The sequence below is a fragment of the Enterobacter sp. 22466 genome, assembly GCF_052044775.1.
Lineage (GTDB): Bacteria > Pseudomonadota > Gammaproteobacteria > Enterobacterales > Enterobacteriaceae > Enterobacter > Enterobacter dissolvens.
This window is the reverse complement of record NZ_JBQENX010000001.1, coordinates 1-57,671: the sequence shown is the minus strand read 5'-3', so window position 1 is coordinate 57,671 and position 57,671 is coordinate 1. Positions and strand designations below refer to the sequence as shown.

Here is a 57,671-nt window from a genome sequence, read left to right as displayed (position 1 = left end):
AAAATGAAGATCAGCCAGTCTTTTATGGGTAAAATAATACGGCCTTCAGAAAAAAGAGCCAAACTTAGCGCAAATGAATATGCACTGTTTTCTGAATTGTATAAAGGTCAACTGCCTAAAAAGATTGCCATGAAAAATGCCACGAATGTCAAAAACATTTACGCCATGAAAATAAGAATTGAAACAAAGCTGGGCGTTCCTATTTCAAGGCTGGCGAGCTAACACGTCCATGTTAAAAAGAGACGTTAAAACATCAGCATAGCAAATATGACGTAGAATATTCTTAAAGGAACAGTTACTTTTCCTTATTGTGTGTAAGAGGGATAAAACCCTACACTACGATATTACCAGTGCTTGTATTTTTACATAATCCACCCGCGTCACCCGTTGTATTTACGGATGCCCCCGGTCGTTTTTAAATAACATATTCTTTACTTTTTAATTCTAAGTGAGGAACGCAACTACAGGTCTGAATTCGAAAATGAACACGCATCTCTCCACGGTAAAAATTAATTCAGAGCATACTCTTGATGATATTGAAGCCCCTGAAAAAGATTCTCTTCTGTGGGGCGTTGAATGGCTTTGTGGGCATCATTCTAAGTATGCCAGCAAAGAGGTGCTGTATGCAGGCCTGCCAAAAAGCGACAAGCTGGAGCCTGAAATGGCATTACGTATGCTTGAGCAGATGGGCATATCCGCCGGTTGGGTTAAGCGCGATTTGAATTCGCTTTCCTCCTGGCTGTTCCCTTTGCTTATTGCACGCAAAGACGGGACATACTGCATTCTTACCGCGCGCAATGGAAAGCGCGGGCAACATACATATCAGATTGTGGTACCTGAAAACGACGGAACACTTCTCGTTGCAGAGGCGGATTTACACGAGGTTTATGGCGGTTATGCCCTTGTGACGACGCCAAAACCCACGCTGGACGCGCGTGCTGAAGACCAGCTGTTACCGAAAGCCCAGGATGAAGGCCACTGGCTCTATTCGACGCTGTGGCGCTACCGACATTACTTCTACAGCGCGGCACTGGCGGCGCTGCTGGCGAACATTCTTACGCTGGCCGGTACCTTCTTCACCATGAACGTCTATGATCGCGTGATCCCCACCCAGGCATACGTCACCCTGTGGTCGCTGGCGATTGGCGTGGTGATTGCCATTATTTTTGAATTTGCCAGCCGACAAATCCGCGCCTATTTGATCGACATCGCCGGTAAAAAAGCAGATCTGATCCTCGGGGCGAAGCTGTTTCGCCAGGTGATGTCGATGCGCATGGAATACAAGCCGCAATCCTCCGGAACCTTTGCGAACCAGTTACGCGATTTTGAGGCCGTCCGCGACTTTATCACCTCTGCGACCCTCGCCACGCTGTCCGATTTGCCGTTCTGTCTGCTGTTCATGTTCATCATTTACATGATTGGCGGCCCACTGGCCGTTGTACCGCTGGTCGCCATGCCACTGATTTTGATTGTTAGCGTCATTATCCAGTGGCCGCTGGGCCGCTACATGGAAGAAAACGTCCGGGAAATTTCGCTTAAGCAGGGTCTGCTGATCGAGAGCATCGAAGGGCTTGAGGCCTTAAAAGCCGCTCAGGGCGAAGGGGTGATGCAAAAGCGCTGGAATGATTTCAGCGCACTGGCTGCGGCGTCCTCGATGAAAACCCGCTATCTCTCCATGCTGACCACCAACTTTGTCTCTTTTGTGCAGCAAATCACCACCGTCTGCATCGTGGTGCTCGGCGTCTATTTAATCCACGCCGGAGAGCTGACCATGGGGGCCATGATTGGGGTGGTGATCCTCTCCAGCCGTTCGCTCGCGCCTCTGGCCTCCGTGGTCGGTCTGGCGCTGCGTTATCAGCACGCCAAAACCGCGCTGAAATCCCTTAACCAGCTGATGGAAACGCCGACCGAGCGTGATGCGCTCATCAATTATCTGCCGACGCCCAATTTCACCGGCAGCCTGCGTCTGAAAAAGGTGGGGTTTACCTATCCGGTACCGGGAATGATGGTCGCGCCACGCATTCTGGACAACATCAATATCAACATCGAGGCCGGGGAACAGGTGGCCGTGCTGGGCAAAATTGGCAGCGGTAAGTCGACCCTGCTGCGCGTGATGGCGCGCCTGTACCAGCAGAGCAGCGGACAGCTTTTTATTGATGGTGTGGATGCGACACAGGTGGATCCCGCCGACTGGCGCGCCGCGGTGGGCTACGTCGGGCAGGACTGCCGCCTGTTTTACGGCACCCTGCGCCATAACATCGTCATTGGCAATCCGGGCGTGAGCACGGAAGAGTTTCTGCGAGTCGTTCGCCTGACCGGGCTTGATCACGTAGCGGCCAGACATCCACTGGGTTTTGACATGCCTATCGGCGAAATGGGCAATTGCCTTTCCGGTGGACAAAAACAGCTCGTCGCCCTCGCCCGCTGCCTGTTGCTGCGACCAAAGATTTTGCTGATGGATGAACCCACCAGCTCAATGGACGCGATGACGGAAACCCTGTTCCTTCGTCGGCTCAAAGAAGCGACGCAAGGACAAACGCTGGTCATTGTGACCCACCGCATGTCCGTACTGAGCCTGGTAGAGCGTCTGATCGTCATGGAAGACGGACATGTAGTGAAAGACGGACCCAAAGATCAGGTGATGGCCAGCCTGAATGAGAATGTCATGAAGAAAAAACAAGCAATGCATTCAGTCGAAGAGAAGCAACAGAAACAAGGTGTGAATGAATGATGAACGAGGACGAAGTGAATCATAACGCCTCAAAGGGAGAGGCCGAAACGGATGCAGGCGTACCCTCAACGGCACTGGAAAACGTGAACGCTACGCAGAGAGCGGGCACCGGGCTGGCATTACACCCCACACAGCCAACGGGGAAAGTGAAAGCCGACGATCTGAAATTCATGCACGACCTGCAGGGCGCGCTGATCGCGCAGAAGACCCCTTTCAGCATGATCATGCTCTACACCATCGCCCTGGTTGTGGTGGTGGCGCTGGTCTGGGCGCATTTCGCCCGGGTTGAGGAGATTACCCGTGGCGACGGGAAAGTGATCCCCGCCAGCCGCGAGCAGCTCATTCAGAGCCTGGAAGGCGGCATTCTCGAAGAGCTGAACGTGCAGGAAGGCGACATCGTCGAGAAAGGCCAGATTCTGCTGAAGATTGACCCAACTCGCGCCGGGGCCAGCTATGGCGAATCGTTGTCCAAAGTGCAGGGGCTGAAAGGCAGCATTGCCCGTCTCAGGGCGGAAGCCTACGACACGCCCCTGACCTTTCCGCCGGATATCGCCGGGATTGAGTCAATCGTGCGTGATGAGACCCAGGCCTATAACGCCCGCCTGAAAACTCTGAATGAAAGCGTAGAGGCCTTAAAACGGAGCCTGACGCTGGCGCAAAACGAGGTCAGTCTGTCGGAGCCGCTGGCGCGCAGAGGGTTAATGTCGGATGTCGAAATCCTGCGCCTCAAGCGCCAGGCGAACGAATTCAGCCTGCAGATCACCGAGCGTACCAACCGCTTCCGCTCTGATGCCAACAGCGAACTGAACCGTCTGGAATCTGAGCTGGCGCAGGCGGAAGAAATTCTGCGCGGACGCCAGGACGTGATGAACCGTACCACGGTGGTGGCGCCCGTGCGCGGCACCGTCAACAACATCCGGGTGACAACCCGTGGCGGCGTCATTCAGCAGGGGGCGGAGATCATGACCCTCATTCCGCTTGAAGATAACCTGCTGGTTGAAGCCAAAATCAAACCCTCTGATGTTGCCTTTATCCATCCGGGCCTGCCCGCCACGGTAAAAATTACCGCCTACGACTATGCCATTTATGGCGGATTAAACGGTGTCGTTGAACACCTCAGTTCAGACACGCTGATCGATGAAGAGAAAGCCCGTCAGGGGCGTGGAGATTCTACCTATTACCGGGTGTTCGTCCGCACCGACCGTGCCGCGTTACAGGTAAAAGACAAGTCATTCCCGATCATGCCGGGAATGGTGGCAAACGTAGAAATCAGAACGGGGGAGAAGACCATTTTGTCTTACATCCTCAAACCGATACTGAAAGCGCGCGAAGCCTTCAGGGAGAGATAATTATATGGTTAAGGCACGTAAAGAGCGTCGTTGGGCAAGGGTAGCAACCGCAGTTGCACTCTGCTTGCCCTGCTCTTCTTTTGTCATTCCGCTGCACGCGGCTGACATTGCTCAGGCTAAAAGCAGCCTGGCGTCATTGCCGCCGATGCGCACACAGTCACAGCTCAACCGCGACGTGCAGCCTGTGCAGCGGACGGTGTCGCACAGTGCGGCATCGCCGCGTTCGCTGCCCGCCATGCGTACCCAGTCGCAATACGTCAGTACGCAAAAGGCGATGCCAACGCAATCCACTGCGCGCCCTGAACGCTACGCCTCTGCACCGACAGCCAGGGAGTTTGCCCCCGCCCCGTCAAAACCGGCGGAAAGCCGGGCTGCGCTGAAGAAAAACGCAGACTTCTTCCCGCCCGTCACCGAGTATTACAAACCGGATCCGGCGTACGCCGGGGTGCGTCGTGAGGGCGGTGCGCGTCAAGCCATTAGCGGCATGTCGCAGGGCTACCGTGCCGGCAGTCAGGATTCGCTAGTCTTCCTGCGAAGCATGGTGGCCAGAGCGCTGGCGTATAGCCCGGAACTGCGGGCCGCCTCAGCAGAGGTGATGGCGTCTGACTACATGGTCGATCAGGTAAAAGGCCAGCGCATGCCCCAGGTACGTCTGGGCGTAACCTCGCCGCTGTCGACCGTGGGTGGCGATCGCCAGTCGTCATCCAACAATAGCCATATCAGCGACTCAAGCGGTACGGTCTCCGTTAATACGCCGATTATTGACTGGGGAAGGATCAGTAATCAGGTGGACAACTCTCTGGAAACGGCAAAAGCAGCCCGTTATTCAAAAGAGTATTCCCGCGAACAGCTGGCCTACAACACCGTGTCCGAACTGATGAACATGGGGCGCTACCAGCACAGTAAGGTTGTGGCGAAACAGTACGTTGGCCGCATGAAAGAGCTGGTCAGCATGCTGTCGCAAATTACCCAGGCGGACCGCGGCAGAGAGAGTGAACTGGTGCAGGCCAAAGCAAAACTGATGTCGGCCCAGGCAAGTCTGGACAATATTGAGCATCAGCTGAGCGCCAGCAAAATCAAACTGGTGCGTCTGCTGGGGACCGAGCCTGAATTACCGGAAGGCATAAGTTGGCACGACACGGTCATCCCGGCGTCGGTGGCCCTTTCTGGGCTGGATAAGAACCCGATGATGCTGAACCTGCAGTCCAAAGTCCGGGCGGCAGAGTATGAGGCAGAAAGCATTAAATCGTCGGCCCTGCCGCAGGTGAACTGGGTCATCTCCAAAAGCACCGCCAAAGACAGCAACGGCAACGAAGCGGGTTGGTATACGGGCTTAAACGTCGAGTGGGAGGCGTTTAGCGGCGGCTCTCAGCGTGCCGCTGAGATGTCGGCACGGGCGAAAGCCAATATGGCGCAGCAGCAATATGAAGTGAGTTACAAAGATCTGGAGTATCAGATTAACTATCAGATTCAGGTACGTGACTCCTCTTTCCTGCGCGCCGATGATTACGATCGCCTGACAAGTGAAACGGATCGGGTGCGTCGTATGTTCTACGAACAGTGGTATCACCTTGGCAAACGCACCTTGCTCGACGTGCTGACGGCAGAAAACGATCATTTTAATAATCAGCTTTCTGCCATTAACAACCGCTACGACGGCTATATTTCCAACATTAACGTCATTGCCAGCGCCTCCATGCTGCTGTCATGGATGAAAATGAGCTAAGCGAAACAGACGTCATAAAAAGCCAGACCGTCAGTGATGAGGGTCTGGCTTTTTTATGTCTTTCAGAAGGCGACTACCAGGGGGTGTCCTCTCTGCTGATCTCCGCCCAGCGCAGATACATATCGCTCGACATCATAAAATCGGTATGCCATTTCCACCAGGTGTGCAGCGTGTAGTACACCAGGCACGGCAGATAGCAAAGCAGGAAATAGACCTCAAACCAGACCTGCCATCCCGAAAGCGTAAGCAGCACGCCGATAACAGCCGACCAGACACATTCCACACCCACCAGCATCACCAGCCGCAGCCATAAGGGTTTCTCAGACAGCGTCCTCCACGGGATTGACGGGGAGAAATAGAGGTCAATCTCGTTAAGGAACAGATGGCCCAGAAACACATAGCGTCGGGTAAAGCGCAAGAACAGCAGATTGATTGCCAGCACCACCACGCAGAGCACTACCATGGTAATAATGGCGGTTAAGGTGAAGTAGCGCCCATAGAGATCAAACTGCGCACTGTTGCGTAAGGGGCTGATGGTCAGGAGATTCATCACCACACTCATCACGACAGCAACGGCCACATACTGTGAAAGCTGCGTGTATTTTGCCTTGTCTCTGGCTGAGGCAACGACCTGCTGAATATAGACATGGCGCAGTGCGGCAAAGATCCCCCAGATAATCAGCGGCGCCACGAAAACCATGAACAGCAGCGTGATGCCTGGTGTGGTCAGCGCAAGGAAGAACCCCGTGATGCCCGCGAAAATCAGGATCGAGACGGCCAGCACGATAAACGGTTCGAAGATGATCGAATTCATTTTCGGGCTCTCTTTGCCGACAAATACCGACAAATCAACATTCTTGACGACGCATTTATAGGCCCAGAAGGCCTTAAGGTCGGCAATGAAGCTATACCCGATCAGCGCGAAAATACCGCTCGCGACCCAGGCATCCTGCCGGGAAAAAGAGAAACCGGCATTTTTCCAGTAAAAGCCCAGCAGGATAAACGTCACGATATAGATAAAAAGCACGTTCCTTTTATCCTGATAACGGATGAAGGTTAAATAATCTGGAATCATAGCTCGGCCATTACATCCCTAACACTTTTCTGCAGTGCAGGACACGCCCGGCAGAAAAACCGGAAAAATCGTTCAGCATCTGTCCCAGATAGGGTTTGTTGCTCATCTCCAGGAACAGCGGCTGGTCTGGATGATGGATGAATCTGGCCATGGAATCGGCCCATTTCACCGTCTGCGTAAGATGCAAAGAGAGGTTCTCTTTGATATTGTCCGGCACCGTTTCGACTCTGGCGGTCACATTCATCAGCACGTCATAGGCTGGCGAGGTGAAAGGCTGCCCCGCCAGGAAGTCACGCATCAGCTGCACGCCCTCAGCCATTAAACGGGTATGCCAGGCCCCGCTGACGCCGAGCTTGATCGGCTCATAGCCTTCATCGGCCAGAACTTTGGTAAAATCACTCAGCGCAGACGGGGTCCCGCCAATCACCTGCTGACGCGGGGTGTTGTCGCAGCTGATATCCAGCGCGATCCCGCTGCGGGTGATGATGTCACTCAGCGTGGCAAAATCGGCCCCCTTCAGCGCCAGCATCGCGCCTTTCTGCTTTTTACTCACCGCATCCATGGTGCTGGCGCGAAAATGCAGCGTACGGAACAGGGTCTCCAGCGAGATCGCGCCTGCCGCGTACAGGGCACTGTATTCGCCAACGCTATGGCCACAGGCACCCACGACGCGCAGCGCGGGGAAGCGCTCGCGGCAGAGGCTATAAAGCGATACGTTGATTGCCGTAACGGCCAGCTGTTGTACCGTGGTCTGGATCAGCCTGTTCATCGGCCCCTTAAGGCAGAGTCGGCGCAGATCGAGGCCCGACACATCGCTGGCACAATCCCAGATCTGTTTCGTCGTTGCATTGAGATCCCACAGATCGCTGCCCATACCAATCACCGGGTTTCCCTGGCCGGAAAACAGCAGCACCACAGGCTGCGATGGATTATCAAGCGTCATAGTCATTTCCTTATAAGTAATACTTAAAGCCAACATAGCCACCGGCAACATCGCCGAAGAAAGCAAACTCAGAATTTGCGCTACCCAGTGCTGAATAGACGCCGGTATACGCTTCCAGCTGGTCATCAATAAAGGTCAGCGGTGCGCTGATGTGGAGCCCTGACAGGGTGCTTTTATCCATCAGATTGACGACGAAATAAGGCTGCACGGCGATCTGATGCGTGAGCTGCACGCTGGACCAGGCGTTGAGATAGTGTTTCCCCTGCAACATGCCTTTGTTGCCCGTATTGCTGATTTCAGACGCCATCAGGTACTTATAGGAATCAAACGCCCTGTCGAGCGGCGCATAGCCTGTCGGCGTATTCAAAAAGGTCATCAGCTCGCGCTGTTTGCGCCATTCCGTGCGGGAGTAGCCTTCGCTCTGGTAATAATATTCCAGGCCGAAAACGTTAAATTCATCAGAGGTATATTGCCCGCCTACAGCCAGCTCAACGCCATTTTTGTCCTCGGTGTCATACAGCGACGAAGGAAATGCATAGTTCTGGACTTCTGCACTTTTCTCCTCAGAGAGATGACGCCAGCGCTGCTCCCGGTGCCAGGCCATCCCGGCATTCAGGGTCAACTGTGGGGTGTAGTGATAGCTGTCAGAGACGGCAACCGACTGCGAGTCTCCCAGCAGAATGCGCATCCCCGGCGTATGTTGACGGAAGGCATGTGAGGTATAGCTCAGAAGCCAGGTCTCGCTGCTGTTGCCACGCTGGTTTGCGGACCAGTTGCTGGAGGTCAGATAGTATTTATCGATCGTCGCCAGCTTCGGGATCATGGTCAGCGAGAGCGACTCATCCCGGTTGTCCATTGACAGCGTCGCGGCCCAGGACGAGGACTGATACGCAGTGCGAAGCGCGGGATCGTAAAGCCGCGTCGGTTTGAACCCGGCGTAGTAATGCGGAGTCAGATCGGAAGGTGAGCGCAGGAAAAAGAGACCCTGCTTCGCCTGAAGTTTTCCTACTTCAAGCTGCACGCTGTCTGAAACGGCGTAAACCAGTCTCAGACGCTCAATCAACAGCTGAGAGCGGCTGTCGTCCTCTTCAAATGCCCCCACCTTACGCGGTGAGTACCAGGTGAGCCCGTAGAGAGACAAATCCAGATCCAGCGCATTATCAACGATCGCGCACTTGCTGGTGAGATTCACGCCCGCGTCATTGTAGATATTGTGTCTGGTATACGGATTTCGGCCGTTAATTCGCCAGTCTGAAATTTGTTTTTTGACCAGCGACACCTGCTCATACAGCGTGACAGTGCTGTTTTTTGCAAAGTCGGAACCGGACAGGCAGTCCGCCAGTGCGCTTACCGGCAGAGCGGAGAGTGCCAGGGTTAACCCCAGTAATGTGCGTTTCAATTGGCACCTCGCTGAATAGACTCGCGAGTAAAGTGGGATTCCGGCAAGGATTCCAGGCGAACATCGCTGTACTCCATCACGGAGTAGCTGTTACCGTGACGGGCCTCCTTCACAATAATTTTCATCGGACGCATCTTCCCTAATACCATCTGAAAATCCTGGTACAGCACTTCTTTCATCAATTTATTATCCAGAGAGTAATACGACGCTTTAAAAGGACGGTTGTCCCCCTCTTTTTCGACGTAATAGATGACTTTTGGCCACGTGACGTCATCCGTTTTGCGCACCAACTCCAGCTTATAGCACTGCGTATCGCCGCATGGTTCCTCACCCAGCAGCGTAGCGTGGTAGGCGTACTCAAAATTGGTGACAATGACGTCGCCATTGGAAATTTGTCCAATCAGGCGCTGCTGGCGCGAAACGGGAACCGGTCGACGCAGTTCTGGCGTGTAGAACCAAAGATCGTACCAGTCAGAGAGCAGCACTTTGCCTTTGTCCCGCGGGGGATAAATAAAACGCGCCAGCGAGCGGGCATCGGCTTTCATTCCCCCTTCGGGTTTCATAAAGCGCATGGAAATATCCAGCACCTGCTTATTGTCAGGCTGAGATGCGCCCGACTTATATTCATGAATGGTCAGGGTGTAGCGAAAAGGTTTATTCGGGGAACGAACCTCATCGGCACGACGAATAATCTCTGATGCTTTGTTATCCACCGGCGCTGATAATACCGCCGAGGAAAACAGGCACAGACAAAAGAGCAGTTTTGTGATGACAACGCGTTTCATATCGCTTCCTTACGAAAATTTAAAAGCATCTGAAATATTCAGCCGTGAAGCACGTAATGCAGGCAGCACAGAGGCGCCGGTTGCGGCCAGGATCGGTAATACCAGGGTTATCCAGGTCAGTGCTACGCTGTCGGTTTTAATAAAGGCCGTATAGCCCAGCGATTGCCCCGGTGACGGCGGCATCGCAATACCGTAAAGATTGATGGCAGAGGCAATGGCATAACCTGTCGCCAGACTGCCAATGGCGCCGATAAGACCAATGAAAATCCCTTCCAGTAAAAACAGCCTGGTGACATGCAGGGGTTTCAGGCCAATCGCCCTGAGGGTGGTTATTTCCCGGGTACGTTCGATAATATTCATGGTCATCGAATTGCCGATCATAAAGATCACGATCAATCCGACGATGAGCTTAATGAAGAAATAGATCCCGGATAATAAGCCTTCTACTTGCTGATAAAAGATCGAGGTCTCTTTCCAGTCTTTGACCAGCAGCGGTAAATGATGCTTCGCAATAAACTGACGCAGTTTGGCGCTAAAGACGGCGGTATCGTCGTCCTTCAGCAGGATTAATACCTTACTGACGCTGTGGGTTCCCATGATGCGCTGTGCGGTATCAAGCGGGATTTTCATCGCCACATCATCGTAATCCTTAATACCGGACTCAAAGATGCCGCGAAGCTTCATCGATAACGCGCCCTGCCCGCCCTCGGTATTCACCACCAGCACATCCAGCCAGTCGTCATAGTGGGCATTGAGCGTTTTCGCCAGCCCACTGCCCAGCGTGATTTCGTCGGTACGCACCCGGGAGAGATCGCTGCCGGAAATTAATTTATCAAACGATCCCAGCTTTAACGCAGGCAGCGGCTCCACACCCAGGGCGGAAAAATAGCTGGAGGTTTCGCTTTCATATTGCGAAATCACCCCGGTAAATTCCAGCTGACCGGACAGCGTCGAAATATGCGGTGCGAGATCCGGATCGTTGAGAATCGCCTTTTTCAGGGATGCATAATCTGCAATCAGGCTTTTATTTTTATTCGACGTCTGGAAATAATTTTCATTATAAATTTGCACGTGACCAATATTGGTTCGAATCGTTTGCTCTTTCAAAATCCAGAAAGAGTAATCGATAAACCCGCCATACAGAAATATCGACACGCCACCGAGCATAATGGCGGCCATGGTTGAATAAGATCGTCTCTTGTGGCGAAAGAGGTTTAAAAAAGCAAACTTCACATCCCGCGAGCGGAATAATACGCACCAGAGGACAAAAATCAGAATCAGTACAACAACACTATTCGCTAACACCATAACCCCGGACATTTAGTTCCCTTTCACCAGCGGTAACAAGACCTCTGTCACTTCGTTGATATCCCACTCTGGCGCATCGCCAGAAGCCAGTGGTAATGCAGAGTTGGCGTGACGCAGTTCTGTTTGCGCCAGCAGCGCGTCTGCCTCGGCGGTACGGTTACAGCTCAACAGCGCGCGATAACGCATTTCGTCAATGTGCTTCATCAACCCGGCATTGAATACGTCAGGGCTTTTCGCCATCTGTTCCGTATCTTTTAACGTCACCACACAACGGCCAATATCGGCTGGCAGGTACGCGTCCACACGGGCACGCATGTAGCGCACCCGTTGATTGCCCTCGTAGAGGTCCACCGCTTCATCGAGATAGAAAAAGCCCGTTTTGCCATACTCAGACGCCCGAATGACGTCATTGGTATTGAGGGCATGCTCCGCCTGGCGCAGCATGCCGTAGGCATAAAAAACCAGCGACAGCGCGTTATCATTGGCCTTGTATTCGGTAAACAACGCACGGGTGATATCGGCTAGCTTATCGGCCTGCGTCGGGAAGCCATTTTTTATCACCTGCTCAGCCATGGGGGCCGCGGCGGCTTTAACGCTCCCGGCATAGGCCATGCAGATCAGCAGCCAGCAGAGAATGAAGAAATTACGATTGTGAATCATGAACTAATACTCCGTCCTTAATTTCAACCACACGCCGCGCGCGCTCTTTCAGCTGGCTTGAGTGCGTCGAAATAATGAAAGTGGTGCGTGTCTCCCGGTTGATTTTCAGCAGCAGATCGAGAATGGCCTCACCGGTGACCAGGTCGAGGTTTCCGGTTGGCTCATCGGCAATCACGACCTGAGGGTCATGCGCCAGTGCACGGGCAATAGCCACGCGCTGCTGTTGTCCACCCGAAAGCTGGCCCGGCTTACGTTCGGTATATCCCGCCAGTCCTACGCTCTCGATAAAATGCAGCGCCCGCTCTTTCGCCTCTTTTTTGCCAATGTGTCCATTCAGCACCAGCGGGTAAAAAACGTTATCAAATACGCTCAGCACGGGGATGAGGTTAAAAAACTGAAATATGAACCCCAGATGCTTGCCACGAATTTCAGATAATTGTTCTTCCGGTAAATTATTGAGTAATTTTCGCAAAAACATCACCGAACCAAATCCCGGCTTATCAATACCCGACAGGATATTTAACAGCGTACTTTTACCGCTGCCGGAGGGGCCGCACAGTGCCAGAAATTCGCCTTTCTCTATTTCAAGATTGATATTTTTCAGGGCATCGACTTTGCCTTCGCCCGAGCCATAACTCTTATAGATATTGTTCAGCGATATCATTGGGAGTTCTTTAATCATTCCGCTCATGGGGGTGTCGTTATTCCTTGCAATAGTCAATGTCGAAATAGCTGTAACCGAACTGTTTATCGGGAACGACAGTTCTTAATTTTCCCGCAAAATGAGGAGCCTGCTGGAGATACGCAAAGCTTAATGCCGGCGTCAGACAGCCACTGGCACCAAAGGTATCGACCAGATCTAACGTCTTTTGCGGCGCAACGGTTGAGCGAGACAGCATCTCTTTACGCAGACCGGCAAACGCCACGCGATCCGCTGCCTGCGTGTCCTCAAGGGTATCGGCCATCACGTATTGACCGCCGTTCACCCGGATTGCGCTTTCATGCTGACTAAAGATGAAACAGCCCGCACGCTCAACGGTTAAATTGACATCCTGGGCTTTCCCCCTGTGCTTCTCTCCCCACTTCAGCGCGATATCTTCGTCCGAAAACACCAGCACCGGGATCGCACGGTAGGCGGCGCAGATCACCACGTAATCAAACACATCCCAGCTCAGATAATCCTGTGCCAGACTCAGGGCCTGAATGAAGGATTGCCTTTCACCCCGGATTTTGCACGTCGGTGAATTCACAGAGAATTTCTTCACCAGGTTTTTTGGCAGCGTATCAATCATTGAGATGTGTAATGCGCTGGAGATATTTTCAAACGGCCCGGATTCGCCCCAGGAGTCGACATAAATAAATGCCGTGCGCTGCTTTAGCAGCTTCATTCGCTCTTTCGCCGGCAGCGCCATGAGCGCGTCATCCGCCGCTTGCTCCATCGCATCCAGGTATTTTTGATATTGAGGATTGCGGATCATTTCACCGGCATATAACTCCGGCTGCGTACCAAAACGTTTCAGACCCCAGCCGTTTGCATGGGTTGATTTGAGCGCTTTATTAAATAAATGCGACTCCCACGCGTTTAGCCAGCTGGGCTGATAGAAATAAAATTTATCTTCCGGATCAATGAGCGAAAATGAGGATAAATACATGTAACTCTCCATGATCGTTCAACAGCCTGGATGACCAGTAGACATGACGGCGCCAATAATGGAACCATCCACGCCAACCCCGACTTTAAGCAGGTGGTTTTTGTGATGACCAATAACGCCACGGTCAATCAAAACATGCTGAGCAACGGCATCAATAATGGTGTCATTGCCAACGGGGGAAATAAGCTCCTGCTGGGTTAGCGAATGATGCCCAATAATTAAATCGACGATCCCAGAGCCGGTTGCGGTATAGCCAATCTGGCCTTTATAAGCCAGAACCGGAACCGGATGTCCTTCCGTCAACATCGCTATCGCTTTGGCTTCCGCTTTATCGCTGACGGATGAACCGTTACCGTGAGGGATAATCGCGCACAATGCCTCAACGTCCAGTTCGGCTTTCTTCATTGTGGCCTGCATCACTTTTAAAATATTGGTGCTGAGCCATGAGCTGTCGTTGCTTCTGCCAGCGCTGATTTGGGTATAGGTTGTTTGCAACCGCACGCCGCCCTTCGCCTTTCTGGCGCGACGGTGGCGGGAATTTTCCAGCAGAATGGCGCTATAGCCTTCCGCGAAAAGCACCCCCTGGCTGTTTTCACCAAAGGGCTGAACAAGATGGCTATCCAGCATGGATTGCGTATCCAGAAACCAGATATCCTGCGTTTTAATTTTTGAGCAGTTCACCACGAGGACAATATCTACGCCGCCATGCTCGATGGCCTGGCAACCTAAATGCACGGCTGTCATGGATGAATTACTGGTGCAATTCATATTCGGGGGTAAATACTGCAGGTTGTATTTACGCGCAAGGTGACCGGCAATACGATCCTGCGACATATTATCCACATGCAGTTGCATTAATGATTTTGAAAGATAAATATCCTCCACATCATTTTTGTTATAGAAACTCTTAAAGGCCATGCCATCGACCCGCGGGCCGATACCGGTTAAATAAACCCGGGCATTGCACCCGGCCAGCCATTGAACATCCAGGTCGGCCTGGTCGAGTGCATCGTCAATCAGACGATAAAGCAGATCTAATGCGCTATCATCCGTATGATCCAGCGTGGCAATATGTTTATTGCCATCGAACCCACATTTAATTGCCTCGTCGTCGGATTTAAACCAGGGCTTTCTTTCAACGCGTTTGCCCAGCTTCAGATTTTGAATAAGCTGAAGACTGTCTTCGGCAAACGGCAGACAAGAACTGAACCCCGAAATGATAGCGGCATTATCCACAATATTATCCTTTAATCACAAACGCGTAGTAGTTACCGCCTTCTGTCGCACCCACCAGCAATACGTGCTTCAGGGCAAGTTTTAACGGTTCACGAACGAAGTTAATTCGCTTATCGAAAAACTCGACGGTATGAGGAATAGCGGGAACCGCCTGCGTCTTAAAACAGTCAATGATGACGGCCAGGTTAAGCAGTCCGGCAGCTGACGCGACAAAGCCAAAGCAGGCGTTGTAGTTCACGACCGGTACGTCCGGTTTTGCCCCGGCGAAGGTGTCGTAAATCGCATCAATTTCAATGCGCGAACTGTCATCGCTGCCGTTGCTGGTACCACAGACCAAGTCGATCTCCTGCGCCGTAATACCGGCATCCGCCAGCGCACGGGCGATAGCCAGCGCCATGGAGGAGGATTTCTCGTCCCGCTGAGAGGCATCAAAATAGCTGTTGCTACAGGCTTTACCGTAACCGACCACTTCCGCCAGCACTTCTGCACCACGCGCGGCTGCACGCTGCGGATCTTCCAGCAGCAACATGCAGGCACCTTCGCCAGGAATGTAACCCTTCGGATCGTTACCGTAGATCTGATATTCCCTGGCGTCAGAGGTCATATGCAGCTTGCGGGTAACGGCGTCCATATAGAGTGACATGGACGGGAAATACTCGTCCGCGCCGCCCACCAGCACCTGCGGCTGCAGATCCTGACGCACGATTTCGTAGCCGTAGGTTAATGCGCCTAATGCTGCATTCTCGCCGGTCGCCAGCGTAGTGGTGTAGCCCTTGATCCCTTCCGAAATACCGCAGAACGTCGGGATGGAGTTCATTAACGATCCCGGGAATTCAGAGGTTCTGACTTTACGTGGGTCTGGCTTAAGGCTCTGCAGATATTTGTAGGTCGTCTCCTGCGGGCCACTGGACATTCCCATGACCATGCCAAGCTCATCGCCATCACGCTTGATTTTACGCTTCGCCTGCTCCAGCGCTTCGGACAGGGCAATCAATGCGAACGTACCGCCACGCGTGGCCTTGCGAGGGTCAAAGCGGCGCAGATGTTTACGCGGTTCCAGCCCGGAGACCTGGAAGGTCTTAAAGTGTTCATTCGCTTCCGGCAGCGTTTCGGCCAGCGCGTTGAAATCGTCACCAAACAGCGCTTCGAACTGACGGGTGGTTTCCAGCACATCCAGTAACTCTTTCGCCTCTTCCAGCGTGTCTTCCGGGAAGGTGACGCCGCCCAGCTCAACGGTATGGTTCTGTTGCCATACGTTGTCGAGGATCTCGTGAACGGTGTGACCAATCGCGGAAACGGCACCCAGGCCGGTGATCGCCACGCGCTTTTCGTCGTAGGCACTGACCGGGATCGAACAAGGCTCCATGCTGATAATCATGCTGCAGTTGTTACCGCCGAAGGCATAATTGTTCTTCATGAAGAGGTTGATTTTCTGGTCACGGAAGTCGTTTGGCACGTAATCCAGATCGCAGTTTGGACGCGCGTTAGTAAAGTTCAGCGTCGGCAGCACGCGGTTATCCGGCAGCGTGACCAGGCAGGCGATCAGTTCGACGATCCCCGCCGCGCCAATATTATGACCAAAATAAGACTTGGTAGAGCTCACCAACAGTTTCTCATTGTTGGCAAACACCTTTTTCATCGCCAGCGTTTCGATACGGTCGTTGGCTTCTGTTCCGGTACCGTGGGCGTTGACATATTCGATCTGATCCGGGGTAACGCCGGCATTTTCCATCGCCTTATGCATCACCTGTACCGCGCCGCTGGCGCGTGGATCCGGTCCGGTTTCGTGGAACGCATCGCAGGAGGTGGCATAAGAGAGAATTTCACCGTAAATGGTGGCGCCGCGTGCGACAGCATGTTCGTACTCTTCAAGTACGATCGCCCCGGCCCCTTCACCAATGGACATCCCCGAATTGCCGGAGAACGGCGTGCAGGCATCCGGATGCATCACGTTGAGAGCATAAAAGCCCGCGAAGGTTGGCAGGTAGATAGGTTCTGTCCCGACCGCCAGCATGGTTTTGCTTTTGCCGTTCTGGATGTAGTCAAACGCCATGCCGACCGCGTTAGGGCTGGCCGTACAGGCGGTCGCGACCAGTTCAACCCCACCCTGTAACCCGAGCAGCGTGGAGACGCTGGAACAGCAGGAGGAGAAACCGCCAGAGAACAGCGCCTTACGCAGGGAAAAGTCTTCCATGCGTTGCTCAAACAGCGGCAGAAATGCCTCGGTCCCGGCAGACGACACGCCGACAATCAAACCGGTTTCTTTAAGGTGCGCTTTGTTCTCAGCCAGCCCCGCCTGATTCAACGCATCTTTACCCACTTTGTAGGCCCAGAGTGCGGCATTATCCAGGGAGGCGATAACGTCGTCCGGTAATTCCGAATAGTCAATGTCATGCAAGACTTCAGCGGCTCTGGCGTTTTCAAACCATTTTGAAAAACGCACGCTGTCCGTGACGCCATTTTTTTTATTCAGTAAGGCGTCTCTGAAATCCTGCAGGTTTTCAGCCAGCGAAGAGAGAATACCGATCCCGGTAATGACAACCCGTTTTCTGTTTGTCTTCATAAATATATGTACCGCCATGTACAGGCAATGAGCAGCGAAAAGGATCCGTGGTGTTATTCCCACGGATTCGCTTCTCGCTGTTTCGATTAATAATTACAGTGCGCTTTTCGCTTTAGAGGCATCCACAAAACTGTGTTCAGTTGGATTAACCAGCATGCTCAGGTTATAAATAAATGGCATACCTTTGGTTTTCGCGGCCACCGTCTCAGAACGCGTTTGAATAGCAAAGCCGCTAATATCAGACCATGCATATTCATTGTCGATCAGCGCCAGGGCAATAAAGCACTGCAGGGCTGGAGAATAGATAGCCTTAGCGACTTTCCCTACCACCTGATCCTCAACCAGTACGTTATCGCCGGATTCAATGCCCGAACATTCGCCCTCGACAATCATGCCGATCACCTTGCGTGCGCCTTCGCGGTGAGAGAGCTCTTCGGCCGCGTCTTTACCCACAAAGCCCTCTTTGTCGTACTGCACAGCCCATTGCAGCTGCAGCTCTACCGGATTGAGGTTGTACTCAGCCCACAGCGCCTCATCCCAGCCTGGGTTTTCGATACGCACAATTTTCTGGTAATCCAGCCCGCCGGTCTGCAGCAGGTATTTGCCGCCGTGCTCCAGCAGTTGCTGCCACTGATCCAGCAGCTGTTCCTGCTGGCCAATAACCATATAGGCGAATTCACCGTGTTTACCGCAGCGGAATACCATCAGCTCGTCGTCGGTATTCATGTATTCGTAATAAGGCAGACCAATCACGTCGAAACCGTGGATCTCAGACATCAGCTCCCAGGAGTACGGCCCTTCTACCATGATCGCGCCCCAGTTCTGCTCGCGCATGTCAGCAATTTCAGGGGTTTCCTGGATATCCAGTTCGTCGGCTTTTTCCAGAAGGGCGTTCAGGCCAGCGATAATTTCCGCCGCCGGAATGTTCTCGGACATGATGTAATAGCCGTCGGATGAGCAGAGCACATACACATCACCGCGCACCGTACCGTCTTCATTCAGTACCAGCGAGTAGATCCCTTGCTCGTCACGGATAATTGATACATCGGCAGAGACAAAATAATTCACCAGTGCCCAGGCATCATCACCCATCACGCTGACAATGGACATGTGGGAATAGTCCACCAGCAGGGCATTTTCACGTACGGCTTTATATTCCACCATCGGATCGTGATAGGCAGAAGGAACGTTGGCATTGTTGTAAATGCCCATTTTCGCATTGTTTTTTAAATGAAAATCATAAAGAGACTTCATAACGTGATCCTGTTATTCGCAATGATAAATTAAGCTTTTTTCTTCTGGATGATAAACGTCGCCAGATTGTTGATACTTCTCATATAAGAAGGATCATCGCTTTCGCTCACTTTGATATCGAAAACTTTATCCAGCATGACCACGATTTCCGTTGCATCAACGGAGTCCAGTTTTAAACCATTACCAAACAGGGCGGTATCATCATCAATTTGAGATTCATCACGTTGGATATTTAAACGCTGAATGATCTCAGTTTTAATTGTCATCAGCACGTCCTTGCGCTGGTCAATTTCGTTTTTCATTGTAGACATGGTTTTAACTCTCTCAGGGGTTTACTTTGTTTCGCGGAAATTAATAATGGTGCCATGGCTGATTAACCGCTTGCCGACGTTAGCCGTCACGGAATAATGCTTAAAGCCATGGGCATCAGAAAATGCCAGCTTGCTGGTCACTTCAATCGAATCACCTGGGTAGGCAATATCTTTAAATTTCAAATTCTGGGCCGCCAGAACACCACGAACCTGCGCGCGGCGCGTGCGAATGATCTCCCGCATCTCGTCACGCTGAATGAGCGCATGAATATCGCGTAACGATTTCAGCTCCGTGCCGTATGTCTGGTTGTAGATATCGCAGATATCAGTGAGGAACGAGAGGTACTCGCTGGCCTGACCAAAAATCTCAGAAATAATAACCCCAGGCATGATCGGATCGTCCGGGAAATGCCCGAGCAAATAGGGCTCGTTGTAGGTGATATGCTTCGTCACCTTCACAAAGCCATTTTCGCCATATTTGAAGTCATCAATTCTGTCGACCATCAGCAGCGGCTGACGCCAGCCGCCCATTTCCAGAAAGATCTTCGAGGGGATAACGTATTTAGACATAAATCACCGCATCACCAGGCCGCCATCGATAACGATGGTTTGACCCACAATGTAGCTGGAGGCAGTGGAGCCCAGATAAACGACGGTATTGGCAACCTCGTCGCATTTACCCAGACGACGTAATGGAATAGATGCCGTTACGCCACGCACCACCGTGCGGGATACTTTTTTCACCATTTTGGATTCAATCATCCCCGGCGCGATGGCATTTACGCGCACGCCATACGGCGCCAGTTCAGCCGCCAGCGTGCGGGTGAATCCCAGGATTGCGCCTTTCGACGCGCTGTAGTTCGCCTGCCCGACGCTTGGGATAATGGCCGCAATGGAGGCCACGTTGATGATGGCCGGGTTTTCTGCGGAACGCAGCAGCATTAAGGCTTCTTTCGTCAGACGGAAAATGCTGAACAGGTTGGTGTCTACCACCTGGCTGAAATCATCAAAGCTCATCGAGGCAAACAGGCTGTCTTTTACAATCCCGGCGTTGTTAACCAGCACATCAAGCTTGCCCGCTTCCTCGGTCAGGCGTGAACAGAGTGCAGTGACACTCTGCGCATCGGCGAGATCGCACTGAATTACGGTGAGCTTGCTTCCTGCCGGATGCGTTTCTTTCAGTTCCGTTAATTGCGTGGCATTGGATTTATACAGCGCATAAACATCGCAATTCTGGTCAAGAAATTTAGCGCAGATCGCCAGGCCAATATCACCACTGGCGCCGGTGACCAGAACCGTCTTTTCCTTAAGATCATTATATTGATACATAATATTCACAATTAGTTAGGTTAATAAAGTATGACAACGGCTGTCGCATAGTGCTGACAATGCGAAATACTGAGCGAGGCATTCGCCATCTGCTTTTCAATAAGCAGCTCTTTGACTCGCCCAGAGAAAATAAGATGGGGACAACCCAATTCGTCATGGTTTATTTCAATATCCTTAAAGGTGATGCCGTCGCGATATCCACAGCCAAGCGCCTTAACAACCGCCTCTTTTGCCGCCCAGAAACCTGATGCGCGCTCATAGTTAGGATCTTCCCGGTTAATTTTTATATTTTCCTGCGGGGTAAATACGCGCTGTAAAAAATCGCTTTGCCAGTTTGTTATCGCTCGCTGTATGCGCGAAACTTCCACAATGTCCGTGCCGATACGCATTTATCGTGCTTCCCTTTCAAAGCTGATAAGAAAGATTCAGATTAAAATTAAATTTATTCACGCCCATGCTGCCAGGATATTTAACCGGCATGGAGACTGATGAATCGTACGCCAGGCTTTTCACACTCCCCTGAATACCCAGGGTGCTGCCGACGATAATCTCTTCGCCATAGACACTGTCCCGTCTTATATGACCGGCATCCACGCCAACATAATAATTTGCGTTCATTCCTCGCACCGGGCGATAAAATGTATTTTGCAGGTAGTACCCGCTGTTCCCGGTCAGGCCAACGCTATTTTCAAACCCGCGCACGCTCCAGCGATCGCCCATCGTCATTTGATCCTGCAGCGTCAGCTCACGCGGTGCGTATTGCGCCAAAAAAAAAGCGCTATAGGCGGTTTGAGAAAATTGTCGGGTATAGCGACTTTCCACATTCACCAGCTGACTGACGGGACTGACATTGCCATACACCATATCCGGCGTTTTTTCGGCGCCGAACCAGGTGACAAAACGCTGCCAGGATACCGTTGAATCCCAGTGTGCATTTGCCAGCTGCTGCGTGTAATTCACACCAAACCTGACGTTATCCATGTCACGCTTCTGTAAGACAAGTTCCTCGCCATTAAGGGTATAGCTGGCTTTTCGACGGATCAGCTCGGCATTCCCCGTCACCTTCCGGCTTTTATCCCGGTAGACCGTGCGCGTCGCCTTAATGCTCCCGTAGTCACTCTTACCGGCGTAATCCACCGTGGTGTAATAGAGCGGTATCGCCTGACGCGACTTGCTGCTGCTATAAAACAGCGAATAGTTCCAGTAGCCTACCGGCAAGGCATAGTAACCACTTACACTCTGATACTGACCCGTCGTGCTCTTCGTTCCGGCGAGATAAAACAGATCGCTAAACCGGGCAATGTTATAGAGATAGCCCACCACAGAGGTCAGGTGTTCTCCTGTCGCTTTATCGCCCCAGTTGTTATAGCTCGCCCGCACGCTCCACTGTTTTTCCCGGTTGGTGCTGATGCGAATGGTGCTATACCCGTGCTTTGTACCCGGCTCGATATTGATCTTCACATCCACGCCGGGTTCTTGCTGCAGGTTTTCCAGACCCTGCTCGATATCGCGAATATTAAGGATGTCCTCTTTCGCAAACGGCAGCATCCATGGATTAATATCATTATGCTCGACAATAATTTTTTCTATTTTCCCCGCATTGACATCAAGCTTCAGCGTGCCAGACGAAATATTCTGCGAAGGGATCGTAATGCGGGTCGTGATGTAACCGGCATCGATATAAAAATCCTGTAACGCGGCGGCAATTTTCACCACACCGATGCTGCCCACGCAGCGCCCGACGATCTCTTTTTTTATCGCCTTTTCGGTTTTACGTTTCAAAAAATCATTATCAAGAACAAGTGCTTTAAGGGTAAAACAGTTTTTCTCCTCAGGTAATTTATCCAGTCTAAATACTTTACGTTCGGTGCTGGAGAAAACATCCTGCCGATACACCTTGTGTTCTTTGAAAGTATTTAGATCTGCATTTTGCTGCTGTTTAATCAGGGCATTAATATCGTCAACTGCAAACGCTTGAGACGACATTACCAGCAATGACAGTAAAAATTTAAATCGCAGTTCCATTCACTTTCTCAGAAAAAAAGGCAGCAGGGTCTCGTGCTGACTTTGCGCTATCAGACAATAGCTGCTGCCTTTTGTTACACTTTTAGATTACATACCAACAATCGTGCCGGTATTGGTCACTTTATTGGTAATCAGTTCCATACCGTATAAGCCACCAAATACTGCATCCTGACCGCTGTTTGTCACGTTATTCGCCGTGACACCCGCAACGCCATACGTCAGCATATTGAGGTAGTTATAGATATTCCCAGCTGTTTTCACAGACAGCGTATAATCGCTCACAATATTACCGCGGTTGTTAATGTCGGCACCGGCATTAATCACGATATTCTGTGCAAGGATATTGCCGTTGGCATTATTGGTAACATGACGCTGAGTATCAATTTTCGCGCTGGCCACACCCACGATGTCTTTAAAGTTCTCAACACCGTTCAGGGCATTAATCGCCAGAGCGTTACCTGAAGAGATTGCATTGCGGTTAGTCAGTGCACCTTTCAGGATAGTGAAGTTCAGATCGCCTTTACCGCTGATCCAACCGTAGTTGGTGACGTTGTTATCAACCGTCAGATTGAGATTCTTATCTGACGCGATAACGCCGGTCGCCGTGTTGCTCTCCATGCTGCCATCGCTGTAGTTGTTCAGCGTACCCGCAGTGATATCCAGGTTGCCTGCACTGTAGGTGGTGGCATAGTTGTTATAGAACGTACCGGCCGCTTTGATGATGGCGTCAGCGCCGCTCACCAGCATCGCGCGGGTGTTGTCCAGCGTCCCTTTAGACAGCACGCTCAGCGCACCGTTATCAGCGATGATGCTACTGTTGTTGTTGTAGACGTTTTGACCGGAAACAGCGACACCTTCACGGCCAATCATGCCACCCACATCGCCCGTCACACCGAAGGTTTCGCCATGATTACGTACGAAGTTGTTACCGTCACGGTTTTCAACATTCCCTGCCGCGTTCACGGAGAGCTTTTTGTCCGCCACGATCATGGCAGTGTTGTTGTAAACCGCACCTTTTGACTCGACGGTGACATTCTTACCGGCAATCAGACCGTTGTTGTTATCAACGGTGTTGGCAGCCAGTGTGATATCACCCGTCTGAGAAAGGACGGAACCACGGTTGCTGTCGAAATACCCCGTCAGCGCCAGATCGATATTGCCGTAAGCGGCAACCCGACCGTAGTCGTTGTTCAGACGGTTCGCTTTCAGCGCAATATCGCTACCGGACAGGAGCTGACCATAGTAGTTATCTACGGTGCCACCCGCATTGATAGTGATATCGCCAGTCTCAGAGCTGATTTCGCCGCGGCTGTTGCTCACATTCCCGGCCGCTGTCAGCGTGACATCACCCACCGCTTTGATTTTGCGCGAGCCGTTATCAATGTTATTGGCACTTAAGGCAATGTCACCATAGCTGATCATATTCAGATCGTTATAGATATTGCCTTTAGCGCTCATCGCCAGGCTGCTGTCAGCCACGATATTGCCACGGTTGTTAATATCATAGACCGCAGAGATCGTGACCTTATCACCCACCATATTGCTGTTGGAGTTGTTGGTTACACCACGCTGGCTGTTCACCACCAGATGCTCGCCCGCGGCGATATCTTTCAGGTTTTCAACCCCGGTCTGTGCAGACACGGTCAGAGACTTCTCAGCGGAGAGCGTATTACGGTTAGTTAAAGAACCGTTCAGAATATTGAGAATGGCATCACCGAGGCTGCTGATCCAGCCATAGTTGGTGAAGCTGTTCTTCACATTCATGGTCAGTTTTTTATCTGCCGCGATAACGCCAGTCGCGTTGTTATCTTCCAGCGCACCGTTGCTGTAGTTGCTCACGCTGTTCGCATCAATCAGCAGGTCGCCCACGCTGTAGATGGTTGCGTAGTTGTTCGTCAGGGTGCTTCCCGCTTTGATGGAGGCATCCCCGCCGCTGACCAGCAACGAACGCGCGTTATCAATGCTGCCTCGTGCCTGCATTGTAAGCGGGCCATTTTCAGCAATGATGCGGCTTTCGCCGTTATAGATATAGTTCCCGGACAGCGAGACGCCTTCTTTACCAACCATACCGCCGTTCTGCTGCGGCATGCCGAAGTAGGTACCAAATGCGGATCCGAAATCGGTACCGTAACGGTTTTCGATGTTATCGCCTGCAGTGACGCTCAATACCTTACTGGCAACGATGAACGCGGTGTTGTTGTTCACCCCTGCGTTGGCATTAATGGTGACGTTTTGTCCCATAATGAAGCCACCGCGGTTGTTCAGGGCATTCGATGCCAGGGCAACATCCCCTTCTTCAGAGCTGAAGACGCCGATGTAGTTGGTGATGTTTCCACCCACTGCGGCACTCACACCGGTACGACCCGCAACACCGCCGTTATCGTTACGCAGAGAGGCCGCTTTGGCAATAACCTTGCTGTTTGAGTTCAGTTTGCCCGAGTAGTTATCAATCGCGCCGGCACTTTCAAGGGAGATATCGCCGTTTGACGCCATCTGCCCACCGTTGTTATTGATGCTGTTCGCGGCAATCTGCACGCCCTTCTCAGCGATAATGCCTAACGAGTCATTGCTGGCCGTGTCGGCGGTTTTGGTCGCGCCGTTGTTAATCGTACCTTTCGCGGCAATCTTGGTGAAACCGCCCGCAGAACGGATCATGCCCCGGTTGTTATCGACGTTACCGCCGCTCACAACGTTCACATCGCCAAGGGAGTCGACTAAACCGCTGTTGTTGTTCACAGCAGCAGATTCAAGACCCACATACCCGCCCTTGATCTGGCCGTTGCTGTTATTCAGGGTACCGGTTTTTAACGCCACGATACCGGCTTCAATACCGACAGTATTTCCTTTACCGTAGTTGGTTAAGGTGTTGCCGTTGGTATCCGCAGCCAGCATGCCTGCCGCCGCCATTTTGCCGTTGGTGTTATCAATGGCGCCGCTATTGACATAGAGGTCTCCCATTGTCGAAATGTTGCCTGAACGGCTGTTGTTGAGGCTGTTTTTATTGGTGTCCAACGCGATGGTACCCACAGAGGTAATATCCCCGGTGACGTTGCTCAGTGCGCCGTTGGTTTTAATATTGATCTGACCAGAGGACTCAATGCGCGCATTGTTATTCAGCAGCTGACCGTTAGCGTCAATATTTACACCGTTGATGCCACCCGCAATAATGCCCTGGTTACGCACGCCGACACCGCTTTCGGTGCTGACGAGGTTAATCTTATTGGCATACATACCGCCCAGCGCAGCAACGTCAATGCTGTTGGCATTACGCGTTCCGGCTGCGGCTACTGAACCGGTCACCTGACCTGCAGCGTTAACGTAGTTATTACCGGCGACAACGTTCAGCTCGTTAGCTGTGACTTTATCGGTCACGACAACATTGCGAGACAAAATTTCCGTCGGGCTGGCGTTATTCAGTTTACCCAGCGTAATGGTACCACCGTTAACAGAATAACCGGCTAACTGATCGTTCTGAATATCCGGCGTACCGGTTGTCAGGGTCAGTTTACTGGTGTTAATGGCGCCGCCACCGTTAACGGTAATACCGTTCGGGTTAGCAATTATTAAATCGGCTTTATCGCCGGCCACTTCCATCATGCCGTTAATTGCAGAGGCATTTTTAGACGTGACTTCGTTCAGGATGACTTTCGCCGTCCCGGACGTCAGATTGCTGTTCCCCTGAATCTTACCCGCCAGAACGGTATTTGATTCAGTCATGCTGTTATTGAAGATAAGCCCATTCTTATCAACGTTTAAGTTGTCATACACATTATGAGAAAGCCCCTTATCGTTGGCTTTATTAATGTTAATGACAGGCACATTCCCGGCAGTATAAACCACGCCGTTCTTGATGTTGATCGCTGCTGAGTGCGCAACAATTGGCAGAGCGAGTAGCACAGAAGCGGCAACAGGATGCCACTTCAACTCTAGTTGAAAGACTTTATTTTTATTACTATTCATTTAATCGACTCTTTATTTCGGAATCATTACATTTTTTCAAAATATAACATCACCACTCTAAATAACTACTTCATATCCGTTGATTACTGTTTATCCCCCCTTGTGGTTCCCTGATGGTTCATTAATTTAGATTTTAAGAGCATTCCTTGGTATTAATTCTGGCATTTTTATCTGGAATTGGCATTCAGACTGCATTACATAACGGGAACTTTTAACCAGGAACAAGTCCACAGGCATTAGGAATATTACACATTCCCTGCCTGTCAAGACTTATTCCTTAAAAGAAGAGAGATGAATTACTCCTGGTATGAATAATCGCCATAGCTGTAGGCGGCCGAAGCGCGTTTTTCAACGCCGTTGAATATGACCCCCTGGATGGCGATCCCGTTTTGATTGAATCGACGCAGCCCCGCTTCCACCTCCTGGATCGAGTTCTGTTCGAACCTGACGACCATCAGAGATGTTGAGGCAAATCGGCCAATAATCGCGGCATCCGTAACGCTCAGAATAGGCGGCGTATCGAGAATAATGACATCGTATTGCGCTGAACAGGCGGCAACGAGTGCCTGGAATTTCTCCGTCATAAACAGCTCGGCGGGGTTATTGACCATTCTTCCCCGGCCAATAAAATCGACGCCCTGGTACTCTGTCTCTTCTATCACCTGGGACACCGCCACATTCGCTGAGAGATAATCAGCAAGCCCGACATGGCCTTCCGCCTGCGAGAAGATGCTGTGCAAATATCCCCTTCTCAGATCGCAATCAATCAGCAGCACCCGTGAACCGGCCTGCGCCATCAGCACCGCCAGGTTTGAACTGACGAAGGATTTACCCACCCCCGGAGAGGTGCCTGAAATCATTAATATTTTATTTTCTGACTTCAGCATGGCGAAATGAAGGCTGGTCCGCAGCCCTCTTATCGCCTCGACCGCCAGCGAGGTTGGCGACGATTTCACTAACAGCTCATCAGACTGATAGGTGGTAATCGCCCGGCAGCGTCTGCTCTTTGTCAGTTCAGGTGCCAGCGGTACGACGGCGTGGACAGGGATGCCCCGTTTTTCCAGCTCCGCGGGTTGTTTGATCCCTTTAATTAACATGTTGCGTAGCAGAATCACGCCGGAGGCGAACAGGAAGCCCAACAGCGCCGACAGGATGACAATCAACGTTTTTTTCGGTTTAATCGGCTTATGCTGCGTAACGGCATTGTCAATAATACGAACATTACCCAGCGTACTGGCTTTATTAATATTGAGCTCATGCTGCTTGTTCAACAGCACCATATAAATATCATTCCCCATCTGCACATCACGGGTCATGCTCAAAATTTCTTGCTGAGTTTGCGGCATCGTGCTGATACGTTGATTCAGCTTCTCTTTTTCTTCCTGCAGTACCGCACGTTTTTCTGACAGTGCTTTATAAGCCGGATGCGAACGTTTATAGAGCTTTGAAATTTCAGCTTCTTTAAAGGTTAATTCATTCAGTTGCGTATCGATGGATACCACATTGTCGAGGATGAATTTCGCTTCAAGAGATAAATCCACCGACTCATTATTCTTTCTGAAATCATTGAGTTTCGTTTCTGCCGTCACCAGATTGTTTTTGATTTGCAGTAATTGTTCGTTCACAAAGGCCAGACTCTTGCTGGCCTCTTCTGACTTACGCTCAACGTCCTGGGCAAGATAATTGTGGCTGATCGTTTCAAGGATTTTGCTGATCATCACCGGATCGGAACCGGTCATGCTCAGATGCAGCATCCCATTGCCACCGGATTTTCCATCCACGACTATATTGTTTTTGATCTCATCAATTACCGAATATTCATTGTGCTTACGTAAAATGAATACGGTGTCCTGGGTCAGATCGGCACGTTCAATCATAAAATCAATGCCGTGCGCGTGAAGAGGAACACCCACTTTACCGTGCAAAACGGCCTCGCCGACCTGCAGGGTGTACTCACCCGCAGCAGTAACCGTCAGGATCAACGCTTCGTTCAGGAACTCCTCGGGGACAGTTAAAGTTGCAACCTCAATGTTACCCGTGGGTTTGCCAAACAAGCGCAGGAGCAGGGCATTCGCAAACGGATAGCGTTTTTCAGTCACCGAGATATCCAGCCCCAGATCGCGCACGGTTTTGCCGATCACCATCCGCGATTTAATTAACGAAATTTCAGATTCTGAAGCGACCCCGGAACTTTCAGGCAGCATCGTAGAGAGCTTATTCAACAGCCCCGTAGACGCATTCTTCTCAACCTGAATTAACGCATCACTTTTATAGACTGGTGCTAATGAGTAAGCGATAACGATGCCGACCGCGATAAACAGTACTGTTGTCGCCGCTATCCAGACCTTACTGTAATATAAGACCTTGAGGATCTGGAGAAGGTCAATATCCTCCTCCCGCGGAACATTATCGGTTTGCGATTTGCTAATGTGTTTGTCAAACATGCTCTAATCAGCCCTGATTATTTAACCTGCTGGAAAACCTTGACCCATTCTTCGGCAGCGGAAAAAAGTTGTTGAAAAATAACACCTGAAATATCTCGTCCCCGACGATAAGGATCGGAAATTTCCATTTGCTGGAGCCAATATCCGAATAAAAATGTCTTTCCCCGGGCTTCCATTGCCAGGCGGGTCACGGCTTCAATATGGTTTTGCTCCATGGCCAGAATCAAATCATATTCACGACACATCAGCGGTGTAAGTTGTTTGGCACAATGACCCTCTAATGAAAGGCCATTCTCACGTGCAGTGTTAACCATTACGGGATCTGCCGCTTCCCCCGTTAACGCAGCAATCCCGGCGGAATCCACGATCATATTGGGCAAGCGAGAACGCAAAATGCGTTCCCCCACCGGGGAACGACAAATATTGCCTGTGCAGACGACAAGAATGGACTGATACCTTCCATTCATATTAATTACTCCAGTTTCTGATGAAGCGCGTCGTTTCAGTCAGGCTGTAGACACCACTAATGGTTGGCATTAATTGATTAATGACTCTGTTCCAGCGCGCAATCGGTGCGGTCGTCACATACACAATATCGTACGGCTTGAGCCTGAATTCGGTGCCAAGCACCAGCGCCGTCGCATCCCTGGCATCAAGCTGATAAATATTTGCCTGTTTTCCTTTTGACGCATCCGGTTTGTTTTCCGAACGGATCACAAAAATACCGCTGGCATCACTGGTTAATTGATTCATGCCCTCCGCATTACCCAACGCTTCGGTCAGCGTCATGCCTGAGCGATCCATTTTCATGGTGGTTTGCTTCACCACATCGCCCATAACAAAGACTTTTAAATCATCATTACGCGGGATATACAGAATATCGCCGGAATAGAGCAACTTGTTTTGCTGCAGATCGCCATACTGCATAAGCGCTTGCAGCGAGATGATTGATTTTTTACCCCCCTGGGTTAAAACAGCATTCCCCCAGTCTGCGTTTTCAGTCAGCCCACCCGCCAGATTAACCGCATCAATGATGGTCAATGGAACGTTAGTGATGGGCTGCTGCCCGGACTGATTAACTTCACCAGAGACATACACTTTCTGAGAGCGAAACGCGGCAATCCCCACATCGACCTGTGGGGACTCAATGTATTTCGCCAGGTGTTCGGTAATCAGCTCTCTGACTTCAGTGACTGTTTTATCCTTAACATGGATTTTCCCGATGTACGGATAAAAAATAGTGCCGTCTGAATGGACCCAGTTTCCCGTATCGCTGGCGCTACGATACTGGCCAGACGGGGTGGTAAGCTCAGGATGTTCCCACACCGTGACCATAATGATGTCACCAACCCCAATACGGTACTCATACGCTTCGAGTCGTTTATTCAGCTCCGCATTGGCGTGGGCGACCACGACGTTTTCACGTAATTTCTCAATCAGTGCCGGCGTAACGGGGTAAACATTCACCTTTACGTCATTGATATTATCGGGGTCGGGCGTTTCGACAACCGTTTTTCCGTCGGTATCAATATGGCTTCCGGGGGTTATCTGACACCCTGCCAGTAAAAATAGCGTGGTGAAAATAAACAGAGCTGGCAATTTTCTCATACTTTTCTTTATGCCATTTCGGTGAAATGACATTTCCTTATAATTAATCAATCACCCATGATGGTGCAGAGAGAATGAAGCGTGGCATTCCACAATTGATTAAATGATAAACCTTAAAAGTATGCATGTCCTGTAGACGTGGAGTAATCCTAACCCCTGACATCTCTTTCTTATCATTAATATAGAAAGCCGTCCAATCATCAGGCACGTAAACAATTCCCATTTGTGCGGGGACTATTCTCACATATTAACCCTGAGACATCGTGTAAAATGAAAATATATACATACCGTATCATAAGATCGTTAGCATGCAAATCTTACACCAAAAAGAGGCGTGCAGAATACATTAACCAAAGGGATAAAAATGGATACGTCGCGGGTCATATTATCAAGATGTCATTTCAGCAACATCGGATTGCGCCATTTACTTTCCAATACGTTCAAAAAAGAAGAGATTCTCTCTTTTTATAATCAGCACCATTTACACGACTGGGTAAAAGGTATGAAAAAAGATAGTTTTTTTACCTTGTACCTGGTGCTTCCTGACTCTATTTATAGCAACATCATCTACTTTCAGTGGCTTATCTCACTAAAACAGAAAACAACCCTCCACGCCATTGAAGAGATCATCATCGCTTACCACTCGGATATCTTTCCGGAGCTTTTCGCCTGCATCTGCTCGCATTACAAACATCGTCTCGTGAATATCAATAATCTGACCAACGATGAAATTGTCAGGAAAATGCATACCCAGCGTCACCCCAGCAAAAGCGTGATCGTCAAAAAACATATCGAACTGACGCATATGGAGTTCTGTGTCCTGAAGTTAATGATCTCAGGCTACACGATTGACGACATCAGTACCTTATATAACATCAAGCCAAAAACCACCTATACCTACAGCAACAGCATAATGAAACAGTTGGGGTTTAACTCTTTAAAGAAAATCTATTCCTGCGGCGAAATCATTAAATCCTCGATTGACCATGACATAATCAGAGAAAAGAAAAAGTACTACAGCATTGCCCACATTAAGATGTACGAACCACAAACTGCTTAATCCCTCACCGCCTCTAACACGTCACCCGTGTCTCCATAACACCGTCAAATTATTCACAAAAAAATACGGAAAGCGTCTCCGCAATCCGTATTTTTGTATCGATGCTGACTTAGTGGCTTTTCACTAAAATTTCTACGCGACGGCTATTGACGTTACATCCTGCCGCTTGCTGGCTGGCAGAGGTACCGCAGCCTTCAGCGCTTTGTGCTATTCCTTTGCCCGTCGTGTTATTGATCAGCTCCGGTTTAATCCCTTTCTCGATCAGCAATGAACGAACGGTATCGGCACGTGCTTCAGACAGGCGCTGGTTAGCCTCACGGCTACCAATTGCGTCGGTATAACCCACAATCTGGATCTCACTGACGTTATTCGCCTTTTTGGTAAATTTCACCACCTCGTCCAGCTTATTGCGGGATTCAGCAAAAATCCCTGCCGCATTACTTGCCGCAAAGCGGAACAGGACTTGCTCCTGAATAAGCACCACACCGCTGTTATTAACGTAATCACAGGTTTTTACCTGGGATGCACGGTTAATAATTTTGGTCTGTTTATGCATTTTACTCAACAGGGCTTCAGCCTTAGAACGCTCTTCCAGGGCCGCCGTATTTCCTGCCGTACCTGGATTAACCTGAATAAAATAGGTTTGCGCACTTTCGGCATTGAGCTGTTGCAGAGGATTTTGTTTCCCCTGATAAGCAGGGTGATCGTTGAACCAGGACTCCACCGCATGCGTGCCTGGCGCGGCGCACAGGACGGTAAATTGCCCCGGCAGCAGTACCGACTGCAGCTCGCGGTCGACGTAGATCGTCGCGGGTACGCTCCCCTCAGGGTAATAAACCACAATTTGTGCCTGTTCCGGTGTCACATCTGCGACCGGGCGGTAGGGCTGTGGTGCCGTCTTCCCTGAAGCGGTTTTGACATCTGCCGGTATATCGATGACGTGCTTCACGCGTTCTGCTGAATATGCAGTGCTGGATATCAATACGCTGAGCGCGGCAGTAATAGCACACGCCAGGTTTATTTTTTTAAACTTATTAAGGGTTACTTTCATTTATCAAATTCCCGATTAACCCAGTGAATGACTGTGTAACAACGATTGGTAGATGCGTGCAGAAAGCCCGCCATCCGAAGATGGCGGGTATTTACTGGGTTACATCATGATTTGGTTATTCTGTAGCAGCGTCACCAAATCCGTTTGCACGTCAGCCAGCGTGACAACCTGCGTAAATCCATGCTGTCCGCCCTGACCGTCACGGTCGATACTGATCACGGTATCACTACCCACAACTTCCACCTTGACGTAGTCAAGTACGCCGCGGGAGGAGTAATCCAGCTCCAGTTTTCCTTCGTCTTCGAAGAAGGAGATAGAACCTTTGTAGTCAAGCAGTTCACTCATATCGAGCAGATCTGCATCACTGTCTTTCACCAGATTACCCACCTTAAAGCCGTGGATCGTGTCATGACCATTGCCACCGGTGCTGTCGTTGCTCAGACCTGCCAACACCTTGTACATCAGCGTATCGTTACCGCCGTTGACCAGGTAGAAGGCGTCGTTGCCACCACGTCCTTCAAACACGTTATTCGCGGAGTTATCCGTAAACGTATCTTGCTGGCTGGAGCCTACGAGACCCTCGATGTTGAGGAGCTTATCGGTGCCGTTACCGGTTGCAGTGCCAGTCCACAGGTTTGCATTGATCGCAGTGGTTGAACGGCTATAGTCAACAACGTCCATACCGGCAGTTTCGCTCCAGACAGGCTTACCGCTCACAATCTGGTTCCAGCCGCCGCCACCGTTGTAGGTGTCATTGCCTGCAGAACCGAAGAAGGTGTCGTTATAGCCCGTCCCGATGATCCCGTTGTTGCCGGAGGTGTTGTTCGCCGCATTGCTGCTTTCCGCCGTCAGTACGTAGGAGTCATGGGCTTTACCTGTTGTCAGGCCACCCCAGTTCTCATTTACCGTACCGTTGGTGTAACCACCAATGCTGCCCGTTGCGCCAACGTGATCCGCTTTACCGTCGGTAATGCGCAGCATCTGCACGGAGTAAACTTCATTCGGATCCAGCCCGAAGAAGCTCACCAGACCCATACTGTTGCTGGAACCAGAGGACTGCGGGTTAATCAACTGGGTTGCCACAAGCTCGCCCGCTGAGTTGTATAACTTCACGGTGTTGCTGTAGAAGGTATTGATGCCGTTGCCGTCAACAATACGGATCTGCAGGCTCGTGCCGTCCGCCGCGATATTGGTGTTTTTCACCAGCATCGTGCGTCCCGCGTCGTCTCTTGCCACGACATCAGCATCTGCGCCAGAACGGTACAGCACCAGGTCCATCGAGCCGTCCCAGTCATAGTCGAGTGCGACGGCACCCGTCATGTTGTTGAACGTCGTGCTACCTGTCAGGCTGACTTTATTGGCGCCCCAATTGTTACTACCGGTATTGGTATACAACATCGGCGAGCCAGTCACGCCAGAGCGTGGCACTTCGATGATGTCCATCTTACCGTCGTGGTTCCAGTCCACTGCCAGCGACGTGCCGCCATCAACGTTATCGCCAAACCACTGCGCCTGGCTGTCCGTTGCATTGAGCTTGCCGGTACCATCGTTCAGATAGATACGGCTCTCGTCGCTGTTACTGCCCCCCTTCGAACCACGGCTCAGGAACAGATCCAGCCAACCATCGTTGTTGTAATCCGCATAGGTCATGGAGATAGACAAGTTACCGTAGTCTTCATGGCCATCGTCACGGAACACGTTCGCGTAGTAGCCAACTTCACCGAAGTTGGTCTTCGACGTCCCGGTAGTCTGATTATACAAGATACCCAGACCGCGGGAGTTGTTGCCGACGAGGTTGCCAGCGCCGTTGTAGTCGATATGTGCCGTAATATCTACGGTACCGTTGTTATCGATATCCACAGCCCCTACTTCGTGCAGCACACTCAGCGACGTTGGCAATGCTCCGCCAGGATGTCCGTCAGAGAAGCCGGAATTGTCCTCGTAACTGAGCGTGCCCTGCGTATTTTTGATGAACGAAATGGAGTCTGCTTCGGAGTCACCCAGCACAAAGTCCAGATAGCCATCACCTTCACGGTCATAGGAAATCACGCCGCCGAGGTGGTTCAGGGTGCCCTGATCCAGCGCCTTCGCGGAGTAACTACCGTCCGCATTCTGCAGCCAGTAGGCGGTACGACCCGCGTTACTATAACTACTGATCTGAGACATGACGTCGGCATAGCCATCGCGGTTAATGTCCGCAAAGGCTGCGGAGTTAACATAACGGCTGTATGACGTGCTATCTACGTCGTAACCCGCACCGTTTTCAGTTGACGGTTGGGCAAGGTACGTTGAATCGTAGTCTTCACGCGTGACGGAGTCATAGACACGTCCGGCGTTAGCGGTCGATGTGCCAGAAGTGCCACGAGCACTATGGAAGAATGACCACAGACCATCCTGACTGATGGTCACCGCAGCGGCGTTCAGACCGCGGCTGTCCGCATCGGTCGTTCCCCCCCAGGTTTGTTCAATCAGCGTACTGCCGCCACCTTCGGTGACACCTGTACTGGTGCTGGCGCTCATGCTTGAGCGGTTGCCCGCCTCATCCCAGACCACAAAGGCCAGGTTATGTGCGCCAGAAGGCAGCGACGTATTCAGACTCCAGGAGCCGTCAGCGTTAGCCTTCACGAAGCCAATGACCTGATCCAGACCTTCCTGATAGGTCCCGTTGTTGTTGACGTCACTCACCAGCGAGACAATCGCCCCCGCTTCTACACGACCGTATTGACCGCTGGAGAAGGTGAACGAATCTCCTGTGGTGGTGTGCTGCGGCACATCTGGCGCCCCGGTAATACCGTTCGGAGAATCCAGATCGATAACCACGTTGTAGCTATCCGCAAACTTCGTGTTCGTACCTGGGTTGCCCGCAACGTCAATGACCTGCAGCTTGAAGCTGTGAGTAGTGCTTGCTGTCGCTTCCGGCAGTACATAGCTCCAGCTCTGGCCGTTAAGTGCCAGCGTTTGCCAGGTTTTGCCGTTATCCAGGGAGATCTGCAGATGCTCACCCGCCTGTAGCGCCGCGCTCAGGTTACCGCTAATGGTCACCGTACGGTCACGGGTGACCATGTCGCTGTTGGTTGCTGTCGCAGCATGGCTGAAGTGATCACCTGTCGTCAGACCATGGCTGGTATCGGTGGTGACTTTGGTGGTCGTAGACAGACCATTCATGTCACTGCCGCCTGTTGCCACCTGCAGCGCCTGAGAATCAGTGCTGCCAACGTTACCGGCGTTATCCACCACGCGAGCCTGAATGGTGTAAGCACCATCATTCAGCGGCGTGTTCTGCATATCCACAGTCCAGGATGTACTGGTCACCGTTGAGGCACGCGTCCAGGTTGCACCGTTGTCGAGGCTAATCTCAACCCATTCGTCCGCCTGCAGGGCTTTCGTCAGCTGACCGTTAATCAACAGCGTGTTATCGCTGGTGACGAAGTCAGTATCTGATGACCCCCGGTCTTCTGAAATAGAGCTGATATTGATAACCGCGTCAGACACGGTGGTATCGACAACAATCGTCCAGGTGTTGCTCGGCGTACTGATGTTGCCCGCCGCATCCGTAGAGGTTGCCACCAGATTCCAGGTGCCTTCAGTCAGCTTGTTCGCGTCAGTGATCTGCAGCGTCCACTGGCCCGTCGTGCTATCGGCCACGGCGGTACCCAGCAGAATGCGCGTTGTCGCATCCACCTGATGGTACACATTCACCGTGCTGCCCTTCTCCGCCGTACCGGTAATTTCCGGCGTGGTGTCGTTGGTAGGTTTGCCGTGGGCAACAGAACCCTGAACCGGGTTAACGTCGTCCAGCACATCCGTAATAACCGGCGCGACAGGCGCAACCGTGTCCACCACCAGATCGAAGTCGATCGGTGTGAGCGGGTTATTCGACGGATCGGTCCCGGTAATACGCAGCGTATGCGCGCCATCACTCAGGCTGCTCAGCGGCGTGAATTCCCAGTCACCGTTGGCATCTGCTTTCACCGTGCCAAGCTGAACGCCACCGACGTCGGTGATGATAATGGTGCTGCCTGCCGTCGCCTTACCGACCAGCTGTACCTGGCTATCGTTCGTGACTTCACCATCGCGAAGCACGCGAGAACCACCCGCTTCCTGGACATCATCCACCACCTGCAGCAGCTGCAGATAGCTTGCGCCCGTGGAAACGTTAACGGTGATATCGTCAACGATCGCACTGCTGTTACCCGCCGGATCCGTTACCTGAGTCGCGAACTGGTGTTCGCCATCAACCAGCGGCGTGGACGGGGTGAACTGCCAGCTACCGTCAGGGTTGGTGACGGTGACTGAACCGATCGCCTGGCCATTATCATAGATAGTGACCGTGCTACCCTGCTCCGCTTTACCCGTGAAGGTCGGTTTGTTGTCGTCCGTGGTCATGCCCTCGGTCAACTGACCTTTCCAGGCCCCCTGATCGTCAGACACCTGCAGGCCGGAAACCGGATTCGGTGCTGTTGAATCAATGGTTACCGTGAACGAACCGCTGCGATCGCTCTCCTGACCCGCGCTGTTGGTATTGGTCACCGTAAAGGTGTAGCTACCGTCAGCCAGTGCCGGAGATGGCGTGAAGCTCCAGGTGCCATCGCTGTTCAGCGTTGTTTTACCTACAACCTGACTGCCGTTGTAGATGGTGATCGTATCGCCCGCAGCACCGTCCGCAGTCCCGTTCAGGGTCGGCGTATCGTCTTTGGTCAACGCATTGTTGGCCAGGTTGATAACGGTTGTGCCGGTATCGTCCAGAACGTTAACGATCGCTGGTGCATCCGGGGTATCGGACATAATGACGTCATAGCTGTCAGCTGGTTTCGCCACGTTGCCAACCCGATCGGTTTCCGTCACGGTCAGTTTGTTGATGGAGTCACCGTACAGAGACTCAGATGGCGTCAGTTCCCATTTGCCGTTCTGATCAACCGTGGTGGTACCCAGTACCTTCGTGTTGCCGTCTTTATCGGTGGTGTAGACCGTAATGACGTTGCCCGCTTCCGCACCAGAGCCGCGGATCACCGGACGTGAGTCATCCAGTACGCCGCCATCCGCAACAATACCCTGAACGTTACCCACGTTATCCGTGACGGAATCAATGGTCACTTTGCTCGCATCCGGCGCGGTGTAGTCGGTAGTCAGCACGAAGTCCGCAGACTTGTCACTGACGTTGCCGGCTTCATCTGTGGCCGTCACGTAGAAGGTGTTTTTACCTTCCGGTAACTTGCTGCCCGGTTTGAAGTTCCATGCACCGTTGCTGTTCGCGGTGACTGTACCCAACAGGGTGCCGTCAACGGTGTAAATATTGACGGTGCTGCCCGCTTCAGCCGTACCGTGCAGGATTGGCTGCGGATCGTCAGTAACATCGTTGCTGTTCAAATCGTCCTTAACGGTACCCACCTGATCTTCCGCGTAATCAATGCTCGGACGATTCGGTGCTTTACTGTCAATTTCGAAACTGAAGGTGCTGGAGGTATCCTCTTTGCCGGTCAGATCTTTAGCGGTCGCCGTAATGTTGTGTACGCCATCGCCCAGATCGCTGGTTGGAGTGAATGTCCAGTTACCGCTGGCATCTGCCGTCACGGTGCCCAGCACCACGCTGCCATCTTTGATGGTCACGATGCTGCCTGCTTTTGCCTTACCGATAATGTCCGGACGGGCATCGTCAGTCACATCATTGGCCTTCAGTTCGCCAGTTACGGTGCCTTTATCGTCCATCACGCGAACGATAGTGACCGGTACGCTGGAGGTATCAAGCGTGACGGTGACACCGGCATTTTCAGCCCCCAGGTTGCCTGCTGAATCTTCAGCACGCGCGGTGAAGGTGTATTCCCCATCCGCCAGAGAACCGGTGGTATAAGTCCAGTTACCGTTCGCGTCTGCAACCGCAGTACCGTTTTCCTGGCCGTTCACATAGATGTGAACAACGCTGCCTGGCTCTGCTTTACCGCTGATCGTCGGTGTCGCATCGTCAGTGGTATCGCCATTGGACAATGTACCGGTCTTCGGACCTTCGTTATCGCTCACGATAAAGCCTGTGACCTCACCCGGCGCGCTGGTATCCACCGTGATTGGGAAGCCGCCAGTCTGCGGGCTTACCTGACCAATGTCGTTAATCGCTTCCGCGACAAACGTATGAACGCCGTCCGCCAGTTTCGGCGTATTGAAGCTCCATTTGCCCTGGGCATCGGCCTTGGTTTCACCCAGCAGGGTGGTACCGTTCGGGCCGCCATAAATGCGAACCGTAACACCGGCTTCAGCCGTACCCGTCAACAACAGAGTGTTGTCGTTGGTTGTCGCATCCTTTTGTAATGGGCCGGTATGCGGCGCAACATCATCTTCCACACTGCTCAGGGTCGGTGGCAGCGGCTGACCGCCCGCATCGATCTGAATAATGTATTCCGGTGATGCCGCCGTGGTGTTACCCACGCTGTCGGTCTCTTTCACCGTCAGGTTGTACGTCCCGTCAGGCAGGGCTTTCGTGACCTGAAGTTCCCAGGTACCGTCAGCCTGTACTTTCGCGGTGCCAATCACCTTGTCACCGTTGTAGACGGTGATGGTGTTGCCCGGCTCTGCGCCCGTCCCCTTGATCAGCGGCGTGTTATCGTCCGTCTTACCACCCGAGGCAATCGATCCGATGACAGAACCAAAATCATCCACCACATCGGTAATGCTCACTTTGCTCACGTCCGGGGCGGTGAAGTCCAGGGTCAGGACAAAGTCGTCCGATGCCACACTGGTGTTACCGGCTTTGTCGGTCGCCGTCACGTGGAAGCGGTGCTCGCCTTCCGGCAGTTTCGCCACCGGCGAGAAGCTCCAGGTGCCGTCAGCCTTCGCCGTCACTTCGCCCAGCAGGCCGTTCTGATCGTAGATCTTCACGGTGCTGCCCGCTTCCGCCTTGCCGCTCAGGGTTGGCGTCGGGTCATCGGTGCTGCCGCCGTTCGCCAGGGTGCCCTGCACGCTGCCCACGTCGTCCAGCGCCGCGTCGATGGTCGGTTTCACCGGTGCATCGGTGTCGATGGTCACGGTCCAGCTGCTGCTGCTTGACTCGTTGCCCATCGGGTCCTTCGCCGTGGCGGTGAAGGTGTGGTCGCCGCGGCCCAGGTCCACGCTCGGCGTGAAGCTCCAGGTGCCGTCTGACCCCGCGGTGGTGGTGCCCAGCACGTTGCTGCCGTCCATGATGGTCACGGTGCTGCCCGCCTTCGCCGTGCCGCTGATTTGCGGACGGGTGTCGTCGGTGAGCGCGCCCTGCGACAGGCTGCCGGTGACGCTGCCGGTGTCGTCAGTCACGCCGGTGATTTCCACCTTGCCCGGGACCACGTCAACGGTGATGACCACATGCGAGCCTTCCGGCCCGGTGTTGCCCGACGGATCGGTGACGGTGGTGGTCAGGTCGTGTGCGCCGTTCGCCAGCGGCTGGTCCGGGGTGTAGCTCCAGGTGCCGTCCGGGTTCACCTTCGCGGTGCCGATGACCTGGCCGTTGTCGATGATGTTCACCGTGCTGCCCGGCTCGGCCTTACCGCTCAGGGTCGGGGTGTTGTCATCGGTGGTGTCGCCGCTCACGACCGGGCCCTGGTACGCACCGACGTTGTCGGTGACCAGCAGGTCAGAGGCTGCGTCCGGGGCTTTTGTATCAATCACGATACCGAAGCCGCCGGTTGGCTCACTGGTGCGGCCCACGCCGTCGGTGACGGTGGCGGTGAAGTTATGGCTGCCGTCTGCCAGCGCCGTATCCGGCGTGAAGCTCCAGCTGCCGTTGCTGCCCACGGTGGTGGTGCCAATCAGACGACCGTTGTCGTAGATACTGATGGTGCCGCCCGCCACGCCGCTGCTGCCGCTCAGGGTCGGGGTGGTGTCGTTGGTGACGTCACCCTTCTGCAGGTAATCCGCATGCGGGGCCACGTCGTCATAGACGGTGTCCAGCGTCGGTGCCTGCGGCGGTACGGTGGCCACGTTGATGATGTACTCACCGGACGGACCGGAGACATTGCCCACGCCGTCGGTCTCTTTCGCCGTCAGGGTGTACGTCCCGTCCGGCAGCGGCGTGGTCGGTTCGAGGGACCAGGTGCCGTCGGCCTGCACTTTCGCGGTGCCAATGACCTTGTCGCCGTTGTACACGGTGATGGTGTTGCCCGGCTCTGCGCCCGTACCTTTGATCAGCGGACGGTTGTCGTCGGTTTCCCCGCCGGAGGCAATCACGCCTGCGGTGTTCACGTCGTCGTAGACTTCGGTGATCGCCAGCTTGCTCGCATCCGGGGCGGTGTAGTCCAGGGTCAGAACGAAGTCGTCTGACGCAGAACTGGTGTTGCCCGCCTTGTCGGTCGCCGTCACGTGGAAGCGGTGCTCGCCTTCCGGCAGTTTCGCCACCGGCGAGAAGCTCCAGGTGCCGTCGGCTTTCGCCGTCACCTCGCCCAGCAGGCCGTTCTGATCGTAGATCTTCACGGTGCTGCCCGCTTCCGCCTTGCCGCTCAGGGTCGGGGTCGGATCGTCGGTGGTGCCGCCGTTCGCCAGGTTACCCTGCACGCTGCCCACGTCGTCCAGCGCCGCGTCGATGGTCGGTTTCACCGGTGCATCGGTGTCGATGGTCACGGTCCAGCTGCTGCTGCTTGACTCGTTGCCCATCGGGTCCTTCGCCGTGGCGGTGAAGGTGTGGTCGCCGCGGCCCAGGTCCACGCTCGGCGTGAAGCTCCAGGTGCCGTCTGACCCCGCAGTGGTGGTGCCCAGCACGTTGCTGCCGTCCATGATGGTCACGGTGCTGCCCGCCTTCGCCGTGCCGCTGATTTGCGGACGGGTGTCGTCGGTGAGCGCGCCCTGCGACAGGCTGCCGGTCACGCTGCCGGTGTCGTCAGTCACGGCGGTGATTTCCACCTTGCCCGGGACCACGTCAACGGTGATGACCACGTGCGAGCCTTCCGGCCCGGTGTTGCCCGACGGATCGGTGACGGTGGTGGTCAGGTCGTGTGCGCCGTTCGCCAGCGGCTGGTCCGGGGTGTAGCTCCAGGTGCCGTCCGGGTTCACCTTCGCGGTGCCGATGACCTGGCCGTTGTCGATGATGTTCACCGTGCTGCCCGGCTCGGCCCTGCCGCTCAGGGTCGGGGTGTTGTCATCGGTGGTGTCGCCGCTCACAACCGGGCCCTGGTACGCACCGACGTTGTCGGTGACCAGCAGGTCAGAGGCCGCGTCCGGGGCTTTTGTATCCACCACGATACCGAAGCCGCCGGTCGGTTCACTGGTGCGGCCCACGCCGTCGGTGACGGTGGCGGTGAAGTTATGGCTGCCGTCTGCCAGCGCCGTATCCGGCGTGAAGCTCCAGCTGCCGTTGCTGCCCACGGTGGTGGTGCCAATCAGACGACCGTTGTCGTAGATACTGATGGTGCCGCCCGCCACGCCGCTGCTGCCGCTCAGGGTCGGGGTGGTGTCGTTGGTGACGTCACCCTTCTGCAGGTAGTCCGCATGCGGGGCCACGTCGTCATAGACGGTGTCCAGCGTCGGTGCCTGCGGCGGTACGGTGGCCACGTTGATGATGTACTCACCGGACGGACCGGAGACATTGCCCACGCTGTCGGTCTCTTTCGCCGTCAGGGTGTACTTCCCGTCCGGCAGCGGCGTGGTCGGCTCCAGGGACCAGGTGCCGTCGGCCTGCACTTTCGCGGTGCCAATGACCTTGTCGCCGTTGTAGACGGTGATGGTGTTGCCCGGCTCTGCGCCCGTACCCTTGATCAGCGGACGGTTGTCGTCGGTTTCTTCGCCGGAGGCAATGACGCCTGCGGTATTCACGTCGTCATAGACTTCGGTGATAACCACTTTGCTGGCATCAGGTGCGGTGTAGTCGGTGATCAGCACAAAATCGTCTGATTCCGGGCTGGTGTTACCGGCCTTGTCGGTTGCGGTGGTGGTGATATGGTGCTCACCCTCTGGCAGCGCGGTGGTTGGCGTAAATTGCCAGCCGCCATTTTCATCCACCACGGTAGAACCAATCAGTTCGCCATTATCATAAATATCGACACGGCTGCCCGGCTCTGCGGTACCGTTAAAGGTCGGGTTTGCGTCATCCGTGGTGCTGCCGCTGCTCAGATCGCCACGGCTGGAACCCACATCATCTGTCGCCAGACCAATCACCGGTTTTTCCGGTGCTACGGTATCGATAGTGATATCGAAGGACGGAGAAGTGACGTCATTACCCGCAGGATCGGTGGAAATCACGGTCAGGCTGTGATCGCCATCGGCCAGATCCTGTTCAGGGGTAAAGGTCCAGTTGCCATCCGGATCCACTACGGTGGAGCCCAGTACATCGTCGCCATCCATGATGGTTACGGTGCTGCCCGGCTTACCTTTACCGCTCAGTTCAGGACGTGCGTCATCGGTCACGGTGCCTGGCTTCAGGTTGCCCACGATCGGCCCCTGATCATCCACCACTTCCCCCACGGTAACCTGGTTTGGATCCGGATCGACGGTAAAAGAGATCCCCGGAGACGGTTCACTGGTGTTGCCTGACGGATCGGTCACGGTAGTGGTGATCTCATGATCGCCTTTAGCCAGAGGCTTGTCTGGCGTATAGGACCATTTACCTTCGTCATCAACGATGACGGAACCGATCTTCTCGTCGTTATCGTAGATGTCCACCACGCTGCCCGGCTCGGCTTCGCCGCTCAGGGTCGGGGACTGATCGTCGGTGGTGTCGCCTGGACCTACCGGCCCCTGCTTGTCGCCCACGTTATCATTGATAACGATATTTTCTGCCGGAGACGGTGCCGCAGTATCAATCACGATCGGGAAGCTGCCGCTGGTGCGCGCGTTGCCCGCTGCGTCAGTCGCCGTGACGGTGAAGGTGTGCTGACCATCCGCCAGCGCGGTATCCGGGGTGAACGACCACTTACCGCTGCTGTCCGCCTTGACGGTGCCAATCACTTTCCCGTTGTCGAGGATAGACACAACGTCGCCCGGTGCAGCGCTGCCGCTCAGGGTTGGGGTGGTGTCGTTGGTGGTTTCGCCTTTCTGCATTGGGCCGACGTGCGGCTCGGCGTTGTCCACCACGCTGTTGATGGACGGCTCGGTGCTGACCGGGATCAGAACAGTAATGTCGTAAGACGGTGCTTCACCCGCTACGCGATTGCCTACTGCGTCCTGGGTTTCCAGCGTCAGCTGATTAAGCCCTTCCACCAGCGGTGTATCCAGTGCCAGCGTCCAGTTGCCTTCACTGTCGACCACGGCTGAGCCCAGCAGATGTTTGCCGTTAGCATCCGTGCTGTAAACGAAGACGGTGCTTCCCGCTTCACCAATACCATTGATAACCGGTTTGCTGTCATCGGTGATTTCACCGCTGGCCACGTTACCCTGACGGCCGCCAACATCATCCATTACGGACGTAATGTTCAGTACATCGCTGCTTGCCACTGGTGGGGTGTAGTCGGTCACCAGCACAAAATCATCCGATTCCGGACCGGTGTTGCCCGCTTCATCCGTTGCGGTGGTGGTGATATGGTGCTCACCTTCTGGCAGAGGTGTGGTTGGCGTGAACTGCCAGGCGCCGTTGTCGTCCGCAATCGTCGAACCAATATGCTCACCGTTATCATAAATATCGACACGGCTGCCCGGCTCTGCAGAGCCGTTGAAGGTTGGGTTTGCGTCGTCGGTGGTGCCGCCGTTGCTCAGATCGCCACGAATTGTTCCCACATCATCCGTTGCGGATCCCAATACAGGTTTTTCCGGGGCAGTCGCATCAACGGTAATATCAAAGGACGGAGAGCTCACCTCGTTTCCGGCCGGGTCTTTGGAAATCACGGTCAGGCTGTGATCGCCATCGGCCATATCCTGTTCAGGGGTAAAGGTCCAGTTGCCATCCGGATCCACCACGGTGGAGCCCAGTACATCGTCGCCATCCATGATGGTCACGGTGCTGCCTGGCTTACCTTTACCGCTCAGTTCAGGGCGGACATCATCGGTCACGGTGCCTGGCTTCAGGTTGCCCACGATCGGGCCCTGGTCATCCACCACTTCACCCACGGTAACCTGGTTTGGATCCGGATCGACGGTGAAGGAGATCCCCGGAGACGGTTCACTGGTGTTGCCTGACGGATCGGTTACGGTGGTGGTGATCTCATGATCGCCTTTAGCCAGAGGCGTGTCTGGCGTGTAGGACCATTTACCTTCGTCATCAACGATGACGGAACCGATCTTCTCGTCGTTGTCGTAGATGTCCACCACGCTACCCGGCTCGGCTTCGCCGCTCAGGGTCGGGGACTGATCGTCGGTGGTGTCGCCTGGACCTACCGGTCCCTGCTTGTCGCCCACGTTATCATTGATAACGATATTTTCTGCCGGAGACGGTGCCGCAGTGTCAATCACGATCGGGAAGGAGCCGCTGGTGCGCGCGTTGCCCGCTGCGTCAGTCGCAGTGACCGTGAAGGTGTGCTTGCCATCCGCCAGCGCAGTATCCGGGGTGAACGCCCACTTCCCGTTGCTGTCCGCCGTGACGGTACCAATCACTTTCCCGTTGTCGAGGATAGACACAACGTCGCCCGGTGCAGCGCTGCCGCTCAGGGTTGGGGTGGTGTCGTTGGTGGATTCGCCTTTCTGCATTGGGCCGACGTGTGGCTCGGCGTTGTCCACAACGCTGTTGATGGACGGTGCAGTACTCACCGGGATCAGCAGATTGATGTCGTAAGACGGCGCTTCACCGGCAACGCGGTTGCCCGCCGGGTCCTGCGTCTCCAGGGTCAGCTTGTTCAGGCCTTCCGTCAGTGGGGTTTCTGGTGTCAGGCTCCAGGTGCCATCACTGCCTACCACCGCTGTACCAATCAGGTGTTTGCCGGAAGAGTCGGTGGTGTAGACAAAGACGGTGTTCCCGGCTTCACCGATACCGCTGATAAGTGGTTTGCTGTCATCGGTGATGTCACCGCTGGCTACATTGCCCTGACGATCGCCTACGTCATCCGCAACGGCGGTAATATTCAGAACATTTGCTGAAGCATCAGGCGCGGTAGTGTCAACTTCAAACTCCAGCGCTTCCGAGGGATCGCTGGTATTGCCCGCCTTATCCGTCTGCGTAACGGTGATACTGTGATCGCCTTCACCCAGCGGTTTCTCTGGTTTCAGCGTCCAGTTGCCTTTATCGTCAATAACGGTTGTGCCAAGCACCTCGTCACCATCATAAATGGTCACGGTGTCGCCCGGTTCACCTTTACCGCTGAATACCGGACGGGTTTCATCCGTGACGTCACCGCCTTTCAGCTGGCCCGTAATCGGCCCGGTATTATCCTGGGCATCGGCCATATCCGGTTTGGCTGGCGGCGTGGTATCCACAATAATCTGAATCGGATCGGAAGGATCGCCTTCATTGCCGAGCGGATCTTCCTCAACGACCACGACATTATGTTCACCCTCGGTAAGTTCATCCTTAGGTGTAAATGACCATTTACCTTCGTCGTCGACGATAACCGAGCCGATCTCTTTATCATTGTCTTTGATAATGATGGTATTGCCCGGTGTTCCCTCTCCACTGAAAGAAGGCTGACTGTCATCCGTTACATCACCCGGTTTGAGCGGACCGGTTACCGGACCGGTATTGTCAATGACCTCAGGCGTTTCTGCTTTTCCCGGAGGTTCAGTCAATACAATAAAATCACGCTCGTCAGACGGTTCGCTGACGTTACCCGCTTTATCCGTCTGGCTGACCGTGATGCTGTGGCTACCGTCAGTGAGGTTTTCGGAAGGTTTGAAATACCAACGGCCATCCTCGTTAACGGTGGTTTCGCCGATCTTTTTACCGTTATCGTAAATGGTGATCGTCGCCCCCGCTTCACCGGTACCGCTCATTTCTGGTTTCGGATCGTCGGTGTAAGCATCATCATGAATTTCACCGGTGGTTTTACCCACTTTGTCCATGATGTGTTCAATCGTCGGCGCTTTTGGCGCAACCGTATCAACGACGATGACAATCGGGTCTGATGGAGGACTCGCGTTGCCGTCAGGATCTTTTTCCACGACGGTCAGCTCGTGCTCACCTTCACCCAGTGGCTTATCAGGCGTATAGCTCCACTCGCCTTCATCATCGACGATAACAGAGCCAATCTCTTTGTCGTTATCGTAGATATGGATGGTATCACCAGGCTTACCTTTACCGCTCAGCGTCGGCGTTGAGTCATCGGTCGTATCACCTGATTTTAACGGGCCTTTGATTGAGCCTTCATCATCCATCGTGGTGCCGATGCTCGGCTTATCAGGCGTGGAGTGGTTATCGCCGTCGTCGTTGTCCATCTCAGACAACGCGAAAGCAGCCCCCACACCCGCAGCAGCAAGCGCAAACCATCCCAACATACCAAACAGCATGTCGTTGTCGTCATCCGGTGCCGTCAGAAGAGGGCCACCCGCTCCCAGCGGTTCGCCCCCTAACGCCACAGGAGACATGCTGCCATCCGCCATCAGATAACCGGTGTCGTAGCTGTCACCAGACAGAGGAACATAGGCGTAGAGTAATCCATCTTCCGCCATGCCCATCAGGACCGGATTCGTAGGATCACCATTGAAGTAATCTTCAATAATTATGCTTGGCTGTGTATCGCCTTCCTGAATAATGTGCAACGCCTTGTCTACGCGCTGCAGCGTAATATTTTCTGGTGCGAAGTCGTCGTTAAAATTCTTCAATAAATATTTATTGCCGGGGATAAGTTTCACCTTAACCGTCCGGCCTGCTTCTGCCGTCAACAACCGAGTTTTTCCGTCTCCGTTATTGACTGCTAAAATGACTTTATTATCCGTCATACTTAAAGTCCTTGGTAAATTTCACTCGCTAAATTAAGGATGTATAAACATTTTTGTTGGTACACCCTGCACTGCCTTACGTTGATGGCTTCCTGAAATAATCCATGTCCATAGGGTTCATCGACATGATGCTTAAAAATATCATGCCGGGCTTCTTTATATGGTTAGGAATAAACTACGTAACGCTCTACGCAGCAATAGGAATAGTTAACATCACTACAGGCATTATTGAGAGAACAAGGAATAATGGCAGAAGAGAATAATTTACCTTAAAGAACTTACACCAAAAGAATAATAAATCAAATTGAATATATTAATAAAAATATAAGAAGCGGATGTTTTTATAAAAAATCAATTGAATAGCGATGCAGCCGTTCGCCGCATGATGACGACAACGAGACCGGATGGAAGAGAGAAAATCAGGATTCAGGAAACGTAGAAATGAAAAGGCCCACGTTATAAATAACGTGGGCCTGAATAGTGGCGGAACGGACGGGACTCGAACCCGCGACCCCCTGCGTGACAGGCAGGTATTCTAACCGACTGAACTACCGCTCCACTGTTCCCGTTTGGGGAACGAGGCGCATATTACGGTGTGCCTCTGGAGTCGTCAACGCTTTTTCTCACGTTTTGAATCGTTTGCTGCAAAAATCACCCAAACGATGATTTTACAGGCGTTCTGGCGTTTTTCAGGCGCGCCACATACAGCTTCCGCCCTTCTTCTGCACCAGATCCAGACGGGATTCGTGATCAAGTAACTCTGCATCACTGGCTAAAACGACCCGCAAACGGCTGGCCTGGCGAACCACGCGCTGAATTCCCGCTTCGCCCTGCGTCTGCTGGGATTCATTCTCCATGCTGAACTTCATTGACGTCTGGCCACCGGTCATCGCCAGATAGACATCCGCCAGAATCTGGGCATCGAGCAATGCGCCGTGCAGCGTTCGCTTGGTGTTGTCTATCTCATAGCGCGAACAGAGTGCATCGAGGCTGTTACGCTTGCCGGGAAACATCTTCCTGGCCAGCGCCAGGCTGTCAGTGACCTTGCAGAAGGTGTTCGTTTTCGGAATATCGCGCTGGAGCTTACTAAACTCATAGTCCATAAAGCCGATATCGAACGAGGCGTTGTGGATGATGAGCTCGGCACCCTTGATGTAGTCCAGGAACTCGTCTGCCACCTCGGCGAAGGTGGGTTTATCCAGCAAGAACTCATCGGCAATACCGTGAACACCAAACGCCTCTGGATCCACCAGCCGATCGGGCTTGAGGTAGACGTGGAAGTTGTTTCCCGTCAGACGACGGTTCACCACTTCAACGGCACCGATCTCAATGATCTTGTGTCCTTCGTAGTGCGCGCCGATCTGGTTCATACCGGTGGTTTCGGTATCAAGAACAATCTGGCGAGTAATTGCAGTGCTCATAGCGGTCATTTATGTCAGACTTATCGTTTAACTGAACGTTTCAAATACAGGAAGTCTACCAGAGATGCGCAAACAGGTAGAAATTTTCACCGATGGATCTTGTCTCGGTAACCCAGGGCCTGGCGGCTATGGCGCGATTATGCGCTATCGTCAGCACGAAAAAACTTTTAGTGAAGGGTATTTCCTGACCACCAACAACCGCATGGAGTTAATGGCGGCCATCGTGGCGCTGGAAGCCTTAAAAGAACATTGTGACGTGGTGCTCAGTACCGACAGCCAGTACGTGCGCCAGGGGATCACCCAGTGGATCCACAACTGGAAAAAACGTGGCTGGAAGACGGCAGATAAAAAGCCGGTCAAGAACGTCGATCTCTGGAAACGGCTTGATGCGGCGCTGGGCCAGCACGAGATCAAATGGGAATGGGTCAAAGGCCATGCCGGCCACCCGGAAAACGAACGCTGCGACGAACTGGCACGGGCCGCGGCATCCAATCCTGCACATGAGGATGCGGGCTATCAGCCAGAGTCCTGATCACAGTTTTCTGTACTGTCGCGTGGCACCTACGGTCTGGCGGATCGGCGTTTTCGATTTGCTCTGCTTCATCGGGTTAAGCGTAAGGGGAATGGTCCGCTTACGCGCGACAATGAACTGCATGCAGCCTAATGCGGGCAGATGGGTACTGAGTAAAACCCCGCCCCGCCGCGCCCAGGGCAGCACCTGAAAACCACCGTAGCTGAGCACTTCAAAATTCAGCAGCGAAAGCCAGTCCAGCTGGCGCATCATGGTGAACATCCGACTGTTATAAGGGGGAGTGCGGCGTAACACGGGCACCAGCTTGCGCAGCCCCATCAGGCTCAGCGGATTAAACCCGCTTATCACCAGCCAGCCGTCATCTATCAGCACGCGATCGGCTTCACGCAGCATGCGGTGAGGATCGCTGCACCAGGGCATCGTATGCGCCAGCAGGCACGCATCAACCGACTTCTCCGCAAACGGCAGGTGTAAAGGATCCGCTTTCACCTGAACCGGCGATCCGCCGAGAGAGACATTGACCTGATGCGAGATAGCGCAGCTTTCGGTATTGATTTCCGCGCTGAGATTGCCAATCTTAAGCAGGTGAAAGCCATACATTTTTGCGAGCCACGGCTTAAGCTGTAGTTCTAACGCCTCGCGATAGTATTCACCCCAGGGCAATTCCGCCCAACGTTCCGGTGCTGCGACAGTCTGAGGTATCCTTGCCGGTTTCATCAAAACACCTGCCACGCTATAAGAGGTAATGTATGAATCTTATCAGTATTCCTGCCTTTGAGGACAATTACATCTGGGTTTTAGTTGACGACGAGCGTCGATGCGTCATCGTCGACCCCGGTGAGTCCGCCCCGGTTCTGCAGGCCATAAAAGAGAATGGCTGGCATCCCGAAGCCATCCTTCTGACCCACCATCATCACGATCACACCGGCGGTGTGCCTGAGTTGCGCGCCCGGTTCCCGCATCTGGTGGTTTACGGACCGGCAGAGGCACAAGATAAGGGAACCACGCAAGTAGTCGAAGAAGGCGAAAATATCCTCATACACGAGTGGGAGTTTTCCGTATTTGCTACACCAGGTCACACTTTGGGACATCTGTGTTTCTACAGCAAACCTTATCTGTTTTGCGGTGATACGCTGTTTTCTGGCGGCTGTGGAAGACTGTTTGAAGGCACACCAGCCCAGATGTATCAGTCTTTACAGAAGATTAACGCCTTACCCGACGATACCGTTATTTGTTGCGCCCATGAGTATACATTAGGAAATATGAAGTTTGCGGTGAGCATTTTACCCGAGGATCGGGCGATTCAGGATTATTATCAGAAAGTGAAGGAGTTACGTGCAAAAAACCAAAAAACACTCCCCGTAATTCTGAAAAACGAGCGTAAAATTAATTTATTTCTCAGAACAGATGATGTTGATTTAATTAATAAAATTAACCAAGAAACAAAATTGCAACAACCAGAACAACGATTTGCATGGTTAAGGTCAAAGAAAGATAACTTCAGATAATTGCGGGTTGCCTTTTCAAAATTTCGCCGTTATCATCGCTCGTCTTTTAAGCAACTATTGACACACACATGAAGGCAAAAGCGATCTTACTCGCCTCTGTCCTGCTTGTAGGTTGCCAGTCGCAGAACGGCAGCAACGTACAACAGCACGCACAGAGCCTTTCTGCAGCTGGTCAAGGGGAAGCAGGGAAGTTTACAAGCTCAGCGCGTTGGTTGGACGATGGGACATCTTTCGCGCAGGATCAAAACTTGTGGACCTCTATTGGCGACGAGCTAAAGATGGGAATTCCGGAAAACAGCCGGATTCGCGAACAGAAACAGAAGTATTTAAGAAATAAGAGCTATCTCCACGATGTAACGTTACGGGCAGAGCCGTATATGTACTGGATAGCCGGGCAAGTTAAGAAACGTAACATGCCTATGGAGCTGGTACTCCTACCCATAGTGGAGAGCGCTTTTGACCCACACGCGACGTCTGGCGCCAATGCCGCAGGTATTTGGCAGATCATTCCGAGCACGGGGCGAAATTACGGTTTGAAACAGACCCGTAACTATGATGCGCGTCGCGATGTTGTCGCTTCCACGACAGCCGCTCTCGACATGATGCAACGTCTGAACAAGATGTTTGACGGCGACTGGTTGTTAACGGTTGCGGCGTATAATAGTGGCGAAGGTCGTGTACTGAAGGCAATGAAAGCGAATAAAGCACGGGGTAAATCCACCGATTTTTGGTCGCTCTCACTGCCACAGGAAACGAAGATTTACGTACCGAAGATGCTGGCGTTGAGTGATATTCTCAAAAACAGCAAGCGTTACGGTGTACAACTGCCAACACCAGACGAAAGTCGTGCGCTGGCGCGCGTTCGCCTCAGCAACCCGGTTGATATTCAACAGGTTGCCGATATGACGGGTATGTCGGTAAGTAAACTGAAAACCTTTAACGCGGGTGTTAAAGGCTCAACGCTGGGGGCGAGTGGCCCACAGTATGTGATGGTTCCGCAGAAACATGCTGAACAGTTACGTGAGTCTTTAGCGTCTGGTGAAATTGCCGCCGTTCAGTCAACGCTGATTGCGGATGCATCATCAGTCAACAGCCGCAGCTATAAGGTTCGTAGCGGTGATACGCTTTCGGGTATTGCATCACGTCTTGGCGTGACAGCAAAAGATCTGCAGCAGTGGAATAACCTGCGCAGCTCAGGCCTGAGAGTGGGTCAGACACTGACGGTGGGTGCGGGTAGCAGCGCACAGCGTCTCGCCAATAACAGCGATAGCATTACCTATCGCGTGCGTAAAGGCGATTCACTGTCCAGTATCGCAAAACGACACGGCGTGAACATTAAAGATGTGATGCGCTGGAATAACGATACTGACAACCTGCAACCAGGCGACCAGCTGACGCTGTTTGTGAAAAACAGCGCCACGCCAGACTCCTGATTACACGATACAAAGATAAAAAGGCACCGATTCCCCTCGGTGCTTTTTTTTACTTCGCTTTTTGCGCTTCAACCATGATGGTATCGCTGGTAAACGAACCGTCATCCTGCAATTCAAAGTAGGCCTTCACCTCTGAGGAAGCACTGTCCTGATACAACCGTATGGCCTGGCTTAACGCGTCCGGGGTGCGCATACGTGCGATCCACGAGCTAAATTCCAGCGGCAGGCGATCGGTTATCAGTGAACGTGAAATTAAACCGGCCTCAGTGATAAACGTTAACCACTCCCCACTCGAGTAATTCTGCACGTGCGAGGTGTCACGCAGCGCTTCAACCGTCTGCAGCCAGATATTCCGTACCGGATGACCCGGAGACATGACATCCATAATGATGGCGGTCCCGCCCGGCTTCAGCACACGTTTGACTTCCCGCAATGCCTGACCGACATCATGCCAGTGGTGCGCGGAGTAACGGCTGATTACCACGTCAAACGATGCCTCTTCGAAAGGTAAGGATTCGGCATAGCCCTGGCGCGTATCGACGTTGTTGAGCCCTTTGGCTTTTGCCGCCTCAGCCACCACTTCCAGCATCTGGCTGGATAAATCATACGCCGTAACCTGAGCCACATGCTGCGCAGCAGTGAAGCTGGCATGCCCTGCTCCACAGCCTAAATCCAGCACGGTCGCCTGCGGGAACGCCGCGAGACGCTCGCCAAGACGCACCAGATCGCGGCCGGAAGCGTGTACGGCGCTGTTCAGATAGGCATTTGCCTGGGAACCAAACTGTTTTTCGACATTGTCGTGATGAGAGTGTGTTGTTGTCATTGTACTGTCCTTGCGTTGGTTAAAATAAAGGGCAGCACTCAACAGGCCTGCCCCACGGCAGACCTGACTCACCATGTTTAATCAGGTTTGCCGGGACTGAATTCTACTAGTAGCGGGTTGTGATCGGAGGCGCGAGTGACCAGAACAGAGGCGTCATGCACACTCAAACCACGATAGAAGACGAAATCGAGAGGACGACCAAACGCTTTCTTGCGCTGGTCATCACTAAAACGGACTTCACGCAGCGACATTTCCCGGGCAAAGCGATACAACGCGTTCATGCGGGGACGGCTCCAGGCATTGAAATCCCCGGCCATAATGATTGGCCCACTGTGATGAGCAATCTGGTCGCCAATGGGAAGTAACTGCTTACTATACACATCCACGCCCAGACTGAAGTTTACCGCGTGGATATTCACGACCATCAGCAGCCGCGTGTCCGGCAACGGATAAACCGTCACCAGTGCCGATTTTGCCAGACGCAGGATTGGCTCGCGCTCGCGCAGCGGACAGCAATAGACCGGATGGGCGGCAGAAAGGGTCATCACGCCAGAGGGATGTTGCGGTAACACAAATGCGGGCACCTGGTCGGCGGCGAGATAGTTAGTGGTCGCAAACCTTACCAGCTCAGGCGTGGTTTGCGCCTCCTGCAGCAGCACCAGATGGGCGTCTTTGCCAAAATTCTTGAGTACGGATAACCACTCCGCACGCTGCTGTTTAAAGATATTCCACACCAGCACCCGAATTTTTTCATCACTGCTTAACGGTGTACCGGCAGGTAATGCCTGGCTGATGCTCGCAAACGACCCCGGAGGTAAGATCCTCTCCGCGGGCATTCCGGCAACATAACGCATGGCATAAGTATTTTTTCGCACTTTTGGAAACAGCCTCTGTAACATGAACCAGCCCGGAAAACGGACTGGTTCTAATGTTATAGGGATTTTAGGTCACACTTTCAACGCAATTACTGAGAAACCTCTTTCCAGTTTTGTAAGCAAGCACTTACTGAGGTTTAACCAAGCGCTACGCGAGAGGGTTTATCAAGGCGTCCGCTCAGACCAATCAGCAGGAAGGCAACGAGAACAATGACGGCACCAATCCACGGGGTTTGGGTTAAGCCGAAGTGTTCCACCGTCTGCCCGCCAACGATGGAACCGATGGCGATACCAATGTTGAAGGCGGCAATGTTCAGACCTGAAGCCACGTCCACCGCATTTGGCGTATAGCGCTCGGCTTTTTGCACCACGTAAACCTGCAGGCCGGGTACATTACCAAAGGCAAAGATACCCATGACCAACACCGTTACCAGCGCGGCGTACTGAATCGATGCCGTGAACTGGAAGATCATCAGCAGGACGACCAGTGCCGCAAAGATAAACTTAAGCGCCGGTACTGCACCATGCTTATCTGCAAGCTTACCGCCCCAGATATTGCCAATGGCCACAGAGACGCCATACCCCAGTAAAATCCAGCTTACCGCTGCCGGAGAGAAGCCAGCCAGATCCTGCATCATTGGAGCAAGGAAGGTGAAAGCAGTGAATACCCCGCCATAACCCAGTGCCGTAACGGCATAAATGATCAGCAAACGAGGATGTGTGAGCACCTTCAGTTGATCGCTCAGGCTTGCGCTTGCACGGCCGGGAATATTCGACGGAACCAGCAGCAGGCTGGCCACCAGGGCAATTACGCCCAGCAAGGAGACCGCGAGGAAGGTTTCACGCCAGCCGAAATGTTGCCCGATGAACGTCCCTAATGGTACGCCGGTGACCAGTGCGACGGTCAATCCACCAAACATGATCGCAATGGCTGATGCGGCTTTCTCTTTCGGCACCAGGCTGGTTGCAATGGTGGAACCGATTGAGAAGAACACCCCATGCGCGAGGCCTGTCAGCAGGCGGGCAATGACCAGCGTCGTGTAGTCCGGCGCCTGCCAGGCCAGAATATTGCCGGCGGTGAAGAGCACCATCAGTGCGACCAGCAGTTGCTTACGCGGGAATCGTCCGGTCAACGCCGTCAGTACGGGCGCGCCGACAGCGACACCCAAAGCATAGATAGAGACCAACAGCCCGGCTGAAGGTAATGAGATAGCAAGCTGGTTAGCGATGGTAGGAACCAGTCCTACAATAACAAATTCAGTCGTGCCAATTGCAAAGGCACTGATCGTCAGGGCAAGTAGCGCCAGTGGCATAAAATACTCCATATCATCAGGATTAAGATGACAGGCAGTATGCGCCAGTGGTTAAATAACAAAAATGGTCAAAATATCAATAGAATTTTGCAGGTGGTGCAACAATGAAAGCAACGTCGGAAGAGCTGACAATCTTTGTCGCCGTCGTCGAAAGTGGCAGTTTTAGCCGCGCGGCAGAGCAGCTGGGGCAGGCAAACTCTGCCGTTAGCCGCTCGGTGAAAAAGCTTGAGATGAAGCTTGGGGTGAGTCTTCTCAACCGAACGACGCGGCAGTTGAGCCTGACGGAAGAAGGTGAACGGTATTTCCGCCGCGTGCAGTCTGTCTTACAGGAGATGGCTGCAGCAGAGACCGAGATCATGGAAACGCGCAGCACACCGCGTGGGTTGCTGCGTATTGATGCGGCCACACCGGTGGTTCTGCACTTTCTGATGCCGTTGATTAAACCTTTCCGTGAACGATATCCGGAGATGACGCTCTCTTTGGTCTCCTCAGAGACCTTTATCAACCTTATTGAACGTAAAGTCGACGTGGCGATCCGGGCGGGAACCCTGACGGACTCAAGCCTGCGCGCACGTCCTCTGTTTGCCAGCTACCGGAAAATCATCGCCTCACCGCAATACATCGCGGAGCACGGTAAACCTGAAACCGTTGAAGAGCTGAAGCAGCATCTGTGTCTGGGTTTCACGGAGCCGGTATCACTGAATACCTGGCCTGTCGCCTGCCCTGACGGTCAGCTGTATGAGATCACCTGCGGGTTGTCCTCCAACAGCGGGGAAACGCTGAAGCAGCTGTGTCTCGAAGGAAACGGGATCGCCTGTTTGTCTGATTACATGATAGATAAAGAAATTGCGCGCGGTGAGCTTGTGGAGTTAATGGCAGATAAACGTTTGCCGGTAGAGATGCCTTTCAGTGCGGTTTACTACAGCGACAGAGCCGTGAGCACGCGTATCCGTGCCTTTATCGACTTCCTGAGCGAGCATATAAAAACAGCTCCCGAAGGAGCTGTGTGAGGGTTAAGCGTACAGAGGGTGGGTCAATATTAATCCCAGTCTGGCGCTAAACCTTCCGGGCTCACCAGGCGATCGTTGCATTCCAGGGCAGCGATCGCTTTTTTGTCTTCGTCGTCCAGCTGGAGATCCACCGCTAACAGGTTGCTGGCCAGATTTTCACGCTTCGTTGACGATGGAATAACGGCGTAACCTTCACCCATCGCCCAGGCCAGGATCACCTGTGCAGCCGTCGCGTTATGTTTATCAGCAATACGTGCAATGACTTCATCTTTCAGCGCTTTACCGTATGCCAGCGTCATGTAAGAGGTGATGTGGATGCCGTGCTGTCTGGCCCAGTCCACCACGTTGCGGTTTTGCAGGTAGGGGGACAACTCGATCTGGTTCGTCGCAATGTTCTCTGCACCAACGGCGGCAATGGCTTTTTCCATCAACGGGATGGTGAAGTTGGAAATGCCAATTTCACGGGTTAAGCCCTGCTTTTTCGCTTCCAGCAGCGCCTGCATGAATTCTTCCACAGAAACGGCATCATTCGGAGAAGGCCAGTGGATCAGCGTCAGATCAACATAGTCTGTACGCAGCTTCTTCAGGCTCTCTTTCAGACTTGGGATCAGCTTGTCTTTGCCGAGATTCTCGATCCAGATTTTGGTGGTGATAAAAAGTTCGTTACGCGGTACGCCGCTTTCTTCAATCGCCTGGCCAACCGCAGCTTCATTTTCATAAATCTGCGCGGTATCAATTGCGCGATAGCCAAGTTCAAGGGCGGTTTTGACCGATGCGATAACAACGTCGTCTTTCAGGCGGAAAGTGCCCAGGCCTAATGCAGGGATAGTCATGTCATTCCTCGTTATTTGTAATGTTCGTTAACTGAGGAAGATTATCGCTGCTGGCGTTATGCTGAAAAAGGTCGTAAAACGCAGAGGATTTTTGCTGATTTAGCAATAATTGGGAGGCAGATAAGAAAAAAGCCCTGAGCGTTAACTCAGGGCTTTTAATAAGTGGCGGAACGGACGGGACTCGAACCCGCGACCCCCTGCGTGACAGGCAGGTATTCTAACCGACTGAACTACCGCTCCACCGAAGACTGCTGTAACCACCGGATTAATGCACCGGCTTACTACTTAATTTGATGCCTGGCAGTTCCCTACTCTCACATGGGGAGACCCCACACTACCATCGGCGCTACGGCGTTTCACTTCTGAGTTCGGCATGGGGTCAGGTGGGACCACCGCGCTAAAGCCGCCAGGCAAATTCTGTTATCTGTATCAGGCTGAAAATCGTCTCTCACCGCCAAAACAGCTTCGGCGTTGTAAGGTTAAGCCTCACGGTTCATTAGTATCGGTTAGCTCAACGCATCGCTGCGCTTACACACCCGACCTATCAACGTCGTCGTCTTCAACGTTCCTTCAGGAGACTTTAAGTCTCAGGGAGAACTCATCTCGGGGCAAGTTTCGTGCTTAGATGCTTTCAGCACTTATCTCTTCCGCATTTAGCTACCGGGCAGTGCCATTGGCATGACAACCCGAACACCAGTGATGCGTC

At 52.9% G+C, this 57,671-nt stretch carries 37 protein-coding genes, 2 tRNA genes and 2 rRNA genes (1 of these 41 running past the window's edge); 9 read left to right on the top strand and 32 right to left on the bottom strand.

Annotated elements, in window-relative coordinates:
* From ACTJJI_RS00205 to ACTJJI_RS00190, 4 genes are all read left to right on the top strand, one after another.
* Window positions 1-222: the 3' end of a hypothetical protein gene (locus ACTJJI_RS00205; RefSeq protein ID WP_014830768.1), read on the top strand. 414 nt of this gene lie to the left of the window's left edge; 222 of the gene's 636 nt are visible here — the last part of the coding sequence; the start codon falls outside the window, past its left edge; it ends in the stop codon at window positions 220-222.
* Between the two features lie 259 nt (window positions 223-481).
* The gene (locus tag ACTJJI_RS00200; protein WP_014830767.1) at window positions 482-2,731 is read left to right on the top strand and encodes a type I secretion system permease/ATPase; all 2,250 of its coding nucleotides are present in this window, start codon (window positions 482-484) and stop codon (window positions 2,729-2,731) included.
* Window positions 2,728-4,080, top strand: coding sequence for an HlyD family type I secretion periplasmic adaptor subunit (locus tag ACTJJI_RS00195; protein ID WP_194516936.1), 1,353 nt, complete (start codon window positions 2,728-2,730; stop codon window positions 4,078-4,080). The genes ACTJJI_RS00200 and ACTJJI_RS00195 overlap by 4 nt, the downstream gene beginning before the upstream one ends.
* 4 nt (window positions 4,081-4,084) lie before the next feature.
* Window positions 4,085-5,806, top strand: a complete 1,722-nt coding sequence (locus ACTJJI_RS00190) for a TolC family protein (RefSeq protein ID WP_248041940.1) — start codon at window positions 4,085-4,087, stop codon at window positions 5,804-5,806.
* A 73-nt stretch (window positions 5,807-5,879) separates the two neighbouring features.
* On the opposite strand, the gene ACTJJI_RS00185 is transcribed toward ACTJJI_RS00190, so the two are convergent.
* From ACTJJI_RS00185 to ACTJJI_RS00090, 20 genes are all read right to left on the bottom strand, one after another.
* Window positions 5,880-6,881 carry a hypothetical protein gene (locus ACTJJI_RS00185; protein ID WP_047360754.1) on the bottom strand — a complete coding sequence of 334 codons (1,002 nt, stop codon included), beginning with the start codon at window positions 6,879-6,881 and terminating at the stop codon, window positions 5,880-5,882.
* A 10-nt stretch (window positions 6,882-6,891) separates the two neighbouring features.
* The gene (locus ACTJJI_RS00180) at window positions 6,892-7,824 is read right to left on the bottom strand and encodes an ACP S-malonyltransferase (protein ID WP_192543940.1); all 933 of its coding nucleotides are present in this window, start codon (window positions 7,822-7,824) and stop codon (window positions 6,892-6,894) included.
* Between the two features lie 10 nt (window positions 7,825-7,834).
* Window positions 7,835-9,223 (bottom strand): hypothetical protein, encoded by a 1,389-nt coding sequence (locus tag ACTJJI_RS00175; RefSeq protein ID WP_047023440.1) that lies wholly within the window; start codon window positions 9,221-9,223, stop codon window positions 7,835-7,837.
* Window positions 9,220-10,008, bottom strand: a complete 789-nt coding sequence (locus ACTJJI_RS00170; protein WP_014830760.1) for an outer membrane lipoprotein-sorting protein — start codon at window positions 10,006-10,008, stop codon at window positions 9,220-9,222. Before ACTJJI_RS00170 ends, ACTJJI_RS00175 begins: the two co-directional genes overlap by 4 nt.
* 9 nt (window positions 10,009-10,017) lie before the next feature.
* Window positions 10,018-11,328, bottom strand: a complete 1,311-nt coding sequence (locus ACTJJI_RS00165) for an ABC transporter permease (protein ID WP_014830759.1) — start codon at window positions 11,326-11,328, stop codon at window positions 10,018-10,020.
* Window positions 11,329-11,976, bottom strand: a complete 648-nt coding sequence (locus tag ACTJJI_RS00160) for a hypothetical protein (protein ID WP_014830758.1) — start codon at window positions 11,974-11,976, stop codon at window positions 11,329-11,331.
* Window positions 11,960-12,667 (bottom strand): ABC transporter ATP-binding protein, encoded by a 708-nt coding sequence (locus ACTJJI_RS00155; RefSeq protein ID WP_014830757.1) that lies wholly within the window; start codon window positions 12,665-12,667, stop codon window positions 11,960-11,962. Before ACTJJI_RS00155 ends, ACTJJI_RS00160 begins: the two co-directional genes overlap by 17 nt.
* A 10-nt stretch (window positions 12,668-12,677) precedes the next feature.
* Window positions 12,678-13,628, bottom strand: a complete 951-nt coding sequence (locus ACTJJI_RS00150; protein ID WP_440652580.1) for an ATP-binding protein — start codon at window positions 13,626-13,628, stop codon at window positions 12,678-12,680.
* 18 nt (window positions 13,629-13,646) lie between these two features.
* Window positions 13,647-14,864 carry a beta-ketoacyl synthase gene (locus tag ACTJJI_RS00145; protein ID WP_029882413.1) on the bottom strand — a complete coding sequence of 406 codons (1,218 nt, stop codon included), beginning with the start codon at window positions 14,862-14,864 and terminating at the stop codon, window positions 13,647-13,649.
* Between the two features lie 4 nt (window positions 14,865-14,868).
* Window positions 14,869-17,427, bottom strand: a complete 2,559-nt coding sequence (locus ACTJJI_RS00140; RefSeq protein ID WP_262782394.1) for a beta-ketoacyl-[acyl-carrier-protein] synthase family protein — start codon at window positions 17,425-17,427, stop codon at window positions 14,869-14,871.
* A 93-nt stretch (window positions 17,428-17,520) separates the two neighbouring features.
* Entirely contained in the window at window positions 17,521-18,681 is a 1,161-nt protein-coding gene (locus ACTJJI_RS00135; protein ID WP_153907894.1) for an aminomethyltransferase family protein, read from the bottom strand.
* A 29-nt stretch (window positions 18,682-18,710) separates the two neighbouring features.
* Window positions 18,711-18,992 (bottom strand): acyl carrier protein, encoded by a 282-nt coding sequence (locus ACTJJI_RS00130; protein WP_013095701.1) that lies wholly within the window; start codon window positions 18,990-18,992, stop codon window positions 18,711-18,713.
* A gap of 21 nt (window positions 18,993-19,013) precedes the next feature.
* Window positions 19,014-19,562 (bottom strand): 3-hydroxyacyl-ACP dehydratase FabZ family protein, encoded by a 549-nt coding sequence (locus ACTJJI_RS00125; protein ID WP_013095700.1) that lies wholly within the window; start codon window positions 19,560-19,562, stop codon window positions 19,014-19,016.
* Window positions 19,563-19,565: 3 nt separating this feature from the next.
* Window positions 19,566-20,321, bottom strand: coding sequence for an SDR family oxidoreductase (locus ACTJJI_RS00120; protein WP_045295521.1), 756 nt, complete (start codon window positions 20,319-20,321; stop codon window positions 19,566-19,568).
* Window positions 20,322-20,341: 20 nt separating this feature from the next.
* Entirely contained in the window at window positions 20,342-20,710 is a 369-nt protein-coding gene (gene acpS, locus ACTJJI_RS00115; RefSeq protein ID WP_014830751.1) for a holo-ACP synthase, read from the bottom strand.
* A gap of 16 nt (window positions 20,711-20,726) precedes the next feature.
* Window positions 20,727-22,307 carry a ShlB/FhaC/HecB family hemolysin secretion/activation protein gene (locus ACTJJI_RS00110; protein WP_440653534.1) on the bottom strand — a complete coding sequence of 527 codons (1,581 nt, stop codon included), beginning with the start codon at window positions 22,305-22,307 and terminating at the stop codon, window positions 20,727-20,729.
* 126 nt (window positions 22,308-22,433) lie between these two features.
* Window positions 22,434-26,306 carry a two-partner secretion domain-containing protein gene (locus tag ACTJJI_RS00105; RefSeq protein ID WP_248080871.1) on the bottom strand — a complete coding sequence of 1,291 codons (3,873 nt, stop codon included), beginning with the start codon at window positions 26,304-26,306 and terminating at the stop codon, window positions 22,434-22,436.
* Between the two features lie 296 nt (window positions 26,307-26,602).
* Window positions 26,603-28,750 carry a polysaccharide biosynthesis tyrosine autokinase gene (locus tag ACTJJI_RS00100; RefSeq protein WP_440652574.1) on the bottom strand — a complete coding sequence of 716 codons (2,148 nt, stop codon included), beginning with the start codon at window positions 28,748-28,750 and terminating at the stop codon, window positions 26,603-26,605.
* A 17-nt stretch (window positions 28,751-28,767) separates the two neighbouring features.
* On the bottom strand, window positions 28,768-29,217 hold the full coding sequence (locus ACTJJI_RS00095; protein WP_440652572.1) for an arsenate reductase/protein-tyrosine-phosphatase family protein: 450 nt from the start codon (window positions 29,215-29,217) through the stop codon (window positions 28,768-28,770).
* A 1-nt stretch (window position 29,218) separates the two neighbouring features.
* Window positions 29,219-30,358 carry a polysaccharide export protein gene (locus ACTJJI_RS00090; protein WP_014830746.1) on the bottom strand — a complete coding sequence of 380 codons (1,140 nt, stop codon included), beginning with the start codon at window positions 30,356-30,358 and terminating at the stop codon, window positions 29,219-29,221.
* A gap of 364 nt (window positions 30,359-30,722) precedes the next feature.
* Here ACTJJI_RS00090 and ACTJJI_RS00085 point away from each other — a divergent pair, with 364 nt between their 5' ends.
* Entirely contained in the window at window positions 30,723-31,418 is a 696-nt protein-coding gene (locus tag ACTJJI_RS00085; RefSeq protein ID WP_047360744.1) for a helix-turn-helix transcriptional regulator, read from the top strand.
* A 109-nt stretch (window positions 31,419-31,527) separates the two neighbouring features.
* On the opposite strand, the gene ACTJJI_RS00080 is transcribed toward ACTJJI_RS00085, so the two are convergent.
* The 4 genes from ACTJJI_RS00080 to dnaQ all read right to left on the bottom strand — a co-directional run bounded on the left by ACTJJI_RS00080 (window position 31,528) and on the right by dnaQ (window position 48,638).
* Window positions 31,528-32,469: an OmpA family protein gene (locus ACTJJI_RS00080; protein WP_047360743.1), complete on the bottom strand. Its 942-nt coding sequence runs from the start codon at window positions 32,467-32,469 to the stop codon at window positions 31,528-31,530.
* Window positions 32,470-32,568: 99 nt separating this feature from the next.
* Window positions 32,569-47,217, bottom strand: a complete 14,649-nt coding sequence (locus ACTJJI_RS00075; RefSeq protein ID WP_440652568.1) for an Ig-like domain-containing protein — start codon at window positions 47,215-47,217, stop codon at window positions 32,569-32,571.
* Window positions 47,218-47,698: 481 nt separating this feature from the next.
* Window positions 47,699-47,775, bottom strand: a tRNA-Asp gene (locus ACTJJI_RS00070).
* A 131-nt stretch (window positions 47,776-47,906) separates the two neighbouring features.
* Window positions 47,907-48,638 (bottom strand): DNA polymerase III subunit epsilon, encoded by a 732-nt coding sequence (gene dnaQ / locus ACTJJI_RS00065; RefSeq protein ID WP_047360741.1) that lies wholly within the window; start codon window positions 48,636-48,638, stop codon window positions 47,907-47,909.
* A gap of 64 nt (window positions 48,639-48,702) precedes the next feature.
* On the opposite strand from dnaQ, the gene rnhA reads away from it, so the two are divergent.
* Window positions 48,703-49,170, top strand: coding sequence for a ribonuclease HI (gene rnhA, locus ACTJJI_RS00060; protein ID WP_014830741.1), 468 nt, complete (start codon window positions 48,703-48,705; stop codon window positions 49,168-49,170).
* Here the strand turns inward: rnhA and ACTJJI_RS00055 are convergent, their stop codons facing one another.
* Window positions 49,171-49,887, bottom strand: a complete 717-nt coding sequence (locus ACTJJI_RS00055) for a class I SAM-dependent methyltransferase (protein WP_440652565.1) — start codon at window positions 49,885-49,887, stop codon at window positions 49,171-49,173.
* Between the two features lie 32 nt (window positions 49,888-49,919).
* Between ACTJJI_RS00055 and gloB the strand changes: the two genes are divergently transcribed.
* The gene (gloB, locus tag ACTJJI_RS00050) at window positions 49,920-50,678 is read left to right on the top strand and encodes a hydroxyacylglutathione hydrolase (protein WP_440652563.1); all 759 of its coding nucleotides are present in this window, start codon (window positions 49,920-49,922) and stop codon (window positions 50,676-50,678) included.
* 68 nt (window positions 50,679-50,746) lie between these two features.
* Window positions 50,747-52,111 carry a murein transglycosylase D gene (gene mltD / locus ACTJJI_RS00045; protein ID WP_013095686.1) on the top strand — a complete coding sequence of 455 codons (1,365 nt, stop codon included), beginning with the start codon at window positions 50,747-50,749 and terminating at the stop codon, window positions 52,109-52,111.
* Between the two features lie 49 nt (window positions 52,112-52,160).
* Here the strand turns inward: mltD and ACTJJI_RS00040 are convergent, their stop codons facing one another.
* The 3 genes from ACTJJI_RS00040 to ACTJJI_RS00030 all read right to left on the bottom strand — a co-directional run bounded on the left by ACTJJI_RS00040 (window position 52,161) and on the right by ACTJJI_RS00030 (window position 55,122).
* Complete coding sequence (locus ACTJJI_RS00040; protein ID WP_014830737.1) at window positions 52,161-52,934, bottom strand: class I SAM-dependent methyltransferase; 774 nt, start codon at window positions 52,932-52,934, stop codon at window positions 52,161-52,163.
* Window positions 52,935-53,011: 77 nt separating this feature from the next.
* Window positions 53,012-53,809: an endonuclease/exonuclease/phosphatase family protein gene (locus tag ACTJJI_RS00035; RefSeq protein ID WP_014830736.1), complete on the bottom strand. Its 798-nt coding sequence runs from the start codon at window positions 53,807-53,809 to the stop codon at window positions 53,012-53,014.
* 137 nt (window positions 53,810-53,946) lie between these two features.
* Window positions 53,947-55,122: an MFS transporter gene (locus tag ACTJJI_RS00030; RefSeq protein ID WP_014830735.1), complete on the bottom strand. Its 1,176-nt coding sequence runs from the start codon at window positions 55,120-55,122 to the stop codon at window positions 53,947-53,949.
* A gap of 104 nt (window positions 55,123-55,226) precedes the next feature.
* On the opposite strand from ACTJJI_RS00030, the gene yafC reads away from it, so the two are divergent.
* Window positions 55,227-56,132: a DNA-binding transcriptional regulator YafC gene (gene yafC, locus ACTJJI_RS00025; RefSeq protein WP_063412777.1), complete on the top strand. Its 906-nt coding sequence runs from the start codon at window positions 55,227-55,229 to the stop codon at window positions 56,130-56,132.
* 29 nt (window positions 56,133-56,161) lie between these two features.
* Here yafC and dkgB read toward each other — a convergent pair whose 3' ends face one another.
* The 4 genes from dkgB to ACTJJI_RS00005 all read right to left on the bottom strand — a co-directional run.
* A complete protein-coding gene (dkgB, locus tag ACTJJI_RS00020) occupies window positions 56,162-56,965 on the bottom strand; it encodes a 2,5-didehydrogluconate reductase DkgB (protein WP_014830733.1) in 804 nt (267 codons plus the stop codon).
* A 163-nt stretch (window positions 56,966-57,128) separates the two neighbouring features.
* A tRNA-Asp gene (locus ACTJJI_RS00015) sits at window positions 57,129-57,205 on the bottom strand.
* 55 nt (window positions 57,206-57,260) lie between these two features.
* Window positions 57,261-57,376 (bottom strand): 5S ribosomal RNA (rrf, locus tag ACTJJI_RS00010).
* A 64-nt stretch (window positions 57,377-57,440) separates the two neighbouring features.
* Window positions 57,441-57,671, bottom strand: a 23S ribosomal RNA gene (locus tag ACTJJI_RS00005); the annotation flags it as partial.

Coding starts and splice junctions, on each gene's coding strand:
- ACTJJI_RS00200 (WP_014830767.1), top strand. CDS start 482: ATGAACACGCATCTCTCCACGGTAAAAATTAATTCAGAGCATACTCTT.
- ACTJJI_RS00195 (WP_194516936.1), top strand. CDS start 2,728: ATGATGAACGAGGACGAAGTGAATCATAACGCCTCAAAGGGAGAGGCC.
- ACTJJI_RS00190 (WP_248041940.1), top strand. CDS start 4,085: ATGGTTAAGGCACGTAAAGAGCGTCGTTGGGCAAGGGTAGCAACCGCA.
- ACTJJI_RS00185 (WP_047360754.1), bottom strand. CDS start 6,881: ATGATTCCAGATTATTTAACCTTCATCCGTTATCAGGATAAAAGGAAC.
- ACTJJI_RS00180 (WP_192543940.1), bottom strand. CDS start 7,824: ATGACGCTTGATAATCCATCGCAGCCTGTGGTGCTGCTGTTTTCCGGC.
- ACTJJI_RS00170 (WP_014830760.1), bottom strand. CDS start 10,008: ATGAAACGCGTTGTCATCACAAAACTGCTCTTTTGTCTGTGCCTGTTT.
- ACTJJI_RS00165 (WP_014830759.1), bottom strand. CDS start 11,328: ATGTCCGGGGTTATGGTGTTAGCGAATAGTGTTGTTGTACTGATTCTG.
- ACTJJI_RS00160 (WP_014830758.1), bottom strand. CDS start 11,976: ATGATTCACAATCGTAATTTCTTCATTCTCTGCTGGCTGCTGATCTGC.
- ACTJJI_RS00155 (WP_014830757.1), bottom strand. CDS start 12,667: ATGAGCGGAATGATTAAAGAACTCCCAATGATATCGCTGAACAATATC.
- ACTJJI_RS00150 (WP_440652580.1), bottom strand. CDS start 13,628: ATGTATTTATCCTCATTTTCGCTCATTGATCCGGAAGATAAATTTTAT.
- ACTJJI_RS00140 (WP_262782394.1), bottom strand. CDS start 17,427: ATGAAGACAAACAGAAAACGGGTTGTCATTACCGGGATCGGTATTCTC.
- ACTJJI_RS00135 (WP_153907894.1), bottom strand. CDS start 18,681: ATGAAGTCTCTTTATGATTTTCATTTAAAAAACAATGCGAAAATGGGC.
- ACTJJI_RS00130 (WP_013095701.1), bottom strand. CDS start 18,992: ATGTCTACAATGAAAAACGAAATTGACCAGCGCAAGGACGTGCTGATG.
- ACTJJI_RS00125 (WP_013095700.1), bottom strand. CDS start 19,562: ATGTCTAAATACGTTATCCCCTCGAAGATCTTTCTGGAAATGGGCGGC.
- ACTJJI_RS00120 (WP_045295521.1), bottom strand. CDS start 20,321: ATGTATCAATATAATGATCTTAAGGAAAAGACGGTTCTGGTCACCGGC.
- acpS (WP_014830751.1), bottom strand. CDS start 20,710: ATGCGTATCGGCACGGACATTGTGGAAGTTTCGCGCATACAGCGAGCG.
- ACTJJI_RS00110 (WP_440653534.1), bottom strand. CDS start 22,307: ATGTCGTCTCAAGCGTTTGCAGTTGACGATATTAATGCCCTGATTAAA.
- ACTJJI_RS00105 (WP_248080871.1), bottom strand. CDS start 26,306: ATGAATAGTAATAAAAATAAAGTCTTTCAACTAGAGTTGAAGTGGCAT.
- ACTJJI_RS00100 (WP_440652574.1), bottom strand. CDS start 28,750: ATGTTTGACAAACACATTAGCAAATCGCAAACCGATAATGTTCCGCGG.
- ACTJJI_RS00095 (WP_440652572.1), bottom strand. CDS start 29,217: ATGAATGGAAGGTATCAGTCCATTCTTGTCGTCTGCACAGGCAATATT.
- ACTJJI_RS00090 (WP_014830746.1), bottom strand. CDS start 30,358: ATGAGAAAATTGCCAGCTCTGTTTATTTTCACCACGCTATTTTTACTG.
- ACTJJI_RS00085 (WP_047360744.1), top strand. CDS start 30,723: ATGGATACGTCGCGGGTCATATTATCAAGATGTCATTTCAGCAACATC.
- ACTJJI_RS00080 (WP_047360743.1), bottom strand. CDS start 32,469: ATGAAAGTAACCCTTAATAAGTTTAAAAAAATAAACCTGGCGTGTGCT.
- ACTJJI_RS00075 (WP_440652568.1), bottom strand. CDS start 47,217: ATGACGGATAATAAAGTCATTTTAGCAGTCAATAACGGAGACGGAAAA.
- dnaQ (WP_047360741.1), bottom strand. CDS start 48,638: ATGAGCACTGCAATTACTCGCCAGATTGTTCTTGATACCGAAACCACC.
- rnhA (WP_014830741.1), top strand. CDS start 48,703: ATGCGCAAACAGGTAGAAATTTTCACCGATGGATCTTGTCTCGGTAAC.
- ACTJJI_RS00055 (WP_440652565.1), bottom strand. CDS start 49,887: ATGAAACCGGCAAGGATACCTCAGACTGTCGCAGCACCGGAACGTTGG.
- gloB (WP_440652563.1), top strand. CDS start 49,920: ATGAATCTTATCAGTATTCCTGCCTTTGAGGACAATTACATCTGGGTT.
- mltD (WP_013095686.1), top strand. CDS start 50,747: ATGAAGGCAAAAGCGATCTTACTCGCCTCTGTCCTGCTTGTAGGTTGC.
- ACTJJI_RS00040 (WP_014830737.1), bottom strand. CDS start 52,934: ATGACAACAACACACTCTCATCACGACAATGTCGAAAAACAGTTTGGT.
- ACTJJI_RS00030 (WP_014830735.1), bottom strand. CDS start 55,122: ATGCCACTGGCGCTACTTGCCCTGACGATCAGTGCCTTTGCAATTGGC.
- yafC (WP_063412777.1), top strand. CDS start 55,227: ATGAAAGCAACGTCGGAAGAGCTGACAATCTTTGTCGCCGTCGTCGAA.
- dkgB (WP_014830733.1), bottom strand. CDS start 56,965: ATGACTATCCCTGCATTAGGCCTGGGCACTTTCCGCCTGAAAGACGAC.